Source organism: Sphingobacterium hungaricum (assembly GCF_015210005.1).
Classification (GTDB): Bacteria; Bacteroidota; Bacteroidia; order Sphingobacteriales; family Sphingobacteriaceae; genus Sphingobacterium; species Sphingobacterium hungaricum.
In genome coordinates this window covers 576,714-634,384 of the sequence record NZ_MU158697.1, presented here as the reverse complement: position 1 = coordinate 634,384, position 57,671 = coordinate 576,714, and the positions used below count along the sequence as shown (strand labels likewise).

General features: G+C 36.8%; 54 protein-coding genes (2 of these 54 cut by a window edge). 46 read left to right on the top strand and 8 right to left on the bottom strand.

Annotated elements, in window-relative coordinates; translation table 11 throughout:
- Both pgi and C4F49_RS02710 read left to right on the top strand, forming a co-directional pair.
- On the top strand, window positions 1-455 hold the 3' end of the coding sequence (pgi, locus tag C4F49_RS02715) for a glucose-6-phosphate isomerase (protein ID WP_196934322.1). The gene continues 1,192 nt to the left of window position 1, outside the view; the window shows 455 of its 1,647 coding nt (coding positions 1,193-1,647); the start codon falls outside the window, past its left edge; its stop codon occupies window positions 453-455.
- Between the two features lie 139 nt (window positions 456-594).
- Window positions 595-2,190, top strand: a complete 1,596-nt coding sequence (locus tag C4F49_RS02710; RefSeq protein WP_231388182.1) for a M20/M25/M40 family metallo-hydrolase — start codon at window positions 595-597, stop codon at window positions 2,188-2,190.
- Here the strand turns inward: C4F49_RS02710 and C4F49_RS02705 are convergent.
- Together C4F49_RS02705 and C4F49_RS02700 are read right to left on the bottom strand one after the other, a co-directional pair.
- Window positions 2,187-2,348, bottom strand: a complete 162-nt coding sequence (locus C4F49_RS02705) for a hypothetical protein (RefSeq protein WP_196934321.1) — start codon at window positions 2,346-2,348, stop codon at window positions 2,187-2,189. The genes C4F49_RS02710 and C4F49_RS02705 overlap by 4 nt on opposite strands.
- A 176-nt stretch (window positions 2,349-2,524) precedes the next feature.
- Complete coding sequence (locus C4F49_RS02700) at window positions 2,525-4,654, bottom strand: carboxy terminal-processing peptidase (protein WP_196934320.1); 2,130 nt, start codon at window positions 4,652-4,654, stop codon at window positions 2,525-2,527.
- A gap of 226 nt (window positions 4,655-4,880) precedes the next feature.
- Here C4F49_RS02700 and C4F49_RS02695 point away from each other — a divergent pair, with 226 nt between their 5' ends.
- Window positions 4,881-5,612 carry a dienelactone hydrolase family protein gene (locus C4F49_RS02695; protein ID WP_196934319.1) on the top strand — a complete coding sequence of 244 codons (732 nt, stop codon included), beginning with the start codon at window positions 4,881-4,883 and terminating at the stop codon, window positions 5,610-5,612.
- A gap of 7 nt (window positions 5,613-5,619) precedes the next feature.
- Here C4F49_RS02695 and C4F49_RS02690 read toward each other — a convergent pair whose 3' ends face one another.
- Entirely contained in the window at window positions 5,620-6,726 is a 1,107-nt protein-coding gene (locus tag C4F49_RS02690; protein ID WP_196934318.1) for a tetratricopeptide repeat protein, read from the bottom strand.
- A 100-nt stretch (window positions 6,727-6,826) separates the two neighbouring features.
- On the opposite strand from C4F49_RS02690, the gene C4F49_RS02685 reads away from it, so the two are divergent.
- From C4F49_RS02685 to C4F49_RS02495, 39 genes are all read left to right on the top strand, one after another.
- The gene (locus C4F49_RS02685; RefSeq protein ID WP_196934317.1) at window positions 6,827-8,107 is read left to right on the top strand and encodes a replication-associated recombination protein A; all 1,281 of its coding nucleotides are present in this window, start codon (window positions 6,827-6,829) and stop codon (window positions 8,105-8,107) included.
- 85 nt (window positions 8,108-8,192) lie between these two features.
- Window positions 8,193-8,714: a 3'-5' exonuclease gene (locus C4F49_RS02680; protein ID WP_231388181.1), complete on the top strand. Its 522-nt coding sequence runs from the start codon at window positions 8,193-8,195 to the stop codon at window positions 8,712-8,714.
- A gap of 12 nt (window positions 8,715-8,726) precedes the next feature.
- Window positions 8,727-9,719, top strand: a complete 993-nt coding sequence (locus tag C4F49_RS02675; protein ID WP_196934315.1) for a mannose-1-phosphate guanylyltransferase — start codon at window positions 8,727-8,729, stop codon at window positions 9,717-9,719.
- A gap of 60 nt (window positions 9,720-9,779) precedes the next feature.
- Complete coding sequence (locus tag C4F49_RS02670; protein WP_196934314.1) at window positions 9,780-10,544, top strand: tyrosine-protein phosphatase; 765 nt, start codon at window positions 9,780-9,782, stop codon at window positions 10,542-10,544.
- A gap of 58 nt (window positions 10,545-10,602) precedes the next feature.
- Window positions 10,603-11,655, top strand: coding sequence for a dTDP-glucose 4,6-dehydratase (rfbB, locus tag C4F49_RS02665; protein ID WP_196934313.1), 1,053 nt, complete (start codon window positions 10,603-10,605; stop codon window positions 11,653-11,655).
- Window positions 11,656-11,661: 6 nt separating this feature from the next.
- Window positions 11,662-12,207 carry a dTDP-4-dehydrorhamnose 3,5-epimerase gene (gene rfbC / locus C4F49_RS02660; protein WP_196934312.1) on the top strand — a complete coding sequence of 182 codons (546 nt, stop codon included), beginning with the start codon at window positions 11,662-11,664 and terminating at the stop codon, window positions 12,205-12,207.
- Window positions 12,208-12,214: 7 nt separating this feature from the next.
- Window positions 12,215-13,087: a dTDP-4-dehydrorhamnose reductase gene (gene rfbD, locus C4F49_RS02655; RefSeq protein ID WP_196934311.1), complete on the top strand. Its 873-nt coding sequence runs from the start codon at window positions 12,215-12,217 to the stop codon at window positions 13,085-13,087.
- A gap of 31 nt (window positions 13,088-13,118) precedes the next feature.
- Window positions 13,119-13,982, top strand: coding sequence for a glucose-1-phosphate thymidylyltransferase RfbA (gene rfbA / locus C4F49_RS02650; protein WP_196934310.1), 864 nt, complete (start codon window positions 13,119-13,121; stop codon window positions 13,980-13,982).
- A 185-nt stretch (window positions 13,983-14,167) separates the two neighbouring features.
- Window positions 14,168-14,674, top strand: coding sequence for an ArsR family transcriptional regulator (locus tag C4F49_RS02645; protein WP_196934309.1), 507 nt, complete (start codon window positions 14,168-14,170; stop codon window positions 14,672-14,674).
- A gap of 47 nt (window positions 14,675-14,721) precedes the next feature.
- Window positions 14,722-15,207, top strand: coding sequence for an adenylyltransferase/cytidyltransferase family protein (locus C4F49_RS02640; RefSeq protein WP_196934308.1), 486 nt, complete (start codon window positions 14,722-14,724; stop codon window positions 15,205-15,207).
- A gap of 2 nt (window positions 15,208-15,209) precedes the next feature.
- Complete coding sequence (locus tag C4F49_RS02635; protein WP_196934307.1) at window positions 15,210-16,475, top strand: nucleotide sugar dehydrogenase; 1,266 nt, start codon at window positions 15,210-15,212, stop codon at window positions 16,473-16,475.
- Between the two features lie 4 nt (window positions 16,476-16,479).
- A complete protein-coding gene (locus C4F49_RS02630; RefSeq protein WP_196934306.1) occupies window positions 16,480-17,859 on the top strand; it encodes a nucleotide sugar dehydrogenase in 1,380 nt (459 codons plus the stop codon).
- 26 nt (window positions 17,860-17,885) lie between these two features.
- On the top strand, window positions 17,886-18,911 hold the full coding sequence (locus C4F49_RS02625; RefSeq protein ID WP_196934305.1) for an NAD-dependent epimerase: 1,026 nt from the start codon (window positions 17,886-17,888) through the stop codon (window positions 18,909-18,911).
- 12 nt (window positions 18,912-18,923) lie between these two features.
- Window positions 18,924-20,171: a UDP-N-acetylglucosamine 1-carboxyvinyltransferase gene (gene murA, locus C4F49_RS02620; protein WP_196934304.1), complete on the top strand. Its 1,248-nt coding sequence runs from the start codon at window positions 18,924-18,926 to the stop codon at window positions 20,169-20,171.
- 170 nt (window positions 20,172-20,341) lie between these two features.
- Window positions 20,342-20,704, top strand: a complete 363-nt coding sequence (locus tag C4F49_RS02615) for a serine O-acetyltransferase (protein WP_196934303.1) — start codon at window positions 20,342-20,344, stop codon at window positions 20,702-20,704.
- Window positions 20,701-21,996 carry an oligosaccharide flippase family protein gene (locus tag C4F49_RS02610; RefSeq protein WP_196934302.1) on the top strand — a complete coding sequence of 432 codons (1,296 nt, stop codon included), beginning with the start codon at window positions 20,701-20,703 and terminating at the stop codon, window positions 21,994-21,996. Before C4F49_RS02615 ends, C4F49_RS02610 begins: the two co-directional genes overlap by 4 nt.
- Window positions 21,996-22,850: a UDP-N-acetylmuramate dehydrogenase gene (gene murB / locus C4F49_RS02605; protein ID WP_196934301.1), complete on the top strand. Its 855-nt coding sequence runs from the start codon at window positions 21,996-21,998 to the stop codon at window positions 22,848-22,850. The genes C4F49_RS02610 and murB overlap by 1 nt, the downstream gene beginning before the upstream one ends.
- 4 nt (window positions 22,851-22,854) lie before the next feature.
- A complete protein-coding gene (locus C4F49_RS02600; RefSeq protein WP_196934300.1) occupies window positions 22,855-23,766 on the top strand; it encodes a glycosyltransferase family 2 protein in 912 nt (303 codons plus the stop codon).
- Window positions 23,767-25,173 (top strand): O-antigen polymerase, encoded by a 1,407-nt coding sequence (locus C4F49_RS02595; protein WP_196934299.1) that lies wholly within the window; start codon window positions 23,767-23,769, stop codon window positions 25,171-25,173. It begins immediately after the preceding gene.
- Window positions 25,170-26,261: a glycosyltransferase gene (locus tag C4F49_RS02590; RefSeq protein ID WP_196934298.1), complete on the top strand. Its 1,092-nt coding sequence runs from the start codon at window positions 25,170-25,172 to the stop codon at window positions 26,259-26,261. Before C4F49_RS02595 ends, C4F49_RS02590 begins: the two co-directional genes overlap by 4 nt.
- A 5-nt stretch (window positions 26,262-26,266) precedes the next feature.
- Window positions 26,267-26,818, top strand: a complete 552-nt coding sequence (locus C4F49_RS02585) for a serine O-acetyltransferase (protein ID WP_196934297.1) — start codon at window positions 26,267-26,269, stop codon at window positions 26,816-26,818.
- 8 nt (window positions 26,819-26,826) lie between these two features.
- Window positions 26,827-28,377, top strand: coding sequence for a right-handed parallel beta-helix repeat-containing protein (locus C4F49_RS02580; RefSeq protein WP_196934296.1), 1,551 nt, complete (start codon window positions 26,827-26,829; stop codon window positions 28,375-28,377).
- A 30-nt stretch (window positions 28,378-28,407) separates the two neighbouring features.
- A complete protein-coding gene (locus tag C4F49_RS02575; protein WP_196934295.1) occupies window positions 28,408-29,586 on the top strand; it encodes a glycosyltransferase in 1,179 nt (392 codons plus the stop codon).
- 38 nt (window positions 29,587-29,624) lie between these two features.
- Window positions 29,625-30,965: a polysaccharide pyruvyl transferase family protein gene (locus C4F49_RS02570; RefSeq protein WP_196934294.1), complete on the top strand. Its 1,341-nt coding sequence runs from the start codon at window positions 29,625-29,627 to the stop codon at window positions 30,963-30,965.
- A 2-nt stretch (window positions 30,966-30,967) separates the two neighbouring features.
- A complete protein-coding gene (locus tag C4F49_RS02565; protein WP_196934293.1) occupies window positions 30,968-32,116 on the top strand; it encodes a glycosyltransferase in 1,149 nt (382 codons plus the stop codon).
- Between the two features lie 127 nt (window positions 32,117-32,243).
- Complete coding sequence (locus tag C4F49_RS02560) at window positions 32,244-33,149, top strand: NAD-dependent epimerase/dehydratase family protein (RefSeq protein ID WP_196934292.1); 906 nt, start codon at window positions 32,244-32,246, stop codon at window positions 33,147-33,149.
- 57 nt (window positions 33,150-33,206) lie between these two features.
- Window positions 33,207-34,175 (top strand): MraY family glycosyltransferase, encoded by a 969-nt coding sequence (locus C4F49_RS02555; protein WP_196934291.1) that lies wholly within the window; start codon window positions 33,207-33,209, stop codon window positions 34,173-34,175.
- A 12-nt stretch (window positions 34,176-34,187) separates the two neighbouring features.
- Window positions 34,188-34,634 carry a WxcM-like domain-containing protein gene (locus C4F49_RS02550; RefSeq protein WP_196934290.1) on the top strand — a complete coding sequence of 149 codons (447 nt, stop codon included), beginning with the start codon at window positions 34,188-34,190 and terminating at the stop codon, window positions 34,632-34,634.
- Between the two features lie 210 nt (window positions 34,635-34,844).
- On the top strand, window positions 34,845-35,609 hold the full coding sequence (locus C4F49_RS02545; RefSeq protein WP_196934289.1) for a polysaccharide biosynthesis/export family protein: 765 nt from the start codon (window positions 34,845-34,847) through the stop codon (window positions 35,607-35,609).
- An 11-nt stretch (window positions 35,610-35,620) separates the two neighbouring features.
- Window positions 35,621-38,020, top strand: coding sequence for a GumC family protein (locus C4F49_RS02540; protein WP_196934288.1), 2,400 nt, complete (start codon window positions 35,621-35,623; stop codon window positions 38,018-38,020).
- A gap of 148 nt (window positions 38,021-38,168) precedes the next feature.
- Window positions 38,169-39,791, top strand: coding sequence for a DUF6377 domain-containing protein (locus C4F49_RS02535; protein ID WP_196934287.1), 1,623 nt, complete (start codon window positions 38,169-38,171; stop codon window positions 39,789-39,791).
- Window positions 39,792-40,013: 222 nt separating this feature from the next.
- Window positions 40,014-42,989 (top strand): SusC/RagA family TonB-linked outer membrane protein, encoded by a 2,976-nt coding sequence (locus C4F49_RS02530; RefSeq protein WP_196934286.1) that lies wholly within the window; start codon window positions 40,014-40,016, stop codon window positions 42,987-42,989.
- A gap of 14 nt (window positions 42,990-43,003) precedes the next feature.
- Window positions 43,004-44,521 (top strand): RagB/SusD family nutrient uptake outer membrane protein, encoded by a 1,518-nt coding sequence (locus C4F49_RS02525; RefSeq protein WP_196934285.1) that lies wholly within the window; start codon window positions 43,004-43,006, stop codon window positions 44,519-44,521.
- 42 nt (window positions 44,522-44,563) lie between these two features.
- The gene (locus tag C4F49_RS02520; RefSeq protein WP_196934284.1) at window positions 44,564-46,030 is read left to right on the top strand and encodes a glycoside hydrolase family 30 protein; all 1,467 of its coding nucleotides are present in this window, start codon (window positions 44,564-44,566) and stop codon (window positions 46,028-46,030) included.
- A gap of 14 nt (window positions 46,031-46,044) precedes the next feature.
- Window positions 46,045-47,373 (top strand): DUF5125 domain-containing protein, encoded by a 1,329-nt coding sequence (locus C4F49_RS02515; RefSeq protein ID WP_196934283.1) that lies wholly within the window; start codon window positions 46,045-46,047, stop codon window positions 47,371-47,373.
- A 149-nt stretch (window positions 47,374-47,522) separates the two neighbouring features.
- The gene (dnaG, locus tag C4F49_RS02510) at window positions 47,523-49,493 is read left to right on the top strand and encodes a DNA primase (RefSeq protein WP_196934282.1); all 1,971 of its coding nucleotides are present in this window, start codon (window positions 47,523-47,525) and stop codon (window positions 49,491-49,493) included.
- Window positions 49,494-49,502: 9 nt separating this feature from the next.
- Window positions 49,503-49,859 carry a YraN family protein gene (locus C4F49_RS02505; protein WP_196934281.1) on the top strand — a complete coding sequence of 119 codons (357 nt, stop codon included), beginning with the start codon at window positions 49,503-49,505 and terminating at the stop codon, window positions 49,857-49,859.
- Between the two features lie 21 nt (window positions 49,860-49,880).
- On the top strand, window positions 49,881-50,918 hold the full coding sequence (locus tag C4F49_RS02500; RefSeq protein WP_231388180.1) for a glutaminyl-peptide cyclotransferase: 1,038 nt from the start codon (window positions 49,881-49,883) through the stop codon (window positions 50,916-50,918).
- Between the two features lie 131 nt (window positions 50,919-51,049).
- Entirely contained in the window at window positions 51,050-51,454 is a 405-nt protein-coding gene (locus C4F49_RS02495; protein WP_196934280.1) for a hypothetical protein, read from the top strand.
- 333 nt (window positions 51,455-51,787) lie between these two features.
- Here the strand turns inward: C4F49_RS02495 and def are convergent, their stop codons facing one another.
- The 3 genes from def to C4F49_RS02480 form a co-directional block, all read right to left on the bottom strand.
- Window positions 51,788-53,008 carry a peptide deformylase gene (gene def, locus C4F49_RS02490; protein WP_196934279.1) on the bottom strand — a complete coding sequence of 407 codons (1,221 nt, stop codon included), beginning with the start codon at window positions 53,006-53,008 and terminating at the stop codon, window positions 51,788-51,790.
- Window positions 53,009-53,076: 68 nt separating this feature from the next.
- Window positions 53,077-53,562, bottom strand: a complete 486-nt coding sequence (locus tag C4F49_RS02485; RefSeq protein ID WP_196934278.1) for a GNAT family N-acetyltransferase — start codon at window positions 53,560-53,562, stop codon at window positions 53,077-53,079.
- Window positions 53,540-53,842 (bottom strand): type II toxin-antitoxin system TacA family antitoxin, encoded by a 303-nt coding sequence (locus tag C4F49_RS02480; protein WP_196934277.1) that lies wholly within the window; start codon window positions 53,840-53,842, stop codon window positions 53,540-53,542. The genes C4F49_RS02485 and C4F49_RS02480 overlap by 23 nt, the downstream gene beginning before the upstream one ends.
- 134 nt (window positions 53,843-53,976) lie before the next feature.
- Here C4F49_RS02480 and ruvX point away from each other — a divergent pair, with 134 nt between their 5' ends.
- Together ruvX and ybeY are read left to right on the top strand one after the other, a co-directional pair.
- On the top strand, window positions 53,977-54,384 hold the full coding sequence (ruvX, locus tag C4F49_RS02475) for a Holliday junction resolvase RuvX (RefSeq protein WP_196934276.1): 408 nt from the start codon (window positions 53,977-53,979) through the stop codon (window positions 54,382-54,384).
- Window positions 54,385-54,822, top strand: coding sequence for an rRNA maturation RNase YbeY (gene ybeY / locus C4F49_RS02470; protein WP_196934275.1), 438 nt, complete (start codon window positions 54,385-54,387; stop codon window positions 54,820-54,822).
- 51 nt (window positions 54,823-54,873) lie between these two features.
- Here the strand turns inward: ybeY and C4F49_RS02465 are convergent, their stop codons facing one another.
- Window positions 54,874-55,293 carry a nucleoside-diphosphate kinase gene (locus C4F49_RS02465; RefSeq protein ID WP_196934274.1) on the bottom strand — a complete coding sequence of 140 codons (420 nt, stop codon included), beginning with the start codon at window positions 55,291-55,293 and terminating at the stop codon, window positions 54,874-54,876.
- A gap of 151 nt (window positions 55,294-55,444) precedes the next feature.
- Window positions 55,445-55,648, bottom strand: a complete 204-nt coding sequence (locus C4F49_RS02460; protein WP_196934273.1) for a type II toxin-antitoxin system HicB family antitoxin — start codon at window positions 55,646-55,648, stop codon at window positions 55,445-55,447.
- Between the two features lie 124 nt (window positions 55,649-55,772).
- Between C4F49_RS02460 and C4F49_RS02455 the strand changes: the two genes are divergently transcribed.
- Both C4F49_RS02455 and hemH read left to right on the top strand, forming a co-directional pair.
- Entirely contained in the window at window positions 55,773-56,621 is an 849-nt protein-coding gene (locus C4F49_RS02455; RefSeq protein WP_196934272.1) for a 4-hydroxy-3-methylbut-2-enyl diphosphate reductase, read from the top strand.
- Between the two features lie 71 nt (window positions 56,622-56,692).
- Window positions 56,693-57,671: the 5' portion of a ferrochelatase gene (hemH, locus tag C4F49_RS02450; RefSeq protein WP_196934271.1), read on the top strand. Its footprint extends 53 nt past the window's final position; only the first 979 of its 1,032 coding nucleotides appear in the window; it begins with the start codon at window positions 56,693-56,695; its stop codon lies beyond the right edge, outside the window.

Genomic DNA, 57,671 nt, shown 5'->3' with positions numbered 1-57,671 from the left:
TAATTCCTTGCGATTTCATTGCGCCAGCAAAATCACATAATCCTATTGGGAACCACCATCAATTATTGCTATCGAATTTCTTTGCACAAACGGAAGCTTTGATGAATGGAAAGACAGAAGAAGTTGTAGTAGAAGAATTAATAAAAGCAGGAAAGTCAGAGGAGGAAATCGAAAAGCTGAAAAACTTCAAAGTGTTTGAAGGTAACCGCCCGACAAATTCCATTTTAATCAAAGAGATTACACCAAAAGCATTGGGAACTTTGATTGCATTTTATGAACATAAAATCTTTGTTCAAGGTGTTATCTGGAATATTTTCAGTTTTGACCAATGGGGCGTCGAATTGGGGAAACAATTGGCAAACCAAATTTTACCTGAACTTAGCGGTGATGAAAAAATCAATTCGCATGATTCATCCACAAATGGATTAATCAACCAATATAAAGATTGGCGATAATAAATTAATCGTCTTGTTTAAAAACCCTTTGATTAGTTAAATCAGAGGGTTTTCTTTTGTAATAGTTTTGGGATAATGCATTAGTTTTAAAAAAAATCAGGAAATTTAGACTATCCTTTATTTAAATTAATCTATTCGCATGAAAAAGACTATGTCTATTACAAAACTCAAATACCTGTTCAGCGTCCATTTTGTCTTTATTGGATTAGTTGCAATGGCGCAACCTGGCCGTTTTCAGGAGCAAGCCCAAGTCATCGACCCAGTGGTCAAACAAATTATTGATGAAGCAAACAACAATTCGCAGCTGGAGAACCTAGCTTTCGAGCTATTGGATGTGGTAGGACCTCGTTTGGTTGGAACTCCTCAAATGACCAAAGCCAATGAATGGGCAGTTCAGACGTTCCAAAAATGGGGAATTGCTGCAGAAAACCAACAATTTGGAGAATGGCGGGGCTGGGAACGCGGCATATCGCATATCGATATGACCCATCCACGATTAAAAACTATCGCTGGAACGCAATTAGCTTGGAGTCCTAGCACAAAAGGCAAATCCATCGAAGGTGAAGTAATCGCTTTGCCCGATTTTAAAGATTCTTTAGAATTCCGCAATTGGTTGCCGAATGTAAAGGGCAAATATGTGATGATTTCAATGCCTCAGCCAACAGGAAGACCAGACCACAATTGGGAAGAATTTGCCACTCCAGAATCATTTGAGAAAATGAAAAAGGAGCGCGAGGCGCTTTCTACAGCATGGAATTCGAAATTGAGAGCAACGGGCTTAAATCAAAATTCCATTCCCTCGGTTCTTGAAGAAGCGGGAGCTGTAGGTATTTTGACTTCAAACTGGTCAAGAGAGTTTGGAGCCAATAAAATTTTTGGTTCCCGCTCGTATAAAGTCCCTTCTTTGGATATTTCTCTTGAAGATTACGGTATTCTTTATCGATTAACCGATAAAGGGCACAAGCCTAAAATTAAAGTAGAAACATCTTCCAAAGATTTAGGAAATGTTCCATCGTTCAATACCATTGCTACGATTAAAGGAACGGAATTTCCGGATGAATATGTTATTCTCTCGGCACATTTGGATTCTTGGGAAGGCGGTTCTGGTGCAACTGATAATGGAACAGGAACAATCGCGATGATGGAAGTGGCGCGAGTGCTGAAGAAAATTTTACCTAATCCGAAACGAACAATTCTTGTTGGACTTTGGGGCAGTGAGGAGCAAGGATTAAATGGTTCAAGAGCATTTGTATTGGATAATCCTGAAGTGGTAGAGAAGACGCAAGCGGTATTCAACCTCGATAACGGAACAGGAAGAGTTGCTCAAATCAATGGTTCGGGCTTCGTGCATGCGTATGACTTCGTAGGAAGATGGTTGAACGCTGCGCCGAGAGAATTAACAAAAGATATTGAAACCACGTTTCCAGGTTCTCCGGGTGGTGGAGGTTCTGACCACGCTTCGTTCGTAGCCGCTGGTGTTCCTGCGTTTATGTTAAGTTCACTCTCGTGGGGTTATTTTTCAAACACATGGCATACGAATTTAGATACGTACGATAAGTTGGTTTTTGATGATTTGAAAGCGAATGTAGTGTTGACAGCTATTCTTGCTTACAAAGCTTCAGAAGAACCAGGTTTAGTAAATAGAGAACAACGCGTACTTCCTGCTGGAAGAGATGGAAATCCAGGAACTTGGCCAGCTATTCGTCAGCCAAGAAGGACAGGAGTGGGCTATTAAGTGATGGTGATGGAAGTGATGGAAGTGATGATGGTTATGAAGGTGAAGTAGGAATAAGGAATAAAGATTTTGCTTTCTCCTGCTTTTTGTAGTTCTAGCACGAAAACACAGAAACCCATCATAAAGAAATGTCTAGCACCGGTATCGGCGCTAGACATTTCTTTTTAAGTGCCATTGCTTTCAGAATTTCCAGTCTGGTCAACAAAAAAGGCTCAGTACCTTGCATCGGCGATGGACATTGTACCTATTCTACCCTTTGGAATTTGTAGCATAGAGCACACATACCTATTAAAAAAAACGTCTAGCGCCTTTTGTTGGCGCTAGACATTTTTTTTTAATTTTTAATTTTTATCGTTCCCCCGTGAATAAAATCAGCCATTACATTTAGACTTTCATCCAAAATATAATCAAACGATGTTTTCGGCTGCGGTTCGCCTTCTTTCCATAATGGCAGACCTCTTAATTCTAATTCTTTATTGATACGAGCTCTATTTTTTGTTTTGTTATCATCACGCTCTTTTTTCAAATCAGCTTCTTTCAAGCTCACCTGCGGAACTGAATCCAATTTATTGAACGTTGCGATATCCTCTAACAAAAACTCATACTCAGGAGATTTTTTCATTCTGCTTTCATGCGCTGCGTTCAGCGTTTTATTGATGGCAGTTAAGTCGGCAACTTTAGTAAAAGTTGTCGGTTTGATTTGGTCCCAAGGCAAAGCCGAAGGTTCAGAACTTTCGCCAAATTTTTCAGCAGAGAACTGCGTTGGGAAAGATACGTCCGGAGATACACCTTTATGTTGCGTACTGCTTCCATTCACACGGTAGAATTTACCTAAGGTGATGTTGATTTGTCCATATTCTGGAGCTCCGTTAGGTGTGTCTTCATCTTTTTCGCCAGCAGCTTTTAGTAATAATTTGCTCGTTGGGCTAATCACGCGAGACATTTCGATAGCGGATTGAACAGTTCCTTTTCCATAAGATTGAGAACCTAAAATAACACCGCGTCCGTAATCCTGAATTGCGCCAGCAAAAATTTCAGAAGCCGAAGCCGAGAAACGATTGATAATTACACCAAAAGGGCCGTCCCAAGAAGTTCCCGCTTCTTTATCGCTATTGATTTCAATGCGGTTTCTAGTGTCCTTAACTTGAACGACTGGACCTTGGTCAATAAATAACCCTGTTAATTCAATTGCTTCTTGCAGAGAACCACCACCGTTGTTTCTTAAATCCAAAACAACTGCATCTACTTTATCTTGTTTTAAGCTATCCAATAACAATCGGACATCTCTGGTTGTACTTTTGTAATTTGGGTCACGTTTTCTCAACGCTTCAAAATCAATATAGAATTTTGGCAAGGTAATTACACCAACTTTATAGGTATTGCCGTCAGGACCTTTGATTGTTTTCGTCTCTCTTTTGGCAGACTCTTCTTCAATCACGATTTTATCGCGCGTCAAAGTCACAATTTTTGGTTGTGCTGTTAATTCTTGGCCGGAAGGAATGATTTTCAAACGGACAATCGTACCTTTTGGTCCTTTGATTTTTCCGACAGCGGCGTCAATTCTCCAGCCGACAATGTCTTCGAATTCACCTTTTTCACCTTGCGCTACCGCAATGATTTTATCCTCGATGTGCAAGGTCTTATCCTTAAAAGCAGGCCCCCCAGCAATGATTTCTTTAATCGTAACCATTTCGTTGTCCATCTGTAGACGGGCTCCGATTCCTTCCAATGTATTCGACATTCCTTCATTGAACGCTTGCGCAAAAGAAGGGTTGTAATAGGTGGTGTGCGGGTCAACAGCATCTGTAAGTGCGGTCATGACCAATTGAAACGCATCATTAGCATTTGTTTTTTTCGCTTGCGAAATAATGTTTTCATAACGCTTGCGCAAAGTTTCTACATGCTTTGCTGAGTCATCTATTTTGCTTGTGCTTGTCAATTTTAAGTTTAGCAAATCGTATTTCACACGTTTACGCCATTGGTTTTTCCATTCCGCTTCGTCTTTAAACCAATTTAATTTTTCGCGGTAATTGGTGTATGTTTCAGCAACGTTGAAATCATGTGGCGCATCAACTTGCGTCAATGCATATTCCATGGACTCTAAATAACGTTGTGTGTATACGTTGAAAATATAAAATGCGGCTGATAAATCGCCATTTTTATAATCTTGACTGATGGAGTTTTTATACTTTTGAAAATCATCAATATCCGACTGTAGAAAATAGTTTCTTCCTTGGTCGACCGCTTCCAATAAATTGTTGAACACAATTTTAGAAATGGAATCATTCATCGGTACTCTCTTGTAGCTGAAAGTTTCTAATAATCCAGCGACTTCTTTCGCAATAATCTCATGTTGTGTAGTAGGCTTTAGTATTAATCCTTCTTCCTCCAAATTCACGCGAGGCTTTGACCCACAAGCAACAACTAAAACCAGCGCCAGACCAACAATAAAATTTTTAAACATATTTAAGGGTTTATTATAATACATTTTATTCTTTAAAATACTAAATCTACAGTTTCATTAGCTAGAACCGAGTCGCTAAATTTAATTAAAAAACTACACTGTATCTGTTTTAGCATTAAAATTTTTATAAATGTAAAGTCAATTTTTTGAATTTATACTTTAATACCTGTCAATTTGTTCAATTTTGTATATTTATAGGGAATAAACTACATGTAATATTTGTGTTATGAATAAAATTATCCTACTTACCGTGTCTATGATTATCTCAAATTACTCATTTGGACAGCTAAAAGAAGTCACTTACTCTGAAAATTCTCAGGAACTTAAGGGCTTAGTCGGCAAGCCAAAATCCGGAAATGCTGGGGTTTTGATTTTGCCGGCGTGGAAAGGAATAGACAATGAAGCGAAGGAAGCTGCGAAGAATTTGGCAGAAGCAGGTTACATTAGTTTTATTGCGGATATCTACGGCGTTGGTAACACGCCGGCTACAAATGAAGAAGCTGGTAAAGCGGCTGGATACTATAAAACGAACTTTGAGGCGTACCAAAAAAGAATTAAGGCGGGTTTGGACGAATTAATCAAACAAGGTGCTGACCCAAACAAAATTGTCGTAATCGGCTATTGTTTTGGTGGTACTGGAGCGTTGGAAGCGGCACGAGGACAACTACCTGTACAAGCAGCTGTTTCTATTCATGGGGGGCTTTCTAAAGGCAATCGTCAAAATGTACCTATCAAAACGAAAGTATTGGTTTTGCATGGAGCGGATGATGCTTCGGTATCGAAAGCAGATATTGATTTGCTGACCGAAGAATTGAATGCCGGTAAAACTGATTGGCAAATGATTTACTATGCACAGAGCAAGCATACGTTTACAAATCCTGAATCAGCAGACTACAACGAGATTATGGCTAAGCGTTCATGGGAACATCTTATGCTGTTCTTAAAAGAGGTTTTGTAAGGAACGGCTAAAAAATCTCTTCTCTCAAGACCCAATAACTTTTCAAAGACGTTTCAGCTTGCTCATATTCATTGAAAATCATATAGATGTTTCCAATTTTATCTTGAATCGCTAATTCAAGGTATTTGTTGTTTTCGGCTATTGCCAATGTCTGAGCTTGCTGCAATTCTTTTTGAGCAACTTTATAATTCTTTTGAATCATTTTTGAAGAAGCCAACATATATTCTATTTCGGCCAATTCGCTGATTAAATTTTTGCTATTCGCCAAATCGCGCGCTTGCAATAAGAACCATTGCGCTTCAGCATGCTTATTTTGCATTTGATAGATGGTGGCCAATTGTTTCCAAGCATTTATCTTTCCTTCGTAAGCTTTGTTTTTATTGAACAAAGGAATGGCTTTGCGGATGATTGTATTTTCTGCAGAACGATAATCTCGGTCAAAGGCCTGAATTAGAGCAATCTTCACGAGTGAGTTGGCTTGTTCTACAGGCAGTCTGTTATTCACGCTGTACGAATAATATTTGTCTTGAAATTCCGCAGCTCTTTCGTTATTTCTCGTGAACAAATACAGAATCGCTAAGTTGTACTGAATGGATGCAATGTCGTTGATGTGAGTTGTTTTTTGCGCATGCATCAAAGCGTCTAAAAGAAAATTGATGCTTTGCGTGGGATTGTTTTGTTCCAAAGAAAACCTTGCGGACTCATTTAAAAGACCATATGCCAGAACATAATTTTGCTGAATAAGTTCCTGGTCAATATATTGAGTTAATGATTCAATCGTCTTATTATTTTCATTCACGAGCTCTTTGGAAATAATCGCATTGCTTGTCGACTTGAAATCCGCCAATAAATCTTGAAATGCCAGAGCAAAAATAATCGTATCTGCAAAATTCACCTTTGCTTTATAAGAGTCGGATAACAATTCCTCTTTGCTGCGTGGGGCGGGCAAAATATACACAGTTGGGCCTATTCCATTGAATGAAGCATTATATTTATGAATATATCCCGAAGGGTCAATTTTATTGGCTACTTGTGCTTCTAAATTTGGACTCAGAAGTTGAGCGATTAAGAGTACTATTAAGATTCTCAGGGAATTTGTTTTTTTACTCAACATGCAATTTTTTAATCAAAAGTATTAAAAGATTTATAAAATAGCATGCATATTACTAAATATCCCTTAGTATGCTTCGTTAAAAACTGTTAAGTTTGTTGTTATGGTTACAAAAATTCCTTTAGCAGAAAGATTAAGGCCGAAAACCATTTCGGATTATGTCGGTCAGCAACATTTGGTTGGGGAGGATGCTGTGCTGCGCAATGCCTTAAAACAGAAGAATATTCCTTCCATGATTTTATGGGGACCTCCGGGTGTAGGAAAAACGAGTTTGGCATTTATTCTAGCAAAGGAATTGGACCGTCCGTTTTTTAGTCTTTCCGCCATTCAATCGGGCGTGAAAGATGTTCGAGAAGTGATTGATAAGTCAGAACGATTGATTGCTTTTAATCAAGAACAGCCGATATTGTTTATAGATGAAATCCATCGATTTTCAAAATCACAGCAGGACTCACTTCTGGGCGCTGTTGAAAAGGGGACCATCACCTTGATTGGAGCGACAACGGAGAATCCGTCATTTGAAGTGATTTCAGCATTGCTGTCTAGATGCCAAGTCTATGTCCTAGAAAATTTGACGGAAGAAGAGTTAATCTTTTTAATCGAAAGGGCATTAAAAGAAGATGAATTTCTATCCAAAGAGAAAGTCGATATTCAAGAATACGAAGCTTTGTTGCGCCTGTCTGGAGGCGATGCGCGCAGGTTATATAATGTGCTGGAATTAGTAGTAAATGCATCGCTAAATCTTGGAAAACCAATTACAAATGATTTTGTATTGCAACAGGTGCAACAGAATATGGCACTTTATGATAAAACCGGAGAGCAACATTACGATATTATCTCTGCATTTATAAAATCGATTCGCGGTAGCGACCCCAATGCGGCTGTATATTGGCTGGCTAGAATGATTGAAGGTGGAGAAGACGCGAAATTTATCGCAAGGCGACTATTGATATTGGCATCGGAAGACATTGGCAACGCCAACCCGAATGCTTTACTATTAGCAAACACCTGTTTTCAGGCGGTCAACGTAATCGGATGGCCAGAGTCAAGAATTATTCTGTCCCAAACAGTAACGTATTTGGCCAGCTCTCCAAAAAGCAACGCGTCCTATGAAGCAATCGGAAATGCGCAAGCGCTTGTGAAAAAGACAGGCGACTTATCTGTTCCATTGCATTTAAGAAATGCGCCGACAAAATTGATGAAAGATCTGGATTATGGAGCATCGTACAAATACGCACATAGTTATCCTGGAAACTTTGTCGAACAAGAGTTTATGCCCGATAAATTGGTTGGCAAAACGCTCTATGAGCCAGGGAATAATCCTTCGGAAGCCAAGCTGCGAGAGTCTTTGAAGGCTAAATGGAAAAATAAATACGGGTATTAAATCAATTAAAATTTATCGAATGTAGTGAAGAATTGACAATAATCTCTTAAATTACATTTTTATAAAATTTTTATATTTGCCGCCAATGACATTTACATCGATAGATTTTGAACTAGCAAATGCGAACTACAATAGTATATGTTCGATTGGGATTGTGAATGTTCGAGATGGTGAAATTATCAATGAATTTTATAGTTTGGTACAACCGCCAAATAATGAGTACATGTGGCAAACGACGCGCGTTCATGGCATAAAGCCTAAGCACACGCTTGAGTCGCCGACTTTTGGTTCTCTATTTGAGACCATAAAACCTTTGCTTCAAAATCAGTTTATGGTTGCCCACGACGAACAGTTTGACCGGTCTGTCTTGCAAAAAACAATGCAGCTGTATGGATTGAATTATAAAGAATTGGAGCTTCCTGACACTTGGGAATGTACAAGTAAAATTTATCGGGCGATCGGCTTCCCTAAAACAAAATTGAGTATTTGTTGTAGTATAATGGGGATTGAATTGAAGGCTCATGATGCATTATCAGACGCGAAAGCTTGCGCCAGTTTATACTTAAGAAAAGATGTTGCTTCGGAATTCGTTCCTAAAGAAGTTTAATAAAGAAATACAATGAGTGAAATCGTAAATGTAATCCTTTCTGGAGGCGTGGGTTCTAGACTTTGGCCTTTGTCCAGAAAATCAAAGCCAAAGCAATATATTCCTATTTTCGAAGGCAAATCTTTATTTAAACACACCTTAGAGCGGAATCAAAAAATTGCAGAAAAATTGATTCTAGTTGGCAATTCTCAGAATATCGAACTTTCCAGCAGCGAATTGGAGGGCATCACCTACACGAAGATTATAGAATCCGTACCAAGGAATACCGCTGCTGCGGTAGCTTTTGCCGCATTTGCTTGCCATTCGGATGATGTGTTGTTCGTTACTCCTTCTGACCACTTAATTGAAGATGAAGAAGCGTATTTAAAAGCAATCAATCAAGGCATTGCTTTCGCGCAAGAGGGGTACATCGCAACTTTTGGAATTGAGCCGAACAAACCTGAAACAGGTTATGGCTACATAGAACATAAAAACAACGCTGTTATTTCCTTTCGGGAAAAACCGAATGAATATACGGCGAAAGAATTTTTGAAGAAGGGAAACTTCCTATGGAATTCAGGTATTTTTTGTTTCCGCGCGGGAGTTTATTTGAATGAGCTTATGCGTTTTGAACCGAACTTATATGCGGCCGCAGAGAAAGCGTATGAGTTTTCTAAAGACGGTTATTTGAATGAAGAACTTTCACTTCAGATTCCTTCAAAAAGTATCGATTACGCTGTAATGGAAAGAAGCGAGCACATTAAAGTTGTTCCCTCCAATTTTTATTGGTCGGATATGGGTTCATTTGATTCGCTTTATAGTTATTTAGTTAAAAAAGGCCATCCAGTAGATGAACACGGAAATATAAGTATCGGAGTTGACAAACATGTCACTTTCCTTGGTTTGACAGATTCAGTTCTAATCAATACCAACGATGCTATGCTAGTTTTGCATAAATCTAAAGCGCAAGAAGTCAAAGATATATACGAACAATTAGAACGCGAAAACAGCGATTTAATTAATTAAAATAGCCAACATGTAGCGAAAGTTAATTTTTCTTCGTTATAAACAATTACGAAACTTATTATGTCTTTTTGGGGAAAATTATTTAATAGCAAAAAATCAGAAGAAAAAAGTAAAGATGCACACTGTTTATCATGGCTCGGCTGTGATATGCACAACCATTTATTGCCAGCAATAGATGATGGAAGTCAGTCTATTGAACAATCGATACATCTTATACAGGGGTTAAAAGATTTAGGCATCCATAAATCTGTATCTACGCCACATATTATGAAAGGAGTACATGATAATACTCCTGCGACAATTTCAAAAGCCCACCAGAGTTTAACAGCCACATTAGAAGAAAGAGGGATTGATTTTCCAATCGAATACTCGGCAGAATACATGCTTGATGACGGTCTCAGTCATTTGATTGAGAGTGATGAATTATGCTTGATGCCGAAAAAGCATATGCTGATTGAGATGTCATACCTTTCAGAATCCAAATCATTGTTTCAAACAATTAAGGATATACAGGATAAAGGGTACCAGCCTATTTTGGCACATCCGGAGCGCTACAATTATTACCATCAGAATTTTAAAATCTATAAGGAAATTAAAAATGCTGGGTGCATGCTTCAATTAAACCTCTTATCTATTTCCAGATATTATGGAGAAACTGTAAAAACGAATGCAATGATGATGATCAAAGCAGGGATGTATGATTTTGTAGGTACGGATATACATCATGAAAAGCATTTGTCTGGGATTCGGCGGATTGTAAATAAATACGATGTAAAGGATTTAATGAAGTATTGTACGATAAAAAATCAATTGCTTTTTACCTAATAGAACGTAATTAGCGTATTGACAATTAATTTCGACAATATTTAGGTATTTTTACAGCATGCAGAAGACAGTTTTAATTACCGGGGGAGCTGGATTTATCGGTTCGCATGTTGTTCGTGAGTTCGTTAACAAATATCGCGGCTACCAGATTGTTAATTTAGATGCGTTAACCTATGCTGGTAATTTAGAAAATTTGACGGATGTAGAGAATAATGAAAATTATTCGTTTGTGAAAGCAGATATTACGGATGCCCAAGCCGTCAATAAAGTCTTTGAAAAATTTAGACCAGATGGTATTATTCATTTAGCCGCAGAATCGCACGTGGACAGGTCAATAACTAATCCTACCGAATTTGTTATGACGAATGTGATTGGAACCGTGAATCTACTAAATGCTGCAAAGGAATTGTGGAAAGACAACCTTGAAGACAAGCGATTCTATCATGTTTCTACTGACGAAGTCTTTGGTGCATTGGGGCAAGAGGGCTTCTTTACAGAGGATACTAAGTATGATCCACATTCTCCATACTCGGCTTCAAAAGCAGCTTCAGATCATTTTGTTCGCGCCTACCATGATACTTATGGCCTTCCGATTGTGCTAACTAATTGTTCTAACAATTACGGCCCGAATCATTTTCCTGAAAAATTAATCCCACTTTGTATTTACAATATACTAAACAATAAGCCGTTGCCTATCTATGGCAATGGAAAATATACGCGTGACTGGTTATACGTAATAGACCATGCGAGAGCAATCGATTTGGTTTTTCATAAAGGAAAAAATGGAGAGTCGTATAGTGTAGGGGGATTTAACGAATGGCAAAATATTGATTTGGTTAAGGAGCTCTGCAAACAGATGGATGAGAAGTTAGGCAGAGAGACAGGAACCTCCCAACGGTTAATTACTTATGTGAAAGATCGTCCTGGGCATGACTTGCGATATGCGATTGATGCAACGAAGATTAATGAAGAATTGGGCTATCAACCTTCAGTAACATTCGAAGAAGGCTTAAGTAAAACAATTGATTGGTATTTGTCTAATCAGCCATGGCTCGACAACGTTACATCTGGTGATTATCAAAAATATTATGAAACTCAATATAATTCTTAAAGATTGATGAAAATAATACATACCGACATTGAAGGGTGTTTCATTTTAGAACCTAAAGTAATAGTTGACAATAGGGGCTATTTCTTTGAAGGTTACAATGAACATGCTTTTCGAGAATTGACAGGTCTAGACACAAAGTTCGTTCAAGACAATCAATCCTATTCTACTAAGGGAGTTTTGAGAGGCCTGCACGCACAGTCAGGCGAACATGCACAAGCAAAATTAGTTCGCGTTTTACAAGGTAGAGTAATTGATGTCGCTGTGGATGCAAGACCAGATTCTGATACGTTCGGACAGCATGTCGCTGTGGAATTATCAGATAAAAACCAATTGCAGCTATTTGTTCCTCGGGGCTTTTTGCATGGTTTCGTCGTGCTATCTGATCAAGTATCATTCTTTTACAAGTGCGATAATTACTATCATAAAGAATCTGAAGAAGGTGTTATATTCAATGATGAAGATTTAAACATTGATTGGAAATTAGATCCAACTGAATTAATTGTTTCAGAAAAGGATCTGATCTTGCCAACTTTCAAACATCTTTACAAATAGTTGTGTTATGAGTCCTTCCTCTAAAAAAACAGTTCTAGTAACTGGGTCAACCGGTCAGTTAGGATTAGAGTTGCAAGATGTTTTTCGTAATCAAGTACAATTCGAATGTTTTTTTCTAGACAGAAAGCAACTTCCTCTAGATCAAATAAATTTGATTCATCCTGTGTTGGATATGTATCAACCAGACTACATCATTCATGCTGGAGCATATACCGCGGTTGATTTAGCTGAATCCGAACCTTTGCTAGCTGAAAAAATAAATCATTTGGCATCGGATCAAATCGCTGAATACTGCGCCATCAATGACACGAAGTTAATTGCAATTTCCACGGATTATGTATTTAATGGACAATCTTCCTTGCCATTAGATGAGGATTCCGCTACCGAGCCACTGAATGTGTATGGAGAAACAAAGCTCAAAGGCGAACAGGCGATTAATAGGTTATTACCAGACGGCATAATTATCAGAACTTCGTGGGTTTATTCAAAATACGGGAAAAATTTTGTGAAAACAATGCAGCGCCTGTTGTCTGAACGTGATCAAATCCAAGTCATATCGGATCAGATCGGCTCTCCGACCTATGCTAAGGATTTAGCAGAAGCTATTTTTCAAATTATTGATTCGGATAAATGGCAGGGTGGAATTTATCATTATTCAAATGAAGGACAGGCATCATGGTATGAATTTGCTGTTACAATTCGGGATATATTGAATCTTCAATGTCAAGTGCTGGCCATTGGTTCAGAAGAATATCCAACAGCAGCGCAGAGACCAAAATATTCATTATTGGATAAAACTAAAATTAAGAATACATTTGAAATAAACATTCCAGAGTGGAAATCTAGTTTGCAAAAAATGCTAAACGAGGTTTCAAATTAAAACTCTGTGGACTGTCAAAACGAGTAAATAAATGAAAGGAATAATATTAGCTGGAGGAAGTGGTACGAGATTACACCCTTTGACCAAAGTGGTTTCAAAACAGCTGTTGCCAATCTACGATAAACCGATGATTTATTATCCATTGTCAGTTTTGATGTTGGCTAATATCCGCGAGATTTTAATTATTTCTACCCCACGAGACCTGCCAAGTTTTAAAGAGCTTTTTGCTGACGGTGCCGATTTAGGATTGAAAATTTCCTATGCTATTCAAGAAAAACCTGAAGGAATTGCCCAAGCTTTCATCATTGGAGAGGAGTTTATTGGTAATGATGATGTTAGTTTAATCCTTGGTGATAATATATTTTATGGGGCTGGTTTTTCGAAAATACTAGCAGAAAGTATCCATAAAGTGGAAGTCTCGAAGAAGGCAGTAATATTCGGTTATTATGTAGATGATCCCGAAAGATACGGTGTTGTCGAATTCAATCAAGCCGGTGAAGTATTGAGCATTATCGAGAAACCTAAAGATCCTAAATCGAATTACGCAATTGTTGGACTATATTTTTATCCCAATAAGGTTGTCCAAGCCGCAAAAAAAATAAATCCGTCGGACCGAGGCGAGTTAGAAATCACAACAATTAATGAGTTGTTTTTAGGGGAAAAAGAGATTGATGTGCAATTGTTGGGAAGGGGATTTGCATGGTTAGATACTGGAACGCATGAATCATTAAATGAAGCGACTGAGTTTATTGCCGCTATAGAAAAACGAACCTCGCTAAAAGTTGGCTGTTTAGAAGAGATTTCCCTGTCCAAAAAGTGGATAAGAAGAGAAGAAATGTTGGAAAATATTAAAGGATTAAAAGGAATTTATTACGATTACGTGCGTAAACTCTAAATCCATTTTTTCGATTTGGCGGATTTTAATTAGCCAACCTCCTTCACGAATTTAGATATATTTATCTAATTTTTAATAAATGGTCGTTTTTACGACTATACTATTAAATTAACGTTAAGTTTTGTCAATTATTTGCATATATCAGTCAGGTTGAGTACTTTTGTTGCTCGATTTAGTTCGATACTATGCTAGAAGCCTTAATCACATCGAAAACCCGGTTAAAATTGCTGATCAAATTTTTTGTTTCATCGACAAATACAGGTTATTTGCGCGGGATTGCTGAAGAGTTTAATGAATCAACAAATTCAATCCGAAAAGAACTTAATCAACTCTCTGACGCGGGCTATTTAGTTAAAAGTCAGCACAATAATAAAATACTATATAAAGCAAACGAAACACATCCTCTTTTTAAGTCTCTTCAAAAGTTGATTCATTCGTATTTGGGTATTGATCAGATTATTGAAAATGTATTAGATCGGGCTGGCGATGTTTCGTCAGTAGCTTTAATAGGTGATTATGCAAAAGGTTTGGATTCTGGTGAAATTGAAGTTCTAATTTTAGGGAATGATTTAAATACAATATATTTACTTAATCTAGCTGACAAAACGGCTCAATTATTGCGTAAAAAAATAAATTTGTATTTTGAAGAACCTGTAGACATCGTGCATCGAATTGTTTTATATGATGTTTAGCATAAAATAACACTTAAATCTTTTATTTACTAATAACTATTTCATTTATGAAAGAAAAACCGTCTGAAAAGCAACTAGACACTAATTCGGGACCAAGAATAGGTATTACTTTTAGTGCTTTCGATCTACTTCATGCTGGGCATGTTGCTATGCTGGAAGAAGCCAAAAGACAATGTGATTATTTAATTTGCGGTTTGCAAGTCGACCCTTCGTTGGACCGACCGGAAAAGAATAAACCGACACAGACAGTTGTAGAGAGGTATATCCAATTAAGAGGTTGTAAATACGTAGACGAAATCGTGCCATATATTACGGAGCAGGATCTAGATGACGTGTTGCGTTCATTTAAAATTGATGTACGTATTGTTGGAGATGAATACAAAAACAAAAACTTTACAGGACGTGATTATTGTGAAGAAAAGGGAATTGAATTGTATTTCAATAAAAGAGACCATCGTTTCTCCAGTTCAGGATTACGCAAAGTAGTCGCAGAGAAGGAACTAAATAATGCTAAACAGAAAGCGGATAGCTAAACATGCTTAATATCGCTATAATAGGGCAGGGATATGTCGGACTTCCGTTAGGTTTAGCTTTTGCCAATCATTTCGAAGTTTGGGGCTATGATATTGATTTGAAACGAATTGAGGAATTGAAAGCCGGTTTTGATAGAACTAAACAGGTTGACACTCACTTGATTATGGATTCATTACATAATAAATCATATCGCTTCACCTCCTCTATTTCAGATATTTCCTCTGCATCTATTTACATAGTGACAGTTCCTACACCTATCGATAAATACAATTCCCCGAATTTAAGTTTCTTGTTAAATGCTACTAAAGCAATAGCAGAAATTCTTAAACCCGGAGATATTGTGATTTATGAGTCAACAGTTTATCCCGGATGTACCGAAGAGGAGTGTGTTCCAATTTTGGAGCTGTATTCTGGATTAAGTTATAACAAAGATTTTTTTGTAGGATATTCACCAGAGCGAATCAGTCCTGGAGACAAACTTAATACATTATCTTCCATTGTTAAAGTGACTTCTGGCTCTACAGCTGAAATTAGCGAACAAATTGACAAGCTTTATCAAACCATTGTACCAGCAGGGACTTTTAAAGCGCCATCAATTAAAGTTGCGGAGGCATCGAAAGCGATTGAAAATGCACAGCGAGATGTAAATATTTCGTTTGTCAATGAGTTAGCATTAATTTTTGACAGAATTGGAATTGACACTAATGACGTTTTGGATGCTGCGTCTACAAAATTTAATTTTCTAAGGTATCAGCCTGGTTTAGTTGGAGGACACTGCATTTCCGTAGATCCATATTATCTCGCTCATAAAGCAGATCAAGTTGGCTATCATCCGGATGTTATACTTTCAGGAAGAAGGGTCAATGATTCGATGGCTAAATTTGTAGCTTCAAAAGTCGTTAAATTGATGCTGTCGAAAGATATGAACCTTAAGACAAGTGAGGCTTTAATACTTGGTGTCACTTTCAAGGAGAATTGTCCAGATATTCGAAATACGAAGGTGATTGATATTCGAAACGAGCTACTCGAGTATGGAGTTCGAGTCGATATTTTTGATCCTTGGGCAGACCATAAAGAAGTTAAATCAGAGTATGGCGTGAGCATGTTGACAGAATTGGATCCTCGGAAAAAATATGAAGCCGTCATACTAGCTGTGGCACACGATGAATTTTTAACATATAATATTAAATCATTAGTCAAAGATATAAGCATTGTATTTGATATCAAGGCGCGTTTGGATCGCTCTTTGGTTGATGCAAGATTGTAAAGTTATGAAAATTAGAAAAATTACCTGTATAGGTGCTGGCTATGTTGGTGGACCAACGATGTCCGTGATTGCACAAAAGAATTTAAATGTTAAAGTTACTGTAGTCGATTTGAATCAAGCGAGAATCGACGCTTGGAATGACGCTGATTTGTCTAAACTTCCTGTCTATGAGCCAGGATTAGATTCGGTTGTCGCTGAGGCTCGTGGTAGAAATTTATTTTTCTCAACAGATGTCGAAAAAGCAATCGACGAAGCTGACATGATTTTCATTTCAGTAAATACACCAACCAAAACCTATGGAAAAGGAAAAGGACAAGCCGCAGATTTAAAGTTTATTGAGCTTTGTGCTCGTCAAATTGCCGCTGTAGCGACTTCAGATAAAATCGTTGTCGAAAAATCTACACTGCCTGTCCGTACGGCCGAAGCCTTGAAATCTATATTGGATAATACAGGCAACGGTGTAAACTTTCATATACTTTCAAATCCAGAATTTTTGGCTGAAGGTACAGCGGTTGAGGATCTTCATGCCCCAGATCGCGTTTTAATTGGTGGAGAAAATCAAGAAGCTATCCAAGCATTAGTAGACGTATATGCAGCTTGGGTTCCTACAGAACGTATTTTGACGACAAATTTGTGGTCGTCAGAATTATCGAAGCTAGTTGCTAATGCATTTTTAGCTCAACGTGTATCATCAATTAATTCCATCTCAGAATTATGCGAAATTACTGGTGCAAATGTTGATGAAGTTTCGCGTGCTATTGGTCACGACAGCAGAATTGGTTCGAAGTTTCTGAAGGCTTCTGTTGGATTTGGAGGTTCATGTTTTCAAAAAGATATTTTGAATTTGGTGTATATCGCCCGGTCGTACAATTTAGCCGCTGTTGCGGATTACTGGGAACAGGTAATTATTTTGAACGACCATCAGAAAACCCGCTTCGCAGAAAACATTATTAAAACCTTATACAATACCGTAAATGGTAAAAATATAGCTTTCTTAGGATGGGCATTTAAGAAGGATACAAATGATACGCGTGAGTCCGCGGCTATTTATGTTGCAGATCACCTGTTAGATGAGGAGGCAAATGTTATCGTTTACGACCCAAAAGTTCCTGCAGAGCAGATTTACAAAGATCTTGATTATCTAGGCACAAGAACTCCCGAAGAAAACCGTCGTTTAGTGAAAGTTGTAAATGATCCATACGAGGCATTAGCGGATGCTCACGCTGCTGCAATTCTTACCGAATGGGATGAATTTAAAGACTATGACTGGTCGAGAATCAAAGAAAGCATGAAAAAACCTTCTTTTGTATTTGACGGCCGCAAGTTATTAAATAGTGCGCAGTTGCAAGATCTAGGATTCGTGTATTACGCAATAGGAGAATAGGCTGTTATACTTAAATTATTCAGAACATGGGTTATAAAAAAATACTTGTTACCGGAGCGGCAGGATTTATTGGTTTTCATCTTAGCAAAAAGTTGCTTGAACAGGGATTTGAAGTTGTTGGTTTAGATAATATCAACGACTACTACGATGTAAATCTCAAATATGCACGTTTGTCTGAGCTAGGTGTTGAGAGAGCTGAAGCGGAAGAGTGGAATCGTAAATCGATATCGACCACACTTCCAAATTTTACCTTTGTCAGGATCAATCTCGAAGATAGAGAATCTTTGCCACAACTTTTTGCTGAGGAAAGTTTTGATGCGGTTGTAAATTTAGCAGCGCAGGCTGGTGTGCGATATAGTTTGGAAAATCCAATGGCTTATGTTGATAGTAATATCGTTGGATTTGTAAATGTTCTGGAATCATGTCGTCACAACAAAATACAGCACTTGGTTTACGCGTCAAGCTCTTCTGTATATGGGGAAAACGGCAAAGTGCCTTTCTCTGAAGATGATCGAGTTGATTTTCCTGTTAGTCTGTACGCAGCAACAAAAAAGGCCAATGAATTAATGGCCCATACCTACAGCCATCTGTATCAAATCCCTACTTCTGGACTTCGATTCTTTACGGTTTATGGTCCTTGGGGCAGGCCTGATATGGCTCCCATATTGTTCGCTTCGGCGATTACCGAAAATCGAGCGATTAAAGTATTTAATAATGGTGATATGAGTAGAGATTTTACTTATATAGATGATATTGTTAATGGTATTATACTCACGCTGAACAATCCACCAAAGAAAGAAAAAGAACATCCTTTATATCAGGTTTTCAATATAGGAAACGGCTCACCAGTTTCGCTAATGGAGTTTATCGAAACTTTAGAGGAGAATTTAGGACAGGTAGCTGATAAAAACATGATGCCAATGCAACCTGGAGACGTGCCTAGAACTTGGGCGGATACAGAACATCTGAATGCCATCGGTTACAAAAGTGAAACACCAATTCAAAATGGCGTTGAGAAGTTTGTTGAGTGGTTCAAAAAATATACATACTAAATAAGAACAATTATGCATAACGATATTTTAAAGATAAAAAAAGGCCGGCTGTACGGAAATGTTAAAGTAAGTGGCGCTAAAAATAGCGCATTGAGATTACTGGCAGCCTCGCTTTTAACAGATGAGCAAATTGAATTAAATAATTTCCCGAACGGATTACTTGACGTACAAGTTCATTTGGAAATGCTCAAGGTTTTGGGTAAGGATTTTTCTGCAAAGCAGGACAATGTCTTTATTAAAGAAACTCAGTCTGGCATCACTACCTTAGACTGGACAGAGCGCTCAATTCGCAATACCTTGCTTATATTGGGAGCGCTAGTTACTCGATTTGGCGAAGGGCGCGTCCCTTTACCTGGGGGATGTAAATTGGGGGAGAGAAAGTATGATCTACACGTTATGCTTTTAGAGAATTTGGGTGCTAGGGTTTGGGAAGAAGAGCCGGGCTATCTTTGCGCAAAAGTAGAAAGCGGTAGATTGAAGGGCAACAACATTCATCTACCTATGCGGTCTACAGGCGCTACCGAAAATTCTATTATCTGTGCATCATTAGCTCAGGGAACTACTACAGTATGGAATCCGCATATTCGTCCTGAAATCATAGACCTAATAGCTTTATTGAATAAAATGGGTGCCAAAATAAAGGTTTATGGCCAGAAGTGTATCGTAATTGAGGGGGTTGATAAACTATCTGGGGTCAAGCACTCAGTAATTCCAGACAATATGGAAGCACTGACTTGGGCCATTGGAGCTGTTATAACTCAGGGAGAAGTCGAAATTGAAAATTTTCCATTTGAGCATTTGGAAATACCTATGACGTACTTACGCGAAAGTGGGATGAATTTCTACAGAGGGGAAAATAGTCTAATCGTAAGAGGAGGGGAAGCGTATCCTATTGAGATTAGCACTGGCCCTTATCCGGGTATTAATTCGGATATGCAGCCCCTATTTGCTGTATATGGCGCCATGTCTCAAGGAGAATCTAAAATCATTGATTTACGGTTTCCTGGTCGTTACGGATATGCTGAAGAATTAGCTAAAATGGGAATGAACTATAGCGTTGAAGGAGATTTGTTAGTAATTAATGGAGGAACTCCTCTGCACGGAGCTACGGTTAACGCTCTAGACCTAAGAGCTGGAATTGCGTTGTTGTTGGCTGGATTGACTGCCGAAGGAGAAACGCTAATCGAAAATTCTTGGCAGATAGAACGCGGATATGAGAATCTAAATGAGAAATTAACTCAACTAAACATAAAGCTCTAATGACTTTGCAAACCCTGATAGAGGAAATTAAAGGTGATTTAAGAGGAAAACCATCATTACCCCTATTCATAAAAAGTTATTTTTACAGTGCTAGATTTAGGATATTACTAAATCATAGAATAGGTAAATTTTTCTATAAAAGGAACAATTTCCTTTTTCGACAGCTCGCATTGCGTTATAAATATAGGCTAATTACCAAAAGAGGCTGTGATATTTCGTATGACTGTAGCATCGGCAAAGGCTTGAGATTGCCCCATCCATTAGGAATTGTAATCGGACAGGGGGTCGTAATTGAAGATGATGTAATGATTTTTCAACAAGTGACGTTTGGCAGCCATGGGAAAAAGGGCAAAGATTTGGAATATCCGACCGTTAAAAGGGGGGTTAAGATATTTGCTGGAGCAAAAATTATCGGAGGTGTTGTCATTGGCGAAGGTAGTGTTATCGGAGCCAATAGCTTGATTAACATTGATGTTCCGTCTGGAAGTACTGCTTATGGAACACCATGTAAAATAAAACAGAAAGATCAATGAGTTCGTTTATAAAAGATCTGTCAAGGGTCGGTGTGTCAAATTTTGTAATTATTTCTTCAGGAATTCTTACGTCCATTATAACCGCTCGCTATATTGGCCCAGAGGGGAATGGTATTATTGCGGGGCTTGCTGTTTATCCATCTCTGTTTATGACGATTGGGTCTTTAGGGATTCGACAATCGACTGCTTATTATTTAGGTAAGGGACTGTATCCAGAGGAGAAAATTAAGACTGCTATAACGCAAATCTGGATGTGTACCACAGTTCTGTCATTCGTTATTTGCTTTATCTTGATGCGTTACTTTAGTAAATCTGGAGATAATTTGTATTGGGTGCTTTTGTCATTGCTGCCAATTCCATTTAATTTGTTTGTAACTTATAATTCAGGAATTTTTTTAGGGAAAAATAATATTAGTGCTTTTAATAAAGTCAATTGGATACCTCCTCTTCTAACGTTGTTTTTAACATTAATTTTTATCGTAGTGCTTGATCTTAGTGTTACAGGTGCTCTTTTAGCAGTTATTGGTGGCCCACTGTTTATGGCTTTTTTAATGTTGTTCAGGAACGATTTCTTGAGAGCTTTTAAATTCGAAGTTGATTTGACTGTTATTAAATCAATGCTGTCTCTAGGATTAATTTACGCTTTTTCGTTATTAATTATTAATTTAAACTATAAAGCCGATTATATTCTTTTGGACAAACTAAGTTCGTCCTATGAGTTGGGGATCTATTCTAAAGGCTCAACCATAACGCAGTATTTGTGGCAAATTCCAATGCTATTAAGTACAATTGTATTTGCGCGAAGCGCTGTTTCGAAAAACGATAGGAAATTTTCCATGAAAGTCGCCCAGTTGTTGAGAATTTCATTTATTCTTATTGGTTCAGCTTCTTTAACCCTCTTTTTGCTTTCCGACTTTATTATCATAACCATGTATGGAGAATCTTTCCGGGATAGCATCTTAGTTTTAAAATTTCTATTACCAGGCGTGGTCATATTAACTATTTTTAAGGTCATGAATATGGATTTAGCGGGAAAGGGTAAACCTTGGATTGCTATGAAGGCGATGTTTCCTTCCTTAATTATTAATGTGGTCTTAAATTATATCTTTATCCCGAAATATGGTGCCGCTGGATCCGCAATCTGTTCTACTATAAGTTATATCATAGCTGCACTTACTTTTCTTTTTTTCTATAGTAGAGAAGTTAAGATTCCAATATCTGAAATCCTCAGATTTAGAAAATCTGATTTCGATCCTATTTTTAGTGTTATTAATAAACTTAAAAAACGGTAATGATATATTATAAAAATTTTGATTTAACTAACTTCAATTCTTATAGAATCCATTCGACGGCTAAGGAGGTGTATTTTCCTGAAAATGAAAAAGATATAGTAGATTTATATAGTCAGAATAATAACTATATTTTGCTAGGAAGCGGACATAATATTATCTTAGCAAGCGAATACTATGAAAGGCCGATTGTAATTTTTAATGGCAATTTCAATGAAATCTCTTTGAAAGATTCTAATCTTATTGAGATCGAAGCTGGAGCAATGATGCATGACGTTGCGGATTTTGCTCTAAAGCACTCGCTTAGCGGTATTGAAATCTTCTATGACATTCCAAGTTCCTTAGGCGGAGCAGTTGTTATGAATGCTGGTGCGAGTGGGGAGGAAATCAAAGACGTTTTGGTTAAGGTACGATACCTTGATTTGGCAGATTTGCAAATAAAAGAGATCTTGAAGGAAGATATGTCGTTCGAATACCGGAATAGTTTTTTTCAGAGAAATACCGATAAGATCGTGTTAAAGGCTTGGATAAAACTAACTTTATCAAAACCAGATTTGATAAAGGAGAAAATGGAAACGATAAAGGCGCAACGCTGGGCAAAGCAACCTAAAGAATTGCCAAATGGGGGTAGTGTATTTAAAAGACCCAAAGGCTATTATGTTGGGGCAATTATTGACGAATTAAAATTAAAAGGTTTTACCATAGGCGGTGCAAAAGTTTCTGAAAAGCATGGCGGTTTTATTGTAAATTTCAATAATGCGAAAGGAAATGATATTGTTGAAATAATCAATCATATCAACAGCTTAGTTAGTATGAAATATGGATTTATGTTAGAAATTGAGCAAAGAATAATTTAATGCGATGGCTTCAAAAGTTTCAATAATATCAATTTACTATAATCGCGAAAACTCTGTAGAACAATCGATTGAAAGCTTAAGAACTCAATCGTATTCTGATGTCGAAATCATATTAGTCGATGATAATTCTAGTGATAATACCTATTCTAAACTAATTTATCAACAGACGCTCGACTCTAGAATTCGTGTTATTCGCAACGAAACAAATAAGGGTTTTACTCAATCATTAATCGATGTGATTAAAAATGTTGATTCGAAGTACATTGCGATTCATGGCTCTGGAGATATCTCGCTTCCTAAACGGATTGAAACGCAAGTGGCATTTTTGGAAAACAATGGTGATGTCGGAGTTGTCGGCGTGGGTGTTACTAATAGAAAGGTAAATAATGTTTCAGATACTATTATGGAGATTTCTACAGAACATCTGCTTTCTCGTAATATGTTGAATCATGGAGCTGTAATGTTTAGAGTGGATGATTATCACAAGTCAGGCGGATATAGATCATTCTTTAAATATAGACAAGATAAAGACTTATGGTACAGAATGAGTTTAATTTCTCGAATATTTTTTCTTCCCGATAAATTGTATGAATGGTCTATACAGGAATCGTCCGTTTCTAAAACAACTGCGTTAAATTTTGAACCAGTACTGCTGTCAGAGTTTGCTACCTTCCTAATTAGGGAAAGAATAAAATATGGATACGACTCATTGGATAAATTTGGAGAACGAGGGGCTCTGTTATTTAATCCATCTACGTCAATTCATATATTTATTAGGAACTTGAAGTCATACTTGCTAAGGAAAGAATGGAGTTCTGCTCAATCAACAGTTGAATTGATGATAATAATTAACAGAAATATTTTTTATAATTGGGGTTTAGTGATCCTTCTAAAGTACATAAAAAAAAAGAAATAGATGAAGTCTAATCCATTTTCATTCTTATTTGTTCTTGTTTCACTCGCTTTACTCTTTTTCTTCATTCCTGATCGAAGAGAGGGACTGGATACTTCTTATATAATTAATGTTTCAGTCATTGTTATATTAAATATTGTTGTTTTTTTTAAAGCCGTTTCAAAATTATATAAAACTTGGATAAGGTTTGATGTTCTATTCATTATTGGCTTTTTTATTGTACATTTTCAGACCACTTTATTTTACTCGCTTTTTGACATAAATCCGCCATATCCGAATTATTGGATCAACCAATTCGTAGTAAATTATGCGACTTGGCTAAGCGCAATGTGCCTTTTGATTTGGATGGCGGGATTCTATTTGTACACATCTTTTAAAAAATCGTTCCAGATTAATAGCAATAAGTTTGATTATTATATTAAGCCTGTTAATAGTTTTAATTTTTTGTTGTTAACTACATTTATCCTATTTATTATAATCGTCGGGGGAAGTTTTTGGTCTGGAAATCATTCTGGAGTTTCAAATTGGGGTGCCGGAGCAACATATATTTTTCTTGTTTTCAGAACTATACTTTTTCTGGGGGTAATCTATTTTTTCATCAACAATCGCGAAAGTTTAGGATCTAGAAATAAAATAGCTACCGCTATATTTAATAATAAACTACTTGTAGGTATATCAATAATCTACGTGTTGTCATTCTTAACACAAGGAGACCGTGGGCCGATTATGCAGTTTGGTCTATTAGTCATTGGGTGTTACAGCGTTTTTGTGTCAAAAATATCATTTAAGCAACTTTCATTATTGATTGTTGGTGGAGCGTTTACTTTCATGCTGATTGGCTTAGGGCGAACGAGTGATGTTTCTAAAAGGGATGGTGGAATATTTTCAACGGGACTTCAGAATTTTGAAGAAAAAGAAGATACATTATTTCCAACTGATGAGCTAGCAAAAAGTGCGTCGATTCTGTACTTAGCTTTAGACGTGGTTCCCGATTCGCATCCGTATTTATACGGGTATACAATATTTAACAATCTTGTCGAGGTCATACCCATGAGCTCAACCGTTTACTCCCCCAATAAAATCTATTCAAGTTCTACTGACTTTTTTACCTTTTTAACTTATGGTAATAATCCAAATTGGGGTGTGGGGTCAGAGATTATAGGTGATTTGTATATAAATTTTGGAGTCCATTTAACAATCTTGATCTTTTTCCTATTTGGATATTTCGTTTCATACTTGACTTATGAAACTCACGTTAACCACAATTATTTAATAATATTAATTTATCTGATGATGCTTATGTTATCTATTTATTTAAATAGATCCATATTTTTGAATCCGTTAAAATTTGTTTTCTATCTTCTTATTTTTAATAAGTTTTTGGGGAAGAGGGTAAATAAAGTTCTATGAAAAAGAAAATTGCCTTTTTAGTAAATGGTGTAAATGCTGGAGGAACAGAAAATTATCTTCTTAGATTTCTTTCATTCTATATTGATAAGATCGATGCCACAGTATATTGTAAATCTGGGAGACTGGGAGAACTTGAAAATGAATTTAGGAATTTGGGCGTAAATTTAAAGCCATTCCATTTGGGTTATTTTAATTTTAGGGACTATTACAAACTAAGAAAAGATTTTATTAAATCTAATTATGACTCAGTTTGTGATTTAACAGGGAGTTTTGGAGCTGTTCCTCTATTAATTGCTAAGTTAGCTGGAATTAAAAAGCGTGTAGGGTTTTTTAGAAATTCTAGTGAGAAGTTTCAAAAGACATTTTTTAAAGTTCAATATAATCGTTTGATTACATGGATTCTTCCGAATGTGGCAACGAATGTTCTGTCGAATTCTAAATCAGCGTTGAATTATTTCTATAACGATAGGTGGGAAAGAAACAATAAATTTCAAGTCATATACAACGGTCTTGATTCAAATATTTTTTTAGATAATAGCGGTGATTTGAGAGATGAACTAAAAATTTCTAGTAACGCCTTCGTCGTTGGCCATGTTGGACGTTTAAATGAACAGAAAAATCACGAAACTGCTATAAACGTTGCAATTGAACTTTGCAAGGAACACCCAGATGTTTATTTTATTTTCTGTGGAAAAAATGTTGACGTTGCATATTCAGAACTTGTTTCAAAACAAAACCTGAGCGAAAGAATTTTGTTATTGGGGATGCGGCGAGACATTTGCAAGGTTTTGAGAACTATGGATTGTTTTTATTTTCCTTCTAAAGTTGAAGGTCAGCCAAATGCTCTGATTGAGGCAATGATGGTGGGATTGCCGTTTGTAACGTCCGATATAGATCCGATTAAAGAAACCGTTCCAGAAAAATTTCATACACAATTGGTATCCCCAACAGATATTATCGAGGCTAAACGTAAAATATTGGAAGTTAAAAATAGCCACGCGTTAAGACGCAGACTGAACTTGTCTGATTGGACTTGCGAATATTATAGACCCGAAAAATGGTTCAGTATGTTTTACGAAAAAATTTAATTGGAATGGTAAAAAATTTTAAAGATGATATTTATCGCTATACAGGGGGAACAGGCTTGACTGCTTTTTTTAAAGCTTGGCGAAATCCCGGTTTTAGGTTCATTTTATTTTTCAGAATAGTTTCAAGTTCTCGTAAGTATAGTTTGAGATGGAGTATGGCTTTTCCGTTTTATAGGCATTACTTTATAAAGTATGGAATTCAAATACCCACAAGTGTCAAGATCGGTAGAGGTTTGTTATTGCCACACTTCGGTGGAATTGTAATCAATTCTAAATCTAAAATAGGGAATAATTGTAATATTCTACAAAATGTTACCTTAGGAAATTCAAAAGGGGGGAAAAAAGCCGGCTCACCCACTATTGGCGATAACGTATACATTGGACCCGGAGCTGTTATTGTTGGTGGGATTTTTGTAGGTAATAATGTATTGATTGCTGGAAATGCCTTTGTAAATTTCGATGTTCCTGATAATAGTATCGTGTTAGGTAACCCAGCACAAATAATTAGGAAAGATTCTCCGACAATAGAATATATTGGTTGGCGAATACATATATAATGAACGTCATGATAGCATCCAAAAAAATAACACACAGGTTTTTTAAGTCGTATTTTCTTTTTATATTGTTAATTGCGACACTGGCAAATGGGAATGCTAGTGCAAATACTTCTTTATTCAAAACGGAGTCCTTGCAAGCTCTAATAGATGTAGCGACAAAAAATAAAACAACATTGGTCTTAAAAACTAATAGTCAATATTTAGTCTCTAAACCTTTAAGAATAACTTGTTCAATCGAAGGGAATGGGGCTACTGTCACCGTAAATTCCGATGCTGTTGTGGGTGTTGAAATTTCATCTAATAACCTAGTAATCAATAGTCTTAATATTTCTGGAGCTCGATTAAAAATGATCGATCTAAAAGCAAACAACGTTACCATAAGTAGATGCCATTTTTCCACCAAATCATATTTCGTTCTTTTAAGAATTGGAGGACATAATACAAAACTTTTAAATTCAACTTTGGAGAATTACTATAAAAGTAGATTTCAATATGCAATAAAGAGTCAAGACAAGATTCCAATTAATGGATTGGTAGTCGAAAATTGTAAAATATACGGTGGGGTATACATGGAGAACCTAACCAAAAATAAATATGGAGGTTACAGTTTTAGAGAAAATTCTTTTGAAGTAAATTATAGTCATGCTGTACAAAATATTAATAATCAGCATGATGGATTTAGATTTGCTGGGATTGACGGCATAACATTTCTCGACAATATTATTAATTTTAAGGATGTTAATAGGGGATTTAAGTTTACTGATGCAGAGGCCGGATTGAAAGGTAGGACTCAGTCTAATAATCCTACAACAAATATTTTGTTTAGCGGAAACAAAATTACATCTGTCTCTAAAAATGGTAAGCAATTATTCGACTTCTATGATGGAACAGCAATAGCATCAATTTCTAATAATATCATTAGTTCAAAAGGCCACACCACTATTTTTGAAGATAAGACTACAATGAGCCTGCCGTCTAGTAGAAAATTAATAGTCTCAAAAAACAAGATATATTTTGATTTTCGGATATGTTATTATCGTGGTGCTACTAAAAAAACTCAACTTAAGAATAATGTTTCGATATCATTTATCGACAATGATTTTTTTTATACGGGTAATGTGCAAGCGTCAAGCAAAATCCAAAGATCTGGTAGTAATAAGGACTTCAAATTGGAATATTTAATTTATGTAAGGTCTTTAAATAACTTTGAATTTGTAAGTAATAGATTGAACACTGACAGTCCTGCAAATTCGTTTAGTAATTCTAGAGTTATCTTTATCAACGACGTTTCAAAATCTAATGTTGAGAACAATAAAATAAGCGGTGGCATTTCATTCCAAAAAGAAGGTGTAAATGATGATTTGAGATTCGTCAATAATACTATCGATGAAATAAGTCTACCTACAGTGATTGATCTGAAAAGTTCTCAAAAAAACATTAAGCTAGACAATCATATATCTTTTGAGGGAAATCAAGTGAAAATGAAATCAAAAAATATAAAAATTATCAACTCTTCATCAGAGTCTACTATGATGAAAGCTAATAAGATATCATATTAAACCAATATTAAATAATCGATTTTTATATTAATGAAAGCACTTTTTATACACGATCACCCATTTATTAAAAATAGAGAAACAGGTGCTTTATATACCTCAGGGAATCTCGATTCTAAACTTTGGGAGCGGTATCTTAAACATTTCAGCTCTGTAACAGTAATAGGTCGATGTAAGGTGGAAGACGACACATCTCGATACAATCTCGCAGAAAAGGATTCTGTTACGTTTAATCTGTTTGACAATGTGAGAGGAGGAGCCGATTACTTTAGAAAACGTAAAGAGATTGAAAAAAGACTTATTGATGAGATACAAAAGCATGATGCAGTTATTATGCGCTTCCCAGCGACTATTTCTGTATTCGCAGCAGATTATTGCATAAAAAATAACGTACCATACGTAGCGGAAGTTGTTGGTTGTTCTTGGGATGCTAACTGGAATTATGGTGGCATTAGCCCAAAGCTCATTGCTCCATACAGCTATATAAAGATGAAGAAGGCCGTAAAGAAGGCTTCTGCAGCAATTTTCGTTACAGAAAATTTTTTGCAGAACCGATATCCTACTGACGCGACGCTTACTGCAAATGCTTCAAATGTAATTGTCCAAGAAGTGGATCCGAAAGCTTTAGAAGTACGATTGAAAAAAATAAATTCGCAAGAAGCGGACGGCGCGATCCGTTTAGGCGTAATTGGAAACATAAATGTACGTTATAAAGGCTATGATGTACTATTGCAAGCCGTTTCTGATCTACCGGCCGATCTATTAAAAAGGATAACCATCGATTTTGTTGGAGGGGGGGATCCTTCTTATTTGACGAGCTTAATTCAAAAATTTCGATTAGAAGATCGAACAATTGTACGCGGCAAGTTAAAGTCTGGCCAGGAGATTTTTAGCTATTTAGATTCTTTGGATCTTTATGTTCATCCCTCAAAGCAGGAAGGACTCCCTCGTGTCGTCATTGAAGCAATGAGCAGGGCTTGCCCGATTTTGGCCTCTAGTGTTGCTGGAACACCCGAGTTATTAGCTAGTGAGTTTTTACACAAGCCAGGTGATGCAAAGAAATTGAGCATGGATATTGTTAAGATTGTTCAAGATGTAGAACTTCAGAAGCGTATGGCAGAGATGAATTATGAGAAATCTAAATCCTATGTTTTTTCAGTCCTAGAGGGAAGAAGAGAAGATTTTTTCGCTAAAGTAAAGGCGTCTCTTTAAATTATTATTAACTACTTATAGAATTTCAAGTTTATAAAATGAAAAAAGCAATTATTGTAAACGGTATCACAGATATGAACAAGGGTGATCAAGCGTTGGTTTGGGAAAGCTATCGGATTATTCAGGATACCGGTCTATATGATGATATTAAAGTAATATCCTTAGGCGATACACCTGAAGAGTACGAAGCCCTTTGTGGTCAAACGATTGACAGAGGTATGCACGTAATACAGAATTTGCTAAAGCATCCTAGACGGGGTAAACATCATAAAGATCAGTTACAGAAAGAGGGATTAGGCTATTTGTTATTCCAGATCAAAAACGCGCTCAGCGACTATCGTTCTCTTACGCGATTAGAAAAAATTATAGATGACAAATCTAAGACTAAGAAATATTTTACTGAACGGGAAAATGAAACTATCCAAGCTTTTAGAGACGTCGATACCGTCTTTGTTAAAGGAGGAGGATTCCTACATGCCCATGGAGAAAAAACGGCTCCTTATGTTATGTGGTACTTTTTGTATTATATGAACTTAGCAAAGCAGATGGGAAAAGAATTGGTTTTACTGCCGAATTCCTATGGCCCGTTCGATGGATTAACTGTAAAAAAGCAATTGAAGAAGGGCTTGGGGAAAAGCGACCTAATTTTAGCTAGAGAGCATGTCTCCTCTAACGCATTGTCTGTTTTGTTGGAGCGCGATATTCCTGTCGTTCCAGATTTAGGATTCTATCTAAATATGCAACCTAAAGAAGTGGGTTTCGAGGTTTTGGAAAAATACGGCTTTACAAAGGCAGATAAAATTGTAGGAATGACCGTAAGACCATGGCGATTCCCTGGAAGTTCGAATCCCGAGCAGTTATTCGATCGCTATTTGGATTCGTTGAAGGAACTCATTATTTATTTAAATGAGGCGGGGTATAAAGTTGCCCTTTTCAACCAATCGATAGGACCTAATGCGCATGAAGATGATCGCAATGCGATTGCACGGCTTATAGATATTTGCGATAATGAAAAGAGTGGTCTTTTTACATGGGTTAACGAGAATCCCACCTGCGATATTTTGAAAGCGATCTACGCAAATATGTATTTCTTTGTCGGTACCCGATTTCACTCACTGATTTTTTCAATGACTTCTGAAGTTCCGTCTATATCGATTGCTTACGGAGGGAATAAAGGAGTTGGAATTATGGAAGAGTTTGATTTAGGAGAGTATGTCGTTAAAATTAATGATGTTACTAAGGAAAATTTGAGAGATTTATTCGACCGTGCAATAGCAAATTATTCAGCCATTAAAACGAAATTGGCGGAAAAGCTTCCTTATCTTGAAGAACAGCGTTTAGAAACGATAGAACTGATTAAAAAGGCGGTAAAGCACTAATTATGAAGATTGCATTAGTAATTACCGATTACGGTAGTTTTAACAATTTTTTAGGAGATCTAGCAATTCAATTGCTTAGAGACGGCCACGAAATCTCAGTAATCACATCAGAGGTAAGGGTAATTAATATCCAAGACAAATTCAATTACTTGGAACAAGGGATCAAGTTTTTTTATGTGGATTTTCCTAGAGGTTTTAATCCTTTATCTCACTATAAGTCCTCCAAAAAGATAAAAAAGATCTTGGATGATATTGTGCCAGATTTGGTACATATTCATTTTACCACAGGAATCTTTACGACACTTTTTTCCGGACGTTTGAAATATAAAACACTGGGTACATTCCATGGTCTGGGATTTCCGGTATTGTCGGGAGTCAAAAAACAAATATTTGCTTTTGTTGAGCGATTTTGTTTTAACCGATTGGATAAAATTTACGTGCTTAATGAGGTTGATTATAAGGCGGTCACTTTGTTGGGATACGATAACGTCGAAAAATATGAGACATTAGGATTAGGATGTGATTTGAGCGTATTTAACCCGTCAAATTTCTCGGATATTCAAAAAGCTGATCGGAAGAAGTTGCTTCAGATAGATCCAGCTGATTTCGTTTTTGCCTATACGGGTCGGTTTGTGAGTTTTAAAGGGTTTGATAAAGTGATCCGTTCTTTTTTAGAATTGTATAAATCCAATGATAAAGTAAAACTATTATTAATAGGCGGTAACGATGTTATCCATCCAACTGGACTCAATGAACAAGAACTACAACAAATGGGTGATTGCAAGGGCATTATTCATATAGGATTTACGATTGATGTGGCACATTACTTGGCAATAACTGATGCATTCGTGTTTCCGAGCAGTAAAGAAGGGATGCCTGTATGCGTAATAGAAGCTTTGGCGATGGGAGTGCCCGTAATTACAGCTGATTCACGGGGCTGCAACGAGATTATCGAAGATAATTATAATGGCTACGTAGTTAATGTTGACGAAAACGCTTGGAAAGACGTCAAAGAAAGCATGGCTGTTATTAGTTCAAACCCAGGGTTGATTGAGCGCTTTAGAGGGAATATAGAAAAAGACAGACTTTTGTACGATCGAAATAGGTACGTTATGAGCGAGCGTAAACGATATAATGAATTAGTTTCTTAGTAAGAGTCGATAATCAATTAAAAAAGCAAAGAAATTTGTTTTAAAGAATAAGAGTGGAATTTGAAGACACAGGAAGAGAAAACGAAGTAACTTAGAAACTCGCTCTTTAAAGGTAGTATAACCCAATATGCACATTATAATTACAGGATCCTCAGGCTTTGTTGGACAAAACTTAGAGAAATATTTATTGGAAGGGGACGTGGAGGTTACAAGGCTTTCCCTCCGTGAGCAGAGCTGGCGTACGCGAATTGACCGACAATACGATGCAATTATTCATTTAGCAGGCAAAGCACATGACACGTCCAATACATCGCAGCCTGAAGATTATTTCAAAGTAAATACAGATCTAACGATAGATTTATTTAATGCTTTTCTTAGCTCAGAAGTAGGCGATTTTTTTTATTTTAGTTCTGTGAAAGCTGTAGCTGATTCGGTTGACGGAATATTAACAGAGGATGCAACTGGCAATCCGCTAACGCCGTATGGAAAATCAAAGCTGCAAGCGGAAGAATATCTTCTGTCAAAAAAGCTACCAGAAGGTAAGCGGCTTTTTATTATTCGGCCGTGCATGATTCACGGCCCAGGCAATAAAGGGAATCTAAATTTATTATATCAAGTTGTCAAAAAGGGAATTCCATGGCCTTTAGCAGCTTTTCACAACCAACGTTCCTTTTTAAGTATCGATAATCTAAACTTTTTAATAGTATCCATGCTTAAAGATGGTTCAATTGGTTCAGGGGTTTATAATTTTGCTGATGATGAGCCTATTTCTACAAATGATTTAGTCAAAATAATTGCAGAAACTTTTGGGAAGCAGCCTAGATTGTTGAATATTCCCTCAAAACTGATTAGTGCTTTTGTTAAGATTGGAGATGTATTGCCTTTACCTTTGAATTCAGAGCGATTGAAGAAGTTAACAGAGTCTTATGTGGTTTCAAATAAAAAAATTAAATCTGTTTTGCGTATTGAGCAACTACCTTTGAATTCGTCAGATGGGCTGAAGGTTACCATAAAATCGTTTGATGCAATCTGATGCAATTTTATGAAATCTACTTAGCCATTATTTACTTACTGTCTTCAAGAGCAACCTATGTTATATTTAATCATTTTTACTATTCTTTTTATCACTGAATTGATTTATTTCCGTATTGCGAATCAATTTAATATTATCGATAAACCTAACGAACGGAGCTCCCATACGTCAATAACGTTAAGGGGAGGAGGTATCATATTCTATTTTGGGGCTTTGATCTATTTCATCTTATCAGGCTTTGAATATCCTTACTTTTTTCTAGGATTAACGCTAATGACAGCCGTTAGTTTTGCCGACGACGTTATGACCCTATCTAATAAAATTCGGCTTTTGATTCATTTAATTTCAGTGATGCTAATGGCGTTCGAATTGCATATTTTTGACATGCCCTGGTATTATTTGCTAATTATTTTTATCGTCGTTATTGGGGTAATCAACGCATATAATTTCATGGACGGTATCAATGGTATTACTGTATCCTATAGTTTAGCTGTGTGCGGTTTACTAATTATGATGAACAACCAGGTCGATTTTATAGATAATGATTTGCTTATTTATACGATGTTGGCCTTGTTAGTCTTTGCATATTTTAATTTCAGAACAAAGGCCAAATGTTTTGCAGGCGATGTAGGGTCTGTTGCAATAGCTTTTATATTACTATTCGCGTTAGCAGCACTAATTCTAAAAACCCAAAACTTGATCTATATTTTGTTCTTATCTGTTTATGGAATAGATACGATTTGGACAATAATTCGTAGGCTAAGTAAAAGGGAGAATATTTTTCAAGCGCATCGATCTCATTTGTATCAATATTTAGGTAATGAAGCTGGTGTAAATAAATTGTTAGTTTCTTTCACTTACGGGATTCTTCAATTTATTATAGGCTTATTGGTGATTCAAATGGCGGACAAATCGTTAAATACCCAACTAATATTCGCGTTCGGTTTGATTTTTGCTTTAAGTGTTTTCTACTTAATCAGTAAAGAATACATCGTTAAAAAGTACATACGGAATATAATAAAATAGTTAAAAGACACCATGATTGAGTTTATACAGGGAGGGGTTTACGAAGATGATAGAGGTCAGATTCGATTTGTAAATGATTTCGATATGACTAGAATAAAGCGCTTTTACATCATTAAGAACAAAGATACGGAGCTGATAAGAGGATGGAGGGCGCATAGAATCGAGAAACGGTGGTTTTATGTTGTTTCGGGTTCTTTTACAGTTCAGTTTGTCAAAATCGACAGCTGGGAAGCGCCATCAAGGGAGCTTGAGGTTAAAAAAGAGCAATTAGACGCTACTCACAATAAAGTTCTTTACATTCCGGATGGATATGGTACAGCGTTTAAAGCCCTAGAACCAGAAAGTGAATTAATTGTTTTTGCAGATTTTGGAATTGACCATGCGAAGAGTGATGATTATACTTTTCCGTTAGATTATTTTGTCAATAGCAATGACCAAGAGTTTGACAAACCATCGTAATTTTTTTATAGATTGTCAACGTATTCATTTTACGTGTAAGGTTGTTTTTCAAAGAGAATGGAAAGCATTCAATAGATTCGAACATTGAAATTATTACAATCAAAAAACATATTTGAGAGATTGTGATAAAAAAGACTATTTTTGCAATGATTGAATATTGTTTAATTCATATTCAATAGATTGATATATTTTAATATTATACTAGCATATATGCGTAAACTATACATCCCATTAATTTCTTTTGTCATTTTGGTGATCTTTTTTTCTTCTTGTGCAAGTAGAAAAGACTTGGTGTATTTTCAACCAGATTCCACATTGTTACATGAGACATATGAACTGAATGCGCCGAAATTGCAACCGGGTGACCAATTGGTGATTATGATTAGTGCGGATGATATTCGCGCTACTGAAGCATTTAATCAGGCAAGTATTTATCAGTCTCGAAATTCGAACGATGCGGCATTTCGACCTACTTACGCAATTGATGTCGATGGAAATATTGACTATCCTAAATTGGGTAAAGTAAAATTGGCTGGTCTTACAAGAACTGATGCCATCGGAAAGATGCGTGCTGAATTGTCGAGATTTATTCAAGATCCAGGCGTAAATATCAATATTACAAATTTTCGAGTTACTGTTTTAGGAGAAGTTAAGAGCCCAGGAAGCTACCTGGTGCAAAGCGATCGGATCACACTATTGGAAGCCATAGGCATGGCTGGCGATCTCACTATAAATGGAGTTAGAAAAGATGTATTGGTTATTCGGGAGCAAAATGGTAAAAAGGAAGAGTTTAGAGTCGACCTTACCAAACGCGATGCACTAAATTCTCCGGTCTATTACCTTGCCCAAAACGATATTATCTACATCGAACCAAATGGTGCACGGATACAATCTTCAAAATACACACAGAATAATTCTTTATTTATTTCCATAGCCGGAATCATTATTACGGTAATCTCCGTTATAACTAGATAATATTATCGTATATGAATAAAAACGAATATCCGAATTCAAATGCGGACGAAAATGAAATCAATTTAAAGCAACTATTTGAACAGTATGCCTTCTATTGGAAGTGGTTTGTACTTTCACTAATCATATGCGTTGCGGTTGCCCTAGTGTATTTAAGATACGCCGAAAAAATCTACAGTATCAGTGCCAAAATACTTTTACAAGATGAAAATAAGGCTTCAGATGAATTGGCTGGTTTGTCCGAAATAGCTAGTTTTACTGGAGGGTCATCGACATCTGCTTTTGTGTCCGACCAAATTGACGTGATGAATTCTAGAAGAATTATGCGTAAAGTTGTTGAAGAGAACAATCTTAACATTAGCTACTATTCAAAAGGTAACGTAAAATCTTCGGAAATTTTAGAAAAGTCATCGCCGATTAAACTAATTATTTTAAATAAAGGAAATCCGAAATTAGATTCCACATCCTATACGTTTATCATAGAAATTAAATCAAAAAATGAGTTTAGTTTTAGAGATAAGGAGAAAGGTACGAAAACGCTGAGTTTTGGAAAGCCATTTGATTCTGCCTTGGGGAGTATTCTAATTTTACCAAATCAGTTAGATGGCGATATAGGGTCAGAAATTCAGGTAGTTTACCAACCAATAAATAAGGTAATTGATAATTTGATTGGTCAGGTTTCGATACAGCCGAATAAAGAGAAACAATCTTATATCGTAAACTATTCAATGAATCATCCCGTTCGGGAAAAAGCAGCACTTATCCTAAATTCGATGGTAGATCAGTACAATCGAGACGTAACAGAGGATAAATACAAAGTGACAAAGGCAACGTCGGAATTTATTAGCAGCAGACTTGATTTGGTATCCAATGACATGTCTTCTGCTGACAAAGAGGTTGCTAATTTTAAAGATCAGAATAGTCTAATAGATATGCAGAATGAAGCTACCCTTTATTTACAAAATGCTTCTGAAAATGACAAAAAACTATTAGACTATCAAACACAGTTGAGGCTTGCTGATATGATGAAAAGCTCGATTTCTTCTGATAATTCTACATTGTTGCCATCCAACATTGGTTTAGAGGACGGTTCGATTGAGGCCACCATTGCCAACTACAATAAACTTATTTTAGAAAGAGACGATTTACTAAAATCCGCCACCGAAAGCAATCCTGTCGTGATTAATTTGAATAGCAATCTTGATGAAATGAACAGAAGTTTAACTACTTCGTTATCGAATTATAGAAAAGGCTTGGAATTAAATGTATCCGCTCTTCAGACTCAACGTGGATCTATTCAAGGAAAATTAAATCAGATTCCTAATCAAGAGAGAGGTTTTAAAAATATATCTCGACAACAACAAATAGTAGAATCGTTATATCTGTTTTTGTTGCAAAAAAGGGAAGAAATTGAAATTCAGGCCTCTGCTACACCTGCCAATATGAAAATTATTGACTCTGCTTATGGTTCTGATATCCCGGTAGCTCCGAGAAAAAGTATAATACTTCTAGGATCTCTTATTATTGGTTTCTTCATACCATTTGTGATTTTGTACATCAAATTTCTTTTGGATAATAAAATACATTCTAGGAAGGACATCGAAGAGAAATTTAATGCGCCAATATTGGGCGAAGTGCCTACCGCTGAAGACGAAACGATCATTAAATTAAATGACCGAAGTTCTTTGGCCGAGTCATTCCGAATCCTACGAACGAATATATCCTTTATGTTAGCGAGTAATAAAAATAGATCATCCGTGATTTATGTTACTTCAACGACTTCAGGAGAAGGTAAATCATTCGTTGCAACCAATCTGTCGCAAATTCTTTCCATGTCTGGCAAGAAGGTTTTACTGATTGGAGCGGATATTCGTAGTCCAAAAGTGCTCGATTATTTGGGCTTATCGCATTTGCAACATACAAATATTGGTATTACGCAATATTTGATTAATCCAGATATGCCGATCGAAAATATCATTATTTCAAAACCTGCACCATATGATTTTGATATAATCTATTCTGGATACGTAGCACCAAATCCAGCAGAGTTATTGATGAATGGTCATTTTAAGGATTTGATTGAATTTGCGCGTTCTCATTATGATTATGTGATTGTGGATACAGCACCGGTAAGTTTAGTAACAGATACGTTGTTGATCGCAGAGAACGCAGATTTAACAGTTTATGTAGCTCGTGCGAACTATCTGGATAAACGCTTATTGAATGTTCCTAAAGAATTGTATGAACAAGGGAAGCTTAAAAATCTGGCAGTTGTAATCAACGATGTTGATTTTGCTAGAGGCTACGGATATGGTTATGGTTACGGATATGGATATGGAGACAAAGGTAATCCGGCCTCTTTGAGAAGTAGGGTCAAGAAGCTAATTTTCGGAAACAAAAAAAGGAAAAAATAAATTTTAAGTTTTATGTTAAATCCCCAAATGATCTCAGGCATTTGGGGATTTTTGTTTAGCCACTGCGCATAACATAAAACCTAATAACATCGCTATAATCCCCCATAAGATTTTTCTATTTTTGCAGGATAATTATCTTTGGTTTTATATGCACAGACTTTTGTTCGTCTTTTTTCTTTCATTTTTCACTGTTCAAATTCGAGCGAATGAATCTACAGATTCCTTAAGAAAGGAATTGGATTTTACATTGAAGAGCAAAGAAGGCTTTAAGTTAGAAAAGTTAAGACGGATCAATGCTCTGAAAGATTCGATTAAAGCAACTAAAGGAAGCCTAAATGAAGCTTACAGGATAAATAATCAGCTCATTAAGGAATACGAGAAGTTTCAGATAGATTCAGCAATCTCTTTGGTGAGAAATAATGTTGTGCTAGCAAAGGCAATTAACAATCTCGATTATTTAAATGAATCAAATTTGAAGTTGGCGGGCCTGTTTTCTTCAGCAGGAAAATACATTGAATCTCAAGATATTCTAAATCAGCTAAATCGGCAAAGCTTAAACACAGATTTGCTTCCGCTCTATTTTTCAACCCTGACTGAATTTTGTAGCCACTATGGCCAAAGCAGCAATAATGCAAGCTATTTTAAATTAAGCGAAATCTATCGGGATTCCCTTTTAAATGTGCTGAATGAGAGTTCATTGAGGTACCAGCTTATTATAGCAACTAAAAAGCTGTATGATAATCAAATCGACGAAGCTGAAAAAATATTGAAGCAGCAATTGGATTTAACGAATGATACTATGTCCGAACGGGCCTTAGCAGGTTATCTGTTAGGAGTGATTGCTAAAAACCGAAATGATTTAAAATCCCAGCTGCATTATTTCAGCATTTCGGCCATAACAGATATGCGCTTAGCGATTACAGACAATGCATCATTCCAAAGCCTGGCTTTAGCATTTTACGAAAATAATGATATCGATCGCGCCTACCAATACATAGATGAGGCAATCAATGACGCGATTTTCTGCAATGTTCGGTATAGAACGATAGAAAGCACTACTTTCTATCCGCTTATCAATGCTGCTTTTCAAGAAAAGGAGCGAAAAGAAAAACTTCTTCTGATTTCTTTTTTATCAACAATTAGCTTGCTGTCAATCTTATTGTTTGGGGGGATTATCAAAGTAAATATTCAGAAAAAGAAGTTGAAGATTGTGCGCGAAGAATTATTCAATACCAATCAGGAATTGAAACTATTGAACGTCCATTTGCAAGAGTCCAATAATAGCTTATCGGAAGCCAGTCAGATTAAAGAAATTTACATCACTCAATTTTTTGAGATATGTTCAAGTTATATTGAAAAACATGAAACCTACCGAAATGGCTTGTACAAATATGTGTTGAACAATGACCTAGCCCACCTCAAAAAGGAGTTGAAAAGAGATAATTTTGTCAAATCTGAATTGGACGAATTGTACAAAAACTTTGATGTAATCTTCTTAAATCTGTATCCTTCGTTTATTTCTGAATTTAAGGAACTTCTTCAGCCCGACCAAAAAATTATTCCAGATACGTCTGAATTTTTAAATACGGAGCTCCGTATTTATGCGTTGATAAAACTTGGAATTAGTGATACGACGAAGATTGCGAGATTCTTGAGATGCTCTTTGCAGACAGTTTATAATTACCGAGTGAAAGTTAGGGGGAATGCTTTGCAATCGAAAGACGAATTTGAGAAAAGCGTGTTGTTAATTGGTGGTTTTCAGCAAAAATAAGATTCATATTTCGACATTGACACTTACTTTTTAGCTGGCGTTAATTTTTTTAACCCATTGATTACTAATTTAATTTACCTAAAAATAACCTACTTTTTAATTTTGGCCTAAACAATTCCTGCTTTTGACATACTACATAGACTTACTTTTGTACTAGAGTCTTCAATAAACCTAAAAACACTGAAGGTTCTCGATTATATACAATTACTTTTTTAAAGAATTATGGTAATTTCTACATGGAGAAATAAAATTCTCACTTTTATAATTTTTGCGGTTAGCACGATTTCATTGTCCTATGCTCAAGAAAAAATCACGGTTCGTGGTTCGATTAAAGATGCAAATTCTGGAGAAGCAATTGGCGGAGCCACTTTGTCCGTTCTGAATTCTACGATTAATTCGGTCTCAGATTCTGAAGGTAATTTTTCCTTGAACAATGTGACTGCCGGCAGTAGATTGCAGGTTTCATACATCGGATATGAAAGCCAGACATTGACAGTTTCATCTACACAAATGACCATAGAGCTTTCTCCTTCGGATAATGTCTTGGAAGATGTCGTTGTGATTGGATATGGCTCGGTCAGGCGAAAAGATGTGACGACTGCAATATCGACAGTTTCTACGGCAGATTTGGACCAACGTCCGATAACCAACGTAGGCCAAGCGATTCAAGGCCGCGCAGCAGGTGTTGCGGTTACGCAACCCAATGGTGCGCCTGGAACACAAATGTCAATCCGGATTCGAGGTACGAGCTCATTCAATGGTAGCAATGAACCACTGTATGTTGTCGATGGCGTACCTGTCGATAATATTCGATTTTTATCGCCAAATGATATCACTGGCATGCAAATCTTGAAAGATGCATCTTCAGCGGCAATTTATGGATCGAGAGGAGCAAATGGAGTTGTTTTGATTACCACTAAATCTGGTTCTTCAGGTCAAGGAAAGATTAGTTTCAATACACAGATTACTCAAAATGTAGTGACAAGCCATATGGACGTATTGAATACGCAACAATATCTTGAGCTGCAGAATGAAATCGGTTTGGTGACTTTACCTCCTACACTAACCGATCAAACGGATTGGTTCAATGAAACTTATCAGAAAGGGAGGATTCAGAGTTATCAACTATCTATCACGGATGGAACTGAAAAACTTAGGTATTTTCTTTCGGGAGGTTATGTAGATGAACTTGGTGTAATCAATAGCACATACTTTAAGCGTTATAATTTCAGAGCGAATGTGGATAACGATATCCGCCCGTGGTTAACTGTGAATGCAAATGTCAACTATGCGGACTATACGGATAATGGCATAAGTACTGGAACCGGTGCGAATCGTGGAGGTGTTGTGATGTCGGTTATTAATACACCAACATTTGCGCCTATCTGGAATCCATTGAATCCAGATGAATACAATTCGAATTTCTATGGAATCAACATAACAAGTCCATTGGAAAATATGGCGAGAAGCCAAAATAACAAAAACCGTGAAAATAGATTGATCGCTTCAGGAAGTGCATTGTTTAAAATTCTGCCTGAATTGACATTTAAATCTGCTTTTACCTTAGATAGAAGAAATTCGGTAAATACAACTTTCCTAGATCCGGTGTCGACCGCATGGGGTAGAAATCAACGTGGCGAAGGTTCGGACACTAGAAGCATGAATACGGTATTGACTTTTGACAATGTCCTTACGTATACAAAGAGTTTTGGTTTACATAATATTGAAGGTATGGCAGGGTCATCATGGACTAATTCCGACTATACTAACAATTACATTTACGGCTCTCATTACCGTGATGATTTGATCCAAACGTTAAATGCAGCAAATAAAATCTCATGGACCGGCACTGGTTCTGGTGCTTCGCAATGGGCTATTATGTCATATTTCGCTCGTGCGGCATATAACTATGACGGAAAATATTTAGTAACAGCAAACCTGCGTACAGATGGTTCGTCGAAAATCCATCCTGACCAACGTTGGGGAGTATTTCCATCGATGTCGGCTGCTTGGCGTTTATCATCCGAAGAATTCTTAAATGATGTTTCTTGGATAAATGATTTAAAAATTCGTGGAGGATGGGGTCAAACAGGTAATCAATCTGGAATTGGAGACTATGCTTATTTGCAATTGTACAACATCAGCCGGGTAGAATGGTTTGTCACGAATCAAGAAAATGCGTTGCCAACCATTAGTCCGGCAAATCTTAGAACGAAAGATTTGCGTTGGGAAACGACAACGCAAACCAACTTCGGTATTGATTTTACAGGTTTCAATAATCGAGTAACCGTAGCATTGGATTACTATGACAAGAGAACGAAAGACATGTTGATGTATGTTTCTTTACCTGCAGGATCTGCTCAAGCGAGTAGCATTGTGCGTAACGAAGGGCGTATGAGAAACAAAGGTTTTGAAGGTTCTGTAAGCACAAAAAACTTGATCAACAGTTTTAAATGGGATACGGAATTTAATATTTCATTCAACAAAAATAGATTGGAGAGCCTAGAATTGCAACAAATTTATATGGATGCAAGGACAAGTGAATTTGTCAATGAACAAGCTGTTCGAAATGAACCAGGACATTCAATGGGTGGTTTCTTTGGATATATTTCTGATGGCGTTGATCCTGAAACTGGAGATTTGATGTATAGAGATTTGAATGGAGATGGCAAAATATCTTCAACAGACCGTACGTACATTGGCGATCCTAATCCAGATTTTACATTCGGTATGACCAACAACTTTTCGTATAAGAATTTTAATTTGAGCATTTTGTTTCAAGGTTCTTACGGGAATGATATTTTCAATGCATCGAGAATGGAGACTGAAGGGATGTATGACGGAAAAAATCAAACAACTCGTGTGTTAGACAGATGGCAAGTTCCGGGACAGATTACGGACGTTCCTAGAGCTGGATATACAATGCATAATTCGACTTATTTTATTGAAGATGGCAGTTACTTAAGATTGAAGAATATTTCTTTGGGCTATAACTTCGCATCGGATAAATTGCGTAATAAAGGCATTGGCCGTCTTCAGCCATATATGTCTGTAAGCAACCTCTTAACGTTCACAAAATATACAGGAATGGACCCTGAGGTGAATCAATGGGGAAATAATGGTGCGGTGCAAGGAATAGATTGGGGTACATATCCTCAAAGCAAAGCTTTTGTGCTTGGTTTAAATATTGAATTTTAATTGATCAAAAAATTATGATACGTGTAGTTTATAAATTTCTTTTCTTATCGATTTTACTTTTTGGAACTTCCTGTTCTTTGGTAAGAGATCCATTGGATACATTTTCTGATGTCACGCAAGGTGTTGACGAAAAAGGGAAAGTTATCGTTTTTAAAGATAAAGCAGCAGTAGAAAATCACCTTGTAACCATCTACAGACAGATGCGCGATCGTCAGGAGCACTGGTATGTCGATGCATTGTTAATCGGAGATTCTCATTCGGATAATGCTTACGCAGGTACAACTGGAGCAGAGGTTGTTCCTTTTGAAAACAATGCGATTGAAGGTTCGAATAGCGTTCTTTTAAGAGATTGGAATCGTTTTATGGAGGATATTGCTCGCGCAAATCTCCTGATCGTAAACATCGATTCTGTAGAAGACAATGCATTGACATCAGCGGAAAGGCTGCAAATGAAAGCGGAAGCCAAAATATTCAGAGCTTTGATTTTATTTGATATGGCTCGTATGTGGGGAGACATTCCTGTAATTACAAAAACGGCTGGTGACATTACTTCGGAAACAATCGGTGAGGTATACGATGATTATTTTCCTGCTCAAAATACAGAATTGGAAGCTTATCAACAAGTTGAGGCAGATTGTTTGGATGCTATTAAAAATGCGCCAAATTCGAATCCTGCAAACAAGACTTTATTTTCTAAATCTGTAGCCAAAGCTTTATTGGTAAAACTTTATGCCGAAAAGCCTATGCGTGATTATTCAAAAGTAATTCAATACGCTGATGAACTTGCTGCCGAAGGATTTGATTTGGCTGACAACTACAGTGATTTATTTGGAATGAATGCTGCTACGACAGATATTAAAATGAGAAATACAAAAGAGTCGATTTTAGAGGCTCAGTTTTTCTCTGGAAGCGGCAATTGGGCGACATGGATGTTTGGCCGTGACTTAACGAATTACAACAACAGCTTTACTTGGGCAAAATGGATTACGCCGTCAAGAGATTTAATTAAAACGTTTCAGGACGAAGGCGATCAGGTTCGATTCAGCGAATCCGTTGTGTATTATGCCGCTGGATGGAGCAATTATTATCCAAGTGCCAATTATCCATTTATGTTTAAGCTGCGCTCTGCATTCAACAGCATTATCAAATTACGGTATGCGGATATTTTGCTGTTAAAAGCTGAAGCATTGATTCAAGGTCCTTCTCAAAATTTACCTGCTGCGGCCGCAATTATCGATAAGGTTAGAGCACGTGTGAATTTGCCTGCATTATCGAATTCTACAAAAGCATCTCAGGATTTGATGTTGCAAGCTTTGTTAAAAGAAAGAAGATTGGAATTGGCTTTCGAAGGTCAGCGTTGGTATGATTTGGTTAGATTGGAAAAAGTAGAATCTGTGATGAATGCGGTTTTCGCGAAAGATTCTGGAAGACTTAAACGGATCTATCCATTCAATAGCTCTTCGTATAGATTACCAATCCCTCAAACGGTGATTGATCAGAACCCGAAAATTGTTCAAAACCCCGGTTATTAATTTTGTATAGAAAATTCTATGAATACTAAAAATAAAAATACTATGTTACTAATTTTTATGCTGGCTGGAATGTTAGCAACATCATCGTGCAGTCATGATAGTTTTACACCATCTGATTCTTCTCAAACTAAAACAGAAGGTGATGTTAAGATTTTTGTCACATCAAACAATAGGGCTTACGATTTCTATAAGCACTATCAGGATTTTAGTAATAATGACAATATGTCTCCGAATACGATCACTTTGGATCCGAATACAAAATTTCAGACAATGGATGGTTTTGGAGCGGCGATTACTGGTTCGACTTGTTACAATCTTCTAAAAATGACGCAAGAAGACCGAACTAAATTTTTGACTGAAACTTTTTCCGATACCGAAGGGATGGGAATGAATTACATCCGTATTGCTATTGGATGTTCTGATTTTTCATTGTCTGAATATACGTGCTGGGATGATCAGAATGGTTCTTTTGCTTTGCAAAATGAAGAAGTAAATTATATCATTCCAATCTTAAAAGAAATTTTAGCAATCAATCCATCAATCAAAATTATTGGTTCTCCATGGACAAGTCCAAAATGGATGAAAGTAAATAATCTGACGGATTTAAAACCTCATGATTCTTGGACAGACGGACAATTAAATCCTGCACATTACCAAAATTACGGAACATACTTTGTGAATTGGCTTCAGGCATTTGATCAGCAAGGAATTAAAGTTTCTGCAATCACAGTTCAAAATGAGCCATTGAATAGAGGAAACTCTGCTTCGCTTTACATGACTTGGCAAGAACAATTAGCTTTTGTTAAAAGTGCATTAGGCCCCAAACTTCGTGCTGCTGGATTGAGCACAAAAATTTATGCTTTTGATCATAACTATAATTATGACAATATCGCTGATCAAAATGATTATCCAATCAATATTTACAACGATCCAATTGCAGCATCTTATTTTGCTGGTTCAGCATACCACAATTACGGAGGAAATAAGGAAGAATTATTGGACATTCACCAACAACGTCCGGATAAAGAAATCATCTTTACAGAAACCTCTATTGGGACTTGGAATGATGGACAGGATTTAGCAACTCGATTAACAGAAGACATGCAAGAAGTAGCTTTGGGAACAGTGAACAACTGGAGCAAGGCAGTTATCGTGTGGAACTTAATGTTGGATTCTGAAAGAGGACCAAATCGTGCAGGTGGATGCCAAACATGTTATGGTGCGGTGGATATCAATAGCAAAAACTACAAAAACATTGTTCGGAATTCTCATTATTACATCGTCGGCCACTTATCCGGGGTTGTGAAATCTGGAGCAACAAGAATTGGAACGTCAGGTTATCAAGTTAATGGATTGGTTTATTCCGCATTCCAAAACTTAGACGGAAGTTATGCTCTGGTTGCTTCAAACAATACGAATGATGCTCAAAAAATCACAGTTTCAGATGGTACAAATCATTTCAGTTATGAAATTCCTGTAAAATCTGTGGCTTCATACCAATGGAAATAATTGCTATTAAAATTATGAAAAGAATTAATATCAAATTATACGGTTTCCTTGCGCTATTGTCTTTGCTGATCGCTTGCGAAAAATCAGAGAATACAGCTGCAGGAAATCCTGTCATCGATCTTAAAACAGAATTCGCTTCTGCCTTATTTGGTGATAGCTTAAATTTTGAAATTGGTGTTTCTGATGCAGATGTGCCTTTGTCAACAGTTAAAGTCCAATTGTTTTACACGGACGATATGGTTCAGGAAACAGTTATTCGTACCAAAGAAAACGGGACTTATTCCGGAAAAATTTGGATTCCATTTTACAAAGATGTGCCTAATGGCGTGGCGACTATTAAAGTCGTTTTGCAAAACATCAACAAAACGATTACTGAAGAAAGCCATGACTTAAGCTTATCTAGGCCTAATTTTCCGTACTTAACATTGGTGTCGGAAAGTAGAGAATACCGCATGGAGAAAGTTGCTGACAATGAATATGTGGCTTCGGAAAACTTTCCTTTCTCGGTAAAAGCATACATTAAAGCCCCTAAAGTTGGTAATCAAGGAAATGAAATGACTTTTGGGTATGAAGGTACGTCTGTTGTGTATGGATCTATCGCCAATATTCCATTTTCAAACTCAAGTTCTGGCGTCTACAACATTAGCTTTAACACGTTGAACTATTCGGCTTCGCCGTTTATCATTGCTTACGCCGTAAATGGAACGGTAATGAACAGAACGAATGACGAACTGTTCTATGTGGATGTGAATTTGACGAAAGATCAGGAAGTCGTGATCGATGGGATAGAAGATTTATCAGACTGGTGGATTGATTCTGATTTTATAACAAATGATGGAACATCATTGAAATTTGCTGCAATGACCGGTAAATACCGGATCACAGCCGATTTTGCAAAGAAATATTTCGTTGTCGAAGCAATGCTAGGGAATTCTTTAGCGACCCTACAAGCTGACGGAACAGGCGCAATTTGGATTATCGGTGAAGGTGTGGGCAAGCCTTCACTAGCCAATGCCGTAGGTTGGACAACCGAAAAAGCATTGTGTTTAGCTCCAATTGGTGGTAAGAAATACCAAATAACAGTGAAAGCGGGCGAAACCATTAACGCGACCAACATCAACTTCAAATTCTTCCATCAGAAGAATTGGGGAGGAGAATTTTCTGGAACAACATTAACAACGACGAGCGATGTTATCTTGATCGGAAATGGAAATAATGGACGTGACTCTGGGAATCTAGGTTTCGTTTCGGGCAAATCCCTTACTGCTGGAAAAACCTACGTATTTACTGTTGATCTTTCTGCAGGAAATGACAAGGCCGTATTAGCTGTTGTAGAAAAATAATACATACCACAACCATCTTTTAAAGGGTGATTCAGTTTTGAATTGCCCTTTTCCTATTTTATAGGCTTCGTTAATCTTCCGTTAATTCCTTTTTACGATTTCGATTTTAAAGAATTAACTTAGTATTTTTACCAATAAATAAAATTCCATTGATTAAAAAAGAATCCATAGACAAAGTTTTAGATACCGTTCGGATTGAGGAAGTGGTGGGTGATTTTGTGGAACTCAAAAAACGAGGAACTTCATTAATCGGGAATTGCCCTTTCCACAATGAAAAAACGCCTTCATTTCACGTTTCGGTAGCCAAAGGCATTTACAAATGCTTCGGATGTGGCGTGGGTGGCGATGCGCTGAATTTTGTGATGGATCTGGAGAAATATTCTTATCCAGAAGCCATTCGTTACCTCGCTAATAAATACCACATTGAAATAGACGAAGTCGAACGCTCTCCGGATCAAATGGCCAAACAAGATAAGCGAGAGAGCTTATTCGCGCTAAGCCAATGGGCTGGAAAATATTTTAAGGACCAATTATGGAATTCGGATACCGGAAAAGCAATTGGTCTAGCGTATTTTAAAGAGCGCGGTTATCGGGAAGACATCATCAAGAAATTTGATTTGGGATATTCGCCCGACCAATGGACGGCGATGACCGATACGGCTATCAAAGAAGGTTTTAATTCAGAATACCTGAAAGAAATCGGACTGTCGATCGAGCGTGATGACAAGTCATTTTACGACCGCTTTCGTGCGCGCGTTATCTTTCCGATCCATAATTTAACAGGTCGGATTATTGGTTTTGGAGGTAGAACCCTAAAGACGGAAAAGTCTGTTCCCAAGTATGTCAATTCGCCCGAAAGCGAAATTTACCATAAATCAGATGTTCTTTATGGATTAAATTTTGCAAAGAAACCGATTTTAGACAATGACAGCTGTTATTTGGTCGAAGGTTATGCCGACGTAATCAGTATGCATCAGGCTGGCGTGGAGAATGTGGTTTCGTCTTCTGGAACGTCATTGACCACCGGTCAAATAAAATTAATATCTAGGTACACCAAGAATATTGTCATTCTATATGATGGCGATGCTGCGGGAATCAAGGCTTCGTTGCGCGGAACGGATATGTTGCTGGAAGAAGGATTGAATGTAAAAGTGCTTCTTTTCCCTGACGGGAATGACCCCGATTCGTACGTACAGAAATATGGTTCGGATGCATTCAAAAATTACATTGCGGAGCATCAGGAAGATTTTGTATTCTACAAAACCAATATCCTGTTAAAAGATGCCAAGAACGATCCGATCAAACGTGCTGAAGTTATCCGCGAAGTCGTTCAGAGTATCGCTTTAATTCCTGACGAGATTAAAGTCTCGGTTTATATCCGACAATGTAGCGGTTTGTTGGATATTGAGGAGCGTGTTCTCCTTTCTGAATTGAATAAAATCAGGATCGGAAAATCAAAAGATCGCGAAAAGAAAGAGTCACAGCGGCAAGCAGAACTTTCTGCGGAGCGCGATATGCCTCCTGCCGATTTGTTTTTGAATGACGATGAAATCACGGGTTCACCATCGACCGCTAGCGTAACAATCAATGCAGAAATTCTTCAAGAACGCGAACTTGCTCGCATTTTGTTGAATTATGCCGAAGAATCTGTGAATTGGGAAGCGGAAAGTGAAATGCCCATTGCGGCTTATTTACTCGCAAACTTGGGCGATGTAACTTATGAAGATCAGGCGACGGATAAGATTATTGCAATTTATAAAGATTTTGTGTCGCGTTTCGAATTGCCGGAGGCAAAATTATTCTTCACACATCAGGATAGAGAAATTGCTGAATTGGCCATTTCCTTAGTTTCATCTCCGTATGAGTTAAGCATAAATTGGAATGATGATAAGCGAAAAATTTATGTTCCCGAAGAAAAAGAAAATCTAAAGGAGCTCGTTCATCAAGCGATTTACCGCATTAAAAAGCGAAAAATCGAAGCGCAGATGTTTAAAATTCGTGAAGAATTGAAGACAGAATTAAATGAAGATGATTTGATTATTGTTCTGTCGAAATATCAAAAATTAAAGGAAGCCGAGCAATTATTGGGAAACCTGCTGGGCAATACGATTGTGAAATAAATTGAGCGCATGGCAACTCATTTGGAACAAGGAGCTTTTGGTGAAAAACGAGCTTTGGAATTTCTGAAGGAAATGGGCTATGAAATTATTACAAGCAATTGGCGGTTTAAGAATTTAGAAATTGATATTATTGCAAAAGATAACGACACTTTGGTCTTTGTGGAAGTGAAAACAAGGAAAAGCAATGATTATGGTGACCCATTTGAATTTGTCGATCGGGCAAAACAATATGCATTGATCCGCGCAGCGGATGAATATTTATTTTTGTCAGGCTACGAAGGGGAAATCAGATTTGACATTGTATCCATACTCCATAAAGATAGCGTGGAGATTGAATTAATTAAAGATGCTTTTTGGAGCAATTAAACTATTCTTTGATAAGAAAATATGAAAATAAAGCAATTACTAGGAGCCTCGACTTTACTGATATTATTTGTTTTAGGCTGTAAAACGCAGAAGAAATTTGATTTTGTTTCACCTAAAGATGGAGCAACGGTTGTTTTTGGACAAACTATTCCAGTAAAATTAAATTTTCCCGATACCTCATTTGACTCTGTTGTTTATGCAGTTGATGGTCAGGTTATTGAGCGAAAAAGCGATACTTCAACGTTCAATCTAGACAGCAAATCCTATGCTTTGGGGAACCGTTCGTTGACGGCTAAATTGTATGCGAATGGCAAAGAAAATATTGCCTATTCCAATATTGTGATTTTGCCTGAAGCCGCAACGCAATACAGCTTCGAATTAGTTAACGAATTTCCGCATGACACAAGTGCATTTACACAAGGATTGGAGTTTAGCAATGGTTTTCTGTATGAAACAACTGGACAAAAAGGTGAATCAACGTTGAGAAAGGTAGAAGTTAATACGGGCAAAGTTGTTCAAAAAGCAGATTTGGGCGATGAATATTTTGGAGAAGGAATGACGATTATCGGAGATAAAATCATCGTGTTGACTTGGAGGGAAAATGTTGGATTCGTTTTTAATAAAGCTACTTTTGCAAAGGAGCAAACATTTGAATATCAGAATAGTAAAGAAGGCTGGGGGATCTGTTACGACGGAACACGCCTTATTAAATCTGATGGTTCCAATAAACTGTATTTTCTTGATCCTATAACGTTTAAAGAAACAGGTTCAATCGCAGTATTCGATGAGAATGGCGAGGTTGACAGCATCAATGAATTGGAATTCATCGACGGAAAAGTGTATGCGAATATTTACCAAAAGGATGTACTCGTCATTATCAATCCTGAAAACGGTGCTGTCGAAGGCAATATCAACTTGGTAGGCCTATATAAAAACCCAAAACGCCTAGCGCACGAAAACGAACTAAACGGAATTGCTTACGACCACAAAGACAAGCGATTTTTTGTTACAGGAAAGCGCTGGAACAAATTGTTTGAAATCAAAGTTGTAAAGAGATAGAAGTCGTCATTTTATCATTATGTGTGTATTCTTCGTTCTGAGGGATTTTCGCCATTGCTAATGATTTTATAGTATGTTTTACAATTTGTTAAGTTGATTTTTTTCATTTAAATTGGTTATAAAATATAAAAATGGAAAAGCAATTCGATTTGTCAGCAGTAGATAGTCCGGCGAAAGAGATTCTTAACTTAGATTTTTCCAAACGACAACTGAATGGCAAGCTAAAAGCGTTTAATTTTCTAGAAGGTGGCGAAACCATGCTCTACATTCCTTCCTTAGAATTGTCCGCTTATGGAGATACTCTTGATGAGGCAAACGATATGATGAAAAATCATGTTTTCACCTCGTTTATTGATTCTATTTTTGAAGAGAATGAAGCTTATGTTTATGAAGCCTTGGAAGAGTTGGGATGGATAAGAAATGCTCGTCTCAAAAACTCACTAAGCAAAATTTCTAACCTAACTGGAATTGATATTTTAGAAGATTTTGATCTTCCATCAAATACAGTGATTGAAGAGTCTTTAATAGAAATTTAGCCAATGAACAAGCATTTTAGACCTGTTAAGGTAAAATGTTGGGAGAAATTTTTAGAACATTGCAATTGCATTTATAAATCTACTGAGGGCTCTCATCACAAATGGAAATGCCCAAATTGTCTACAGCCAATTATTTTTAGAGGTTCAAAAAAGGAGATTCCGCCCATGCATATTAAAACAAATCTTCGAACGATGGGAATTCAAGTGGAAGACTTTTATAGCTGGATGAAAGAAAACTGCTAACTTTTTAGTAAGGCATAACTAGCAAGAATGCTCATTGAAGCTTGAAATTAACCATGTTTTTTAATTTTGAATTTTTACTTTTGAATTAGCCTACGGCATTAGAGATCCTTTAGGAACTGAGAAATTTAATTTTTCATTTAAAGGCAAGTACTCTTTTCCTTCCTGCTCGACTAATCGGTCTGGATATAAAATCCCATACAAATGATCTACTTCATGCTGTAGTATAACCGCTGTAAATCCTTCAATGTTTTCTTCTTCCACTTTGCCGTCCTTCGTCCAATATTGTAATCGAATGGCATAATTTCTCAACACATCTTCTTTTCTGTCTGGAATGGAAAGGCATCCTTCAGCGCCTTTTCGAGTTAAGGCTGAGCGCCAAATGATTTTAGGGTTGATAAAAAACTCGAACGGCTGGTTCGCTTTATCAAATCGTTGAACCCAAATCGCATTTTTGTTGATGCCAACTTGAGGCGCAGCAATTCCTACTCCTTTAGTTTTTGGATCCTGAACAGTTTTAAGCATTCGGGCAGCTAACACTTTTAACAAAGGGTCATTTGGTTTAATATCTTGAGAAGGAGTCGTTAATACCGCATTTTCTTCTTCATCGGTAACCAAGTACACATGCAATATATCTGTTGCATTGCCATTCAAAATAATCTCTTTTTCTCTATCTGAAAAGGTGCTTGCTTTTTCTGTATCCACTATGCGATCATTTTTTGGTCCTAAATAACTTTTTTCTCCAGCTAAAATACGAGTTTGTAAAGTATTTTCTTGTGGAGGCTGCGGACACCGATATCCAGAGCTATACGCACAATAGGGATTATACGAAGTGTTAAAATCTATTTGAACGGTGTTGTTACTAATGTTTTTGCTGTCCAAATCGATGTAACGTCCACCGGCATAGGTTTCATTCGCATTCGTTTCATCTAAGAATGGAAGGAATAAATGCGTGATGTAGGCTGGATTCTGAAACAGGGAAACGGATTGGTAAGCTGTTAAGGTGTGTGGCTGTCCGTTCAACTCGAAATGCAATAAAGCATATCGGATATATTCATTGCTAGTTCCGTCATAGGTTGGCATTCGAAATGAAACTTCATTTTCTAAAATCTCAACTTTCGCCTGCACTTTATAATTTTCGTCTGGAGCATAATAGGCAAGATAGCTTACATTCTCCGCTCTCAAAGGGCCAAATGAATTCTTGCTAAAATCCAGCGCTTTTTTTTGTCGATAAGCTTCTATTTCTTTCGAATAATCTTGCGCCATACTTAAAAAAGGAAGCACACAAATTAAAATCAAATGCGGTCTAATCATTTTACTGTTTTTATCTACCAAAGTTATAGATTTTTACGGATTGCGAAGAACTTAACTAAAACCAACCACTATAAACCCTCAATTGTTTTTATGGAAATCATCATTTTGCCTGATGTTGGCAATAAGATAAATCCGTAAGCCCGATAAAAATGTTCTGCTTCTTCGTCAATAGGATCAACAATTACGCATAAGACTCCAATTTGACTCGAAATTTCGAGGGATTTTTTTAAAGCATAAACTAAGAGCATACCGCCCAGACCTTTTCCTCTATACGCTTTGTCGATTGCTAATCTTCCTAATAGTATGCAAGGTAATTCAGTATAGGCAGGAGGAAAGTTTTTCGATAAATTAGTTGGTAAAGAATCCTTTTCTATGGAACTGCTTGATAATGTAAAATAGCCAACAACTCTGTTTTCATCTAGTAATACAGTGCAGGTTGACAGCTGTCTTTTGACATCTTGGCTAGCCTGACTTCTAATGTAATTATCGAGTAGGGACTTGCCACAGCAAAAGTCTTTTTTATCATGTGATTTATTTAGAGCTTCTATTTTCATTTTGCTCATCGATAAAATCATTAAATTTTTTATGTGCTTCTTTTAATTTTTCATTCGGCTCTGCCGGATTTAAAATAGCATTCACAAAAATCTTTTTATCCTCCAGCGATTTTAGGATTTCGTTGTTTTCTTTAATTATTTTCTTTGATTCTTTGTTAATACAGAAAACAATGAATTCAGAAAGATTTTTAAATCCGCTTAACGAAGAAGCATATTTAACAAGTTCTTTTTGTTCTTTACTGATTCGAACATCAATTCTATCATTACTATTCGTTCCCATAAAACTTATTTGATTAAAGCAAATGTACGCTTTTTTAACGTACAATTAATTGGATTGGTGCCTTTTTCATTTAATAATTTTGGTTTCTGATTTTTTACTTTTTACTTTTGATTTTTTACTTTTTAATTTTTTCTATGCGCATCATGGCTTTTGATTATGGAACCAAGCGAATTGGTTTAGCGGTGACTGACCCCATGCAGATTATTGCGACGGCATTAGGCACTGTTCATCCCGAAGAGGTTTGGGACTATTTAACGAAATACATGCAGACTGAAAGCGTGGAAACATTTGTTGTAGGAAAGCCTTTGCAATTGGATGGAACGGCTTCAGAATCTGCGCAGCATGTTGTGGGCTTTGTGCGAAAGTTAAAAAAAACCTATCCATCCATCTCCGTTGTCGAGATAGATGAGCGGTTCACTTCCAAGATGGCATCGGCTGCGATTGCATTAAGCGGCAAAAAGAAATCTAAACGCCAAGAAAAAGGATTGGTGGATACCATATCGGCGACTATCATTTTACAGACCTACCTAGAATCAAAATAAATGGCATTAAAAGATATTTTATTCTTCAACGAAGGATTGGAATTTACATTAAAAAACAAACAGAAAGTCCGCTCTTGGATTTTCGAAACGATTAAAAGCGAAGGGTTTAAAAGAGTTTCAGAACTCAATTTTATTTTTTGTTCGGATGCGTACTTACTGGAAATCAACCAGCAATACTTAAACCATGATACGTTTACAGATATTGTCACATTCGATTCTTCGGAAGAAGAAGAAGTGATTGCAGGTGATATTTTTATCTCTGTTGAACGGACTCGCGAAAATGCGTTGAAATTTGGTGTTACTGAAACCGCTGAACTGCATCGGGTTATTATCCATGGCGTGCTTCATCTTTGTGGTTTTGGGGACAAGAATAAAAAGGATAAAGAGTTGATGACAGCGAAGGAAAATGAATATTTAGCGAAGCGCGGTTTCGAATAACAAAAAAAGCGATGAATTGATTCATCGCTTTTTTGTTAAAATATGTTTCTCTTAAAAGCGCTCGAATTGAGAGAAGAAGAAATTACCTTCGATTGCTGCGTTTTCATCTGAATCCGATCCGTGAACCGCGTTTGCTTCAATTGATTTTGCGTATTTGCTACGGATCGTTCCTTCAGCCGCTTCAGCAGGATTTGTAGCTCCGATAATTTTACGGAAATCTTCCACTGCATTTTCTTTTTCTAAAATAGCTGCTACGATTGGACCAGAAGTCATAAAAGAAACCAATTCTCCGTAAAAAGGTCTTTCTTTGTGTACTGCGTAAAATGCTCCAGCAGATTCGTTAGAAAGCTGAATATATTTCATTGCCACGATTTTAAATCCGTCCGCGATGATGTCGTTTAAGATTGCTCCGATGTGACCATTTGCAACTGCATCTGGTTTAATCATCGTAAATGTTCTATTAGTTGCCATTATATAATTATTAGAATGCAAATTTAGAAAAAAAGCATTGATATTAAATTATTTTATAAGATGTGGAATTTTAGATTGGCAAAACGTCCGAAGAGTATTTAAAGGGGGATTGACCGATCGATGTAATTGATTATCATTATTTCATCCGCGTTCAAGAATCGGCTAAACTGTCCCCCGCTGGAATTTTTTCACCCCTATCTTGCAATTCTTCAATATATAATTCAATAGCCTCTTTAGCCATTGAAATCGCTTCATCAATATTCTCACCGTAGGTTATGCAACCTGGCAAGGTCGGAACAGAAACAGTAAAACCACCTTCGGGTTCTTGATGTAAATGAATTTTGTACCTGTGCATGGAAAGGGATTTTTAAAAATTTTGTTTACTTTAAAGTTAGGAATAAATTGATGATTCATAAACTCCCCACAATTCCTGTTTATTTTTTACTTTCTCCTTTTAAATTAAAGCGTAACTTTGTGTAATGTCTAAAAACCTACAAGTTACCATTGATAAAGATTCCGGATTCTGTTTCGGGGTTGTGTATGCAATTGATATGGCCGAAGAAATTTTAGATGAAGACGGCTATTTATATTGTTTGGGCGATATTGTTCACAATGATGAAGAAGTAGCTCGTCTGAAAGCACGCGGATTGCGGATTATCAACCATGATGCGCTGCCCTCGTTAAAAAACGAAAAAGTATTGATCCGTGCGCATGGTGAAGCTCCCGAAACCTACAAAATTGCTTTAGAAAATAACATTACCTTGATTGATGCTTCTTGTCCGGTTGTTTTGAAATTGCAGAATAGAATCAAGACATCGTATGACAATGACGAGAAAATCCTGATTTTCGGAAAGCATGGCCATGCAGAAGTAATTGGTTTGCAAGGCCAAACAAAAAATGAAGCGCTGGTTTTTCAGGATATCGACGAATTGGACGTTGCTGAGTTGCCTTCAAGTTTTACTTTATACAGCCAGACGACAAAAAGCGTAGACAAGTTTTATGCAATTAAAGATGAATTGATTAAACGCGGCTACGAAGTGAAAGCGAATGATACCATCTGCCGTCAGGTTTCGAATCGATATGAAGATTTAGGTGATTTTGCGAAGCAATATGATAAAATCGTTTTTGTCTCTGGAAAGAAATCATCCAATGGACGGGTATTGTATGACGTATGCCGAGCTGCAAATCCAAACAGCTATTTTGTGTCAGACGTTGCTGAACTGGATGTTGATTTATTTTCTGAAAACGAAACCGTAGGAATCTGTGGCGCGACTTCAACTCCGATGTGGCTGATGCAAGATGTCAAATTGGCATTAGAATCCTTCTAACAAGTCATAATAATATCACATTCAACAGCAAACAATTAGCAACAATTTCATAAAACTTATCTTTGCAAACTATGCAGAATAAGCCTTCAAAAGGAATATTATTGGTTCAATTAGGCACGCCTGATTCCCCCAATACCAGTGATGTTCGCCGTTACCTGACCGAATTCTTAATGGATGGACGGGTAATCGATATTCCCTATTTCAACCGTACATTACTCGTTAAAGGCATAATCGCGCCATTTAGAGCGTCGAAATCTGCGGCGATTTATAAGACGATTTGGGATGAGCAAACAGGTTCTCCGTTAATGCATTACAGCCTGATTCAGCAAAAACTTTTACAGGAAGAACTTGGAGGTGAATACCATGTCGAATTGGCGATGCGCTATCAAAATCCATCCTTGGAATCTGCCCTGAAAAACATGGAATCCATGCTCCTGGATTCAATCCGTGTAATACCTTTGTTTCCTCAATATGCTTCAGCCACAACTGGTTCGGTAATTGATAAGGTAATGAAGATCATGAGTAACTGGCAATATATACCTGAAGTAAGTTTCGTGAGCAACTATTGCGAAGATCCGTTGATGGTCGAGACATTTGCAGATAATGCGCGACGCCATTCAATCGAAAGCTTTGACCATATTTTATTTAGTTATCATGGATTGCCAGTTAGGCAATTGGGGAAAGTAGATTCGAGCGGTGCTTTGCAATGTCCTGAAAATGGATGCGATTCGTGTAAACAAACGGTCAATAAATATTGTTATTTATCACAATGCTACGCAACGACACGAGCCATTGCCAATAAGCTGAATTTGAAGGAAGATTCTTATTCTGTTTGTTTCCAATCGAGATTGGGTAAAACTCCTTGGATTCAGCCTTATACGTCAGATGCGCTTTTGGATTTGGCTAACAAAGGCAAGAAAAAACTGCTGATTTTTAGCCCCGCTTTTGTTTCGGATTGTATCGAAACGTTGGACGAAATTCAAGTGGAATACGCACATGAATTCAAAGGATATGGCGGAGAAGAAGTACACATGGTCGAGAGTTTAAATG

Excerpts from the sequence above, each read along its gene's own strand:
- C4F49_RS02710 (WP_231388182.1), top strand. The coding sequence starts at position 595 with ATGAAAAAGACTATGTCTATTACAAAACTCAAATACCTGTTCAGCGTC.
- C4F49_RS02705 (WP_196934321.1), bottom strand. The coding sequence starts at position 2,348 with ATGTCTAGCGCCGATACCGGTGCTAGACATTTCTTTATGATGGGTTTC.
- C4F49_RS02700 (WP_196934320.1), bottom strand. The coding sequence starts at position 4,654 with ATGTTTAAAAATTTTATTGTTGGTCTGGCGCTGGTTTTAGTTGTTGCT.
- C4F49_RS02695 (WP_196934319.1), top strand. The coding sequence starts at position 4,881 with ATGAATAAAATTATCCTACTTACCGTGTCTATGATTATCTCAAATTAC.
- C4F49_RS02690 (WP_196934318.1), bottom strand. The coding sequence starts at position 6,726 with ATGTTGAGTAAAAAAACAAATTCCCTGAGAATCTTAATAGTACTCTTA.
- C4F49_RS02685 (WP_196934317.1), top strand. The coding sequence starts at position 6,827 with ATGGTTACAAAAATTCCTTTAGCAGAAAGATTAAGGCCGAAAACCATT.
- C4F49_RS02680 (WP_231388181.1), top strand. The coding sequence starts at position 8,193 with ATGACATTTACATCGATAGATTTTGAACTAGCAAATGCGAACTACAAT.
- C4F49_RS02675 (WP_196934315.1), top strand. The coding sequence starts at position 8,727 with ATGAGTGAAATCGTAAATGTAATCCTTTCTGGAGGCGTGGGTTCTAGA.
- C4F49_RS02670 (WP_196934314.1), top strand. The coding sequence starts at position 9,780 with ATGTCTTTTTGGGGAAAATTATTTAATAGCAAAAAATCAGAAGAAAAA.
- rfbB (WP_196934313.1), top strand. The coding sequence starts at position 10,603 with ATGCAGAAGACAGTTTTAATTACCGGGGGAGCTGGATTTATCGGTTCG.
- rfbC (WP_196934312.1), top strand. The coding sequence starts at position 11,662 with ATGAAAATAATACATACCGACATTGAAGGGTGTTTCATTTTAGAACCT.
- rfbD (WP_196934311.1), top strand. The coding sequence starts at position 12,215 with ATGAGTCCTTCCTCTAAAAAAACAGTTCTAGTAACTGGGTCAACCGGT.
- rfbA (WP_196934310.1), top strand. The coding sequence starts at position 13,119 with ATGAAAGGAATAATATTAGCTGGAGGAAGTGGTACGAGATTACACCCT.
- C4F49_RS02645 (WP_196934309.1), top strand. The coding sequence starts at position 14,168 with ATGCTAGAAGCCTTAATCACATCGAAAACCCGGTTAAAATTGCTGATC.
- C4F49_RS02640 (WP_196934308.1), top strand. The coding sequence starts at position 14,722 with ATGAAAGAAAAACCGTCTGAAAAGCAACTAGACACTAATTCGGGACCA.
- C4F49_RS02635 (WP_196934307.1), top strand. The coding sequence starts at position 15,210 with ATGCTTAATATCGCTATAATAGGGCAGGGATATGTCGGACTTCCGTTA.
- C4F49_RS02630 (WP_196934306.1), top strand. The coding sequence starts at position 16,480 with ATGAAAATTAGAAAAATTACCTGTATAGGTGCTGGCTATGTTGGTGGA.
- C4F49_RS02625 (WP_196934305.1), top strand. The coding sequence starts at position 17,886 with ATGGGTTATAAAAAAATACTTGTTACCGGAGCGGCAGGATTTATTGGT.
- murA (WP_196934304.1), top strand. The coding sequence starts at position 18,924 with ATGCATAACGATATTTTAAAGATAAAAAAAGGCCGGCTGTACGGAAAT.
- C4F49_RS02610 (WP_196934302.1), top strand. The coding sequence starts at position 20,701 with ATGAGTTCGTTTATAAAAGATCTGTCAAGGGTCGGTGTGTCAAATTTT.
- murB (WP_196934301.1), top strand. The coding sequence starts at position 21,996 with ATGATATATTATAAAAATTTTGATTTAACTAACTTCAATTCTTATAGA.
- C4F49_RS02600 (WP_196934300.1), top strand. The coding sequence starts at position 22,855 with ATGGCTTCAAAAGTTTCAATAATATCAATTTACTATAATCGCGAAAAC.
- C4F49_RS02595 (WP_196934299.1), top strand. The coding sequence starts at position 23,767 with ATGAAGTCTAATCCATTTTCATTCTTATTTGTTCTTGTTTCACTCGCT.
- C4F49_RS02590 (WP_196934298.1), top strand. The coding sequence starts at position 25,170 with ATGAAAAAGAAAATTGCCTTTTTAGTAAATGGTGTAAATGCTGGAGGA.
- C4F49_RS02585 (WP_196934297.1), top strand. The coding sequence starts at position 26,267 with ATGGTAAAAAATTTTAAAGATGATATTTATCGCTATACAGGGGGAACA.
- C4F49_RS02580 (WP_196934296.1), top strand. The coding sequence starts at position 26,827 with ATGATAGCATCCAAAAAAATAACACACAGGTTTTTTAAGTCGTATTTT.
- C4F49_RS02575 (WP_196934295.1), top strand. The coding sequence starts at position 28,408 with ATGAAAGCACTTTTTATACACGATCACCCATTTATTAAAAATAGAGAA.
- C4F49_RS02570 (WP_196934294.1), top strand. The coding sequence starts at position 29,625 with ATGAAAAAAGCAATTATTGTAAACGGTATCACAGATATGAACAAGGGT.
- C4F49_RS02565 (WP_196934293.1), top strand. The coding sequence starts at position 30,968 with ATGAAGATTGCATTAGTAATTACCGATTACGGTAGTTTTAACAATTTT.
- C4F49_RS02560 (WP_196934292.1), top strand. The coding sequence starts at position 32,244 with ATGCACATTATAATTACAGGATCCTCAGGCTTTGTTGGACAAAACTTA.
- C4F49_RS02555 (WP_196934291.1), top strand. The coding sequence starts at position 33,207 with ATGTTATATTTAATCATTTTTACTATTCTTTTTATCACTGAATTGATT.
- C4F49_RS02550 (WP_196934290.1), top strand. The coding sequence starts at position 34,188 with ATGATTGAGTTTATACAGGGAGGGGTTTACGAAGATGATAGAGGTCAG.
- C4F49_RS02545 (WP_196934289.1), top strand. The coding sequence starts at position 34,845 with ATGCGTAAACTATACATCCCATTAATTTCTTTTGTCATTTTGGTGATC.
- C4F49_RS02540 (WP_196934288.1), top strand. The coding sequence starts at position 35,621 with ATGAATAAAAACGAATATCCGAATTCAAATGCGGACGAAAATGAAATC.
- C4F49_RS02535 (WP_196934287.1), top strand. The coding sequence starts at position 38,169 with ATGCACAGACTTTTGTTCGTCTTTTTTCTTTCATTTTTCACTGTTCAA.
- C4F49_RS02530 (WP_196934286.1), top strand. The coding sequence starts at position 40,014 with ATGGTAATTTCTACATGGAGAAATAAAATTCTCACTTTTATAATTTTT.
- C4F49_RS02525 (WP_196934285.1), top strand. The coding sequence starts at position 43,004 with ATGATACGTGTAGTTTATAAATTTCTTTTCTTATCGATTTTACTTTTT.
- C4F49_RS02520 (WP_196934284.1), top strand. The coding sequence starts at position 44,564 with ATGTTACTAATTTTTATGCTGGCTGGAATGTTAGCAACATCATCGTGC.
- C4F49_RS02515 (WP_196934283.1), top strand. The coding sequence starts at position 46,045 with ATGAAAAGAATTAATATCAAATTATACGGTTTCCTTGCGCTATTGTCT.
- C4F49_RS02505 (WP_196934281.1), top strand. The coding sequence starts at position 49,503 with ATGGCAACTCATTTGGAACAAGGAGCTTTTGGTGAAAAACGAGCTTTG.
- C4F49_RS02500 (WP_231388180.1), top strand. The coding sequence starts at position 49,881 with ATGAAAATAAAGCAATTACTAGGAGCCTCGACTTTACTGATATTATTT.
- C4F49_RS02495 (WP_196934280.1), top strand. The coding sequence starts at position 51,050 with ATGGAAAAGCAATTCGATTTGTCAGCAGTAGATAGTCCGGCGAAAGAG.
- def (WP_196934279.1), bottom strand. The coding sequence starts at position 53,008 with ATGATTAGACCGCATTTGATTTTAATTTGTGTGCTTCCTTTTTTAAGT.
- C4F49_RS02485 (WP_196934278.1), bottom strand. The coding sequence starts at position 53,562 with ATGAAAATAGAAGCTCTAAATAAATCACATGATAAAAAAGACTTTTGC.
- C4F49_RS02480 (WP_196934277.1), bottom strand. The coding sequence starts at position 53,842 with ATGGGAACGAATAGTAATGATAGAATTGATGTTCGAATCAGTAAAGAA.
- ruvX (WP_196934276.1), top strand. The coding sequence starts at position 53,977 with ATGCGCATCATGGCTTTTGATTATGGAACCAAGCGAATTGGTTTAGCG.
- ybeY (WP_196934275.1), top strand. The coding sequence starts at position 54,385 with ATGGCATTAAAAGATATTTTATTCTTCAACGAAGGATTGGAATTTACA.
- C4F49_RS02465 (WP_196934274.1), bottom strand. The coding sequence starts at position 55,293 with ATGGCAACTAATAGAACATTTACGATGATTAAACCAGATGCAGTTGCA.
- C4F49_RS02460 (WP_196934273.1), bottom strand. The coding sequence starts at position 55,648 with ATGCACAGGTACAAAATTCATTTACATCAAGAACCCGAAGGTGGTTTT.
- C4F49_RS02455 (WP_196934272.1), top strand. The coding sequence starts at position 55,773 with ATGTCTAAAAACCTACAAGTTACCATTGATAAAGATTCCGGATTCTGT.